The sequence below is a fragment of the Rhodococcus gordoniae genome, assembly GCF_001646655.1.
Taxonomy (GTDB): domain Bacteria; phylum Actinomycetota; class Actinomycetes; order Mycobacteriales; family Mycobacteriaceae; genus Rhodococcus; species Rhodococcus gordoniae.
The window spans coordinates 114,909-156,082 of record NZ_LPZN01000004.1 but is presented as its reverse complement, the minus strand read 5'-3'; the positions used below and the strand labels follow the sequence as shown (position 1 = coordinate 156,082).

At 68.1% G+C, this 41,174-nt stretch carries 39 protein-coding genes, 2 tRNA genes and 1 other RNA gene (1 of these 42 only partly in view); 24 read left to right on the top strand and 18 right to left on the bottom strand.

Going from position 1 to position 41,174, the window contains the following annotated elements; translation table 11 throughout:
- Positions 1-105: 105 nt before the first annotated feature.
- The gene (locus A8G18_RS04565) at positions 106-1,266 is read right to left on the bottom strand and encodes a GIY-YIG nuclease family protein (protein ID WP_064062890.1); all 1,161 of its coding nucleotides are present in this window, start codon (positions 1,264-1,266) and stop codon (positions 106-108) included.
- Between the two features lie 112 nt (positions 1,267-1,378).
- Between A8G18_RS04565 and A8G18_RS04560 the strand changes: the two genes are divergently transcribed.
- Positions 1,379-2,398 (top strand): hypothetical protein, encoded by a 1,020-nt coding sequence (locus A8G18_RS04560; protein WP_064062889.1) that lies wholly within the window; start codon positions 1,379-1,381, stop codon positions 2,396-2,398.
- An 86-nt stretch (positions 2,399-2,484) separates the two neighbouring features.
- Complete coding sequence (locus A8G18_RS04555) at positions 2,485-3,084, top strand: putative glycolipid-binding domain-containing protein (protein WP_081494020.1); 600 nt, start codon at positions 2,485-2,487, stop codon at positions 3,082-3,084.
- Here the strand turns inward: A8G18_RS04555 and A8G18_RS04550 are convergent.
- Both A8G18_RS04550 and A8G18_RS04545 read right to left on the bottom strand, forming a co-directional pair.
- Entirely contained in the window at positions 3,081-4,427 is a 1,347-nt protein-coding gene (locus tag A8G18_RS04550; RefSeq protein ID WP_064062888.1) for an amidase, read from the bottom strand. The two genes, A8G18_RS04555 and A8G18_RS04550, sit on opposite strands and share 4 nt — an antisense overlap.
- Positions 4,415-5,377: a prephenate dehydrogenase gene (locus A8G18_RS04545; RefSeq protein WP_425337688.1), complete on the bottom strand. Its 963-nt coding sequence runs from the start codon at positions 5,375-5,377 to the stop codon at positions 4,415-4,417. Before A8G18_RS04545 ends, A8G18_RS04550 begins: the two co-directional genes overlap by 13 nt.
- Positions 5,378-5,425: 48 nt before the next feature.
- Between A8G18_RS04545 and A8G18_RS04540 the strand changes: the two genes are divergently transcribed.
- The 5 genes from A8G18_RS04540 to A8G18_RS23295 all read left to right on the top strand — a co-directional run bounded on the left by A8G18_RS04540 (position 5,426) and on the right by A8G18_RS23295 (position 8,664).
- The gene (locus A8G18_RS04540; RefSeq protein WP_026002850.1) at positions 5,426-5,986 is read left to right on the top strand and encodes a tRNA adenosine deaminase-associated protein; all 561 of its coding nucleotides are present in this window, start codon (positions 5,426-5,428) and stop codon (positions 5,984-5,986) included.
- Positions 5,987-6,463 carry a nucleoside deaminase gene (locus tag A8G18_RS04535; RefSeq protein WP_064062886.1) on the top strand — a complete coding sequence of 159 codons (477 nt, stop codon included), beginning with the start codon at positions 5,987-5,989 and terminating at the stop codon, positions 6,461-6,463.
- A gap of 46 nt (positions 6,464-6,509) precedes the next feature.
- A tRNA-Ser gene (locus A8G18_RS04530) sits at positions 6,510-6,600 on the top strand.
- Positions 6,601-6,880: 280 nt separating this feature from the next.
- Entirely contained in the window at positions 6,881-7,624 is a 744-nt protein-coding gene (locus tag A8G18_RS04525; RefSeq protein WP_064062885.1) for a hypothetical protein, read from the top strand.
- A gap of 221 nt (positions 7,625-7,845) precedes the next feature.
- The gene (locus A8G18_RS23295; RefSeq protein WP_245207773.1) at positions 7,846-8,664 is read left to right on the top strand and encodes an alpha/beta hydrolase family protein; all 819 of its coding nucleotides are present in this window, start codon (positions 7,846-7,848) and stop codon (positions 8,662-8,664) included.
- Here the strand turns inward: A8G18_RS23295 and A8G18_RS04515 are convergent.
- A complete protein-coding gene (locus A8G18_RS04515) occupies positions 8,606-9,403 on the bottom strand; it encodes an SDR family oxidoreductase (protein WP_064062883.1) in 798 nt (265 codons plus the stop codon). The genes A8G18_RS23295 and A8G18_RS04515 overlap by 59 nt on opposite strands.
- Positions 9,404-9,463: 60 nt before the next feature.
- Here A8G18_RS04515 and A8G18_RS04510 point away from each other — a divergent pair, with 60 nt between their 5' ends.
- On the top strand, positions 9,464-9,958 hold the full coding sequence (locus A8G18_RS04510) for a metallophosphoesterase family protein (protein WP_064062882.1): 495 nt from the start codon (positions 9,464-9,466) through the stop codon (positions 9,956-9,958).
- 17 nt (positions 9,959-9,975) lie between these two features.
- Here A8G18_RS04510 and A8G18_RS04505 read toward each other — a convergent pair whose 3' ends face one another.
- Positions 9,976-10,473: a TetR/AcrR family transcriptional regulator gene (locus A8G18_RS04505; RefSeq protein ID WP_245207772.1), complete on the bottom strand. Its 498-nt coding sequence runs from the start codon at positions 10,471-10,473 to the stop codon at positions 9,976-9,978.
- Between the two features lie 144 nt (positions 10,474-10,617).
- Here A8G18_RS04505 and A8G18_RS04500 point away from each other — a divergent pair, with 144 nt between their 5' ends.
- Together A8G18_RS04500 and A8G18_RS04495 are read left to right on the top strand one after the other, a co-directional pair.
- A complete protein-coding gene (locus tag A8G18_RS04500) occupies positions 10,618-12,162 on the top strand; it encodes an MFS transporter (RefSeq protein WP_084421486.1) in 1,545 nt (514 codons plus the stop codon).
- Between the two features lie 9 nt (positions 12,163-12,171).
- Complete coding sequence (locus A8G18_RS04495) at positions 12,172-12,858, top strand: YceI family protein (RefSeq protein ID WP_064062879.1); 687 nt, start codon at positions 12,172-12,174, stop codon at positions 12,856-12,858.
- Here A8G18_RS04495 and A8G18_RS04490 read toward each other — a convergent pair.
- Positions 12,839-13,786, bottom strand: coding sequence for a sterol desaturase family protein (locus A8G18_RS04490; protein ID WP_064062878.1), 948 nt, complete (start codon positions 13,784-13,786; stop codon positions 12,839-12,841). The genes A8G18_RS04495 and A8G18_RS04490 overlap by 20 nt on opposite strands.
- A gap of 185 nt (positions 13,787-13,971) precedes the next feature.
- Between A8G18_RS04490 and A8G18_RS04485 the strand changes: the two genes are divergently transcribed.
- The 5 genes from A8G18_RS04485 to A8G18_RS04465 all read left to right on the top strand — a co-directional run bounded on the left by A8G18_RS04485 (position 13,972) and on the right by A8G18_RS04465 (position 21,265).
- Positions 13,972-14,436, top strand: coding sequence for an RrF2 family transcriptional regulator (locus A8G18_RS04485; RefSeq protein WP_064062877.1), 465 nt, complete (start codon positions 13,972-13,974; stop codon positions 14,434-14,436).
- A gap of 96 nt (positions 14,437-14,532) precedes the next feature.
- The gene (locus A8G18_RS04480) at positions 14,533-15,126 is read left to right on the top strand and encodes a TetR/AcrR family transcriptional regulator (RefSeq protein WP_084421483.1); all 594 of its coding nucleotides are present in this window, start codon (positions 14,533-14,535) and stop codon (positions 15,124-15,126) included.
- Between the two features lie 95 nt (positions 15,127-15,221).
- The gene (locus tag A8G18_RS04475) at positions 15,222-17,558 is read left to right on the top strand and encodes an MMPL family transporter (protein ID WP_064062875.1); all 2,337 of its coding nucleotides are present in this window, start codon (positions 15,222-15,224) and stop codon (positions 17,556-17,558) included.
- A 93-nt stretch (positions 17,559-17,651) separates the two neighbouring features.
- Positions 17,652-19,379: an ABC transporter ATP-binding protein gene (locus tag A8G18_RS04470; protein ID WP_064062912.1), complete on the top strand. Its 1,728-nt coding sequence runs from the start codon at positions 17,652-17,654 to the stop codon at positions 19,377-19,379.
- Complete coding sequence (locus A8G18_RS04465) at positions 19,376-21,265, top strand: ABC transporter ATP-binding protein (RefSeq protein WP_064062874.1); 1,890 nt, start codon at positions 19,376-19,378, stop codon at positions 21,263-21,265. The genes A8G18_RS04470 and A8G18_RS04465 overlap by 4 nt, the downstream gene beginning before the upstream one ends.
- Positions 21,266-21,379: 114 nt before the next feature.
- Here the strand turns inward: A8G18_RS04465 and A8G18_RS04460 are convergent, their stop codons facing one another.
- A complete protein-coding gene (locus A8G18_RS04460) occupies positions 21,380-22,261 on the bottom strand; it encodes a LysR family transcriptional regulator ArgP (protein WP_064062873.1) in 882 nt (293 codons plus the stop codon).
- Between the two features lie 72 nt (positions 22,262-22,333).
- Between A8G18_RS04460 and A8G18_RS04455 the strand changes: the two genes are divergently transcribed.
- A complete protein-coding gene (locus A8G18_RS04455) occupies positions 22,334-22,936 on the top strand; it encodes a LysE/ArgO family amino acid transporter (RefSeq protein ID WP_064062872.1) in 603 nt (200 codons plus the stop codon).
- On the opposite strand, the gene A8G18_RS04450 is transcribed toward A8G18_RS04455, so the two are convergent.
- A complete protein-coding gene (locus A8G18_RS04450; protein ID WP_172506136.1) occupies positions 22,923-23,813 on the bottom strand; it encodes a cation diffusion facilitator family transporter in 891 nt (296 codons plus the stop codon). The genes A8G18_RS04455 and A8G18_RS04450 overlap by 14 nt on opposite strands.
- 36 nt (positions 23,814-23,849) lie before the next feature.
- Positions 23,850-24,269: a pyridoxamine 5'-phosphate oxidase family protein gene (locus A8G18_RS04445; RefSeq protein WP_064062911.1), complete on the bottom strand. Its 420-nt coding sequence runs from the start codon at positions 24,267-24,269 to the stop codon at positions 23,850-23,852.
- A 149-nt stretch (positions 24,270-24,418) separates the two neighbouring features.
- Between A8G18_RS04445 and A8G18_RS04440 the strand changes: the two genes are divergently transcribed.
- From A8G18_RS04440 to tgt, 3 genes are all read left to right on the top strand, one after another.
- Positions 24,419-27,160, top strand: a complete 2,742-nt coding sequence (locus tag A8G18_RS04440; RefSeq protein ID WP_084421480.1) for a calcium-translocating P-type ATPase, PMCA-type — start codon at positions 24,419-24,421, stop codon at positions 27,158-27,160.
- 161 nt (positions 27,161-27,321) lie between these two features.
- On the top strand, positions 27,322-28,536 hold the full coding sequence (locus tag A8G18_RS04435) for an MFS transporter (protein WP_064062870.1): 1,215 nt from the start codon (positions 27,322-27,324) through the stop codon (positions 28,534-28,536).
- Positions 28,533-29,792, top strand: a complete 1,260-nt coding sequence (gene tgt, locus A8G18_RS04430) for a tRNA guanosine(34) transglycosylase Tgt (protein WP_064062869.1) — start codon at positions 28,533-28,535, stop codon at positions 29,790-29,792. Before A8G18_RS04435 ends, tgt begins: the two co-directional genes overlap by 4 nt.
- An 18-nt stretch (positions 29,793-29,810) precedes the next feature.
- Here tgt and A8G18_RS04425 read toward each other — a convergent pair whose 3' ends face one another.
- The 5 genes from A8G18_RS04425 to A8G18_RS04405 all read right to left on the bottom strand — a co-directional run bounded on the left by A8G18_RS04425 (position 29,811) and on the right by A8G18_RS04405 (position 34,406).
- Entirely contained in the window at positions 29,811-30,542 is a 732-nt protein-coding gene (locus A8G18_RS04425) for a queuosine precursor transporter (RefSeq protein WP_016932892.1), read from the bottom strand.
- A 125-nt stretch (positions 30,543-30,667) separates the two neighbouring features.
- Positions 30,668-31,423 carry an RDD family protein gene (locus tag A8G18_RS04420; protein ID WP_064062909.1) on the bottom strand — a complete coding sequence of 252 codons (756 nt, stop codon included), beginning with the start codon at positions 31,421-31,423 and terminating at the stop codon, positions 30,668-30,670.
- A 110-nt stretch (positions 31,424-31,533) separates the two neighbouring features.
- Entirely contained in the window at positions 31,534-32,478 is a 945-nt protein-coding gene (locus A8G18_RS04415) for a DUF2189 domain-containing protein (RefSeq protein ID WP_064062868.1), read from the bottom strand.
- Positions 32,479-32,546: 68 nt separating this feature from the next.
- Positions 32,547-33,497, bottom strand: a complete 951-nt coding sequence (gluQRS, locus tag A8G18_RS04410; protein ID WP_064062867.1) for a tRNA glutamyl-Q(34) synthetase GluQRS — start codon at positions 33,495-33,497, stop codon at positions 32,547-32,549.
- Positions 33,498-33,506: 9 nt separating this feature from the next.
- On the bottom strand, positions 33,507-34,406 hold the full coding sequence (locus A8G18_RS04405; protein WP_064062866.1) for a LysR family transcriptional regulator: 900 nt from the start codon (positions 34,404-34,406) through the stop codon (positions 33,507-33,509).
- A 123-nt stretch (positions 34,407-34,529) separates the two neighbouring features.
- Here A8G18_RS04405 and A8G18_RS04400 point away from each other — a divergent pair, with 123 nt between their 5' ends.
- The gene (locus tag A8G18_RS04400) at positions 34,530-35,918 is read left to right on the top strand and encodes an MFS transporter (RefSeq protein ID WP_064062865.1); all 1,389 of its coding nucleotides are present in this window, start codon (positions 34,530-34,532) and stop codon (positions 35,916-35,918) included.
- Positions 35,915-36,652: a 3-hydroxybutyrate dehydrogenase gene (locus tag A8G18_RS04395; RefSeq protein WP_064062864.1), complete on the top strand. Its 738-nt coding sequence runs from the start codon at positions 35,915-35,917 to the stop codon at positions 36,650-36,652. Before A8G18_RS04400 ends, A8G18_RS04395 begins: the two co-directional genes overlap by 4 nt.
- A 129-nt stretch (positions 36,653-36,781) precedes the next feature.
- Here the strand turns inward: A8G18_RS04395 and A8G18_RS04390 are convergent, their stop codons facing one another.
- Positions 36,782-37,366 (bottom strand): TetR/AcrR family transcriptional regulator, encoded by a 585-nt coding sequence (locus A8G18_RS04390; RefSeq protein ID WP_064062863.1) that lies wholly within the window; start codon positions 37,364-37,366, stop codon positions 36,782-36,784.
- A gap of 52 nt (positions 37,367-37,418) precedes the next feature.
- Positions 37,419-38,084, bottom strand: a complete 666-nt coding sequence (locus tag A8G18_RS04385; protein WP_064062862.1) for a YoaK family protein — start codon at positions 38,082-38,084, stop codon at positions 37,419-37,421.
- Positions 38,085-38,225: 141 nt separating this feature from the next.
- Here A8G18_RS04385 and A8G18_RS04380 point away from each other — a divergent pair, with 141 nt between their 5' ends.
- Positions 38,226-39,323, top strand: a complete 1,098-nt coding sequence (locus A8G18_RS04380; RefSeq protein ID WP_064062861.1) for a GmrSD restriction endonuclease domain-containing protein — start codon at positions 38,226-38,228, stop codon at positions 39,321-39,323.
- 67 nt (positions 39,324-39,390) lie between these two features.
- On the opposite strand, the gene A8G18_RS04375 is transcribed toward A8G18_RS04380, so the two are convergent.
- Complete coding sequence (locus A8G18_RS04375; RefSeq protein WP_016932882.1) at positions 39,391-39,654, bottom strand: hypothetical protein; 264 nt, start codon at positions 39,652-39,654, stop codon at positions 39,391-39,393.
- An 85-nt stretch (positions 39,655-39,739) separates the two neighbouring features.
- Positions 39,740-39,827: transfer RNA gene (locus tag A8G18_RS04370), tRNA-Ser, on the bottom strand.
- A 117-nt stretch (positions 39,828-39,944) separates the two neighbouring features.
- On the opposite strand from A8G18_RS04370, the gene ffs reads away from it, so the two are divergent.
- Positions 39,945-40,039, top strand: an RNA gene (gene ffs / locus A8G18_RS04365) — signal recognition particle sRNA small type.
- Between the two features lie 47 nt (positions 40,040-40,086).
- Positions 40,087-41,174, top strand: the 5' portion of a protein-coding gene (locus A8G18_RS04360; protein ID WP_064062860.1) for an aspartate aminotransferase type Ic. Its footprint extends 205 nt past the window's final position; 1,088 of the gene's 1,293 nt are visible here — the first part of the coding sequence; the start codon lies at positions 40,087-40,089; its stop codon lies off the right edge, out of view.

Here is a 41,174-nt window from a genome sequence, read left to right as displayed (position 1 = left end):
TGGGTCCCCTTTCGTGTTTCTGTAGCCGGAAGATATGCCGGCCCAACGGTTGCCGACAACCGAAACGGCGCTGCTCCCCGGCTCGGGCCGGGGAGCAGCTCTGTATCAGGAGCGCGATGCCTTCGGACGCGCGACCGGCCGGGGCAGAGCACGCGTCAGACGAGGCGCCCACCCGTGCGACGGCCAGCGCTTGAGACCGAGCCGGTCGGGCGTGACACGAGTATTGACGAACTTTCCCTCGAGCTCGTCGTCGGCTTCCCCGACGAACCGGTAGAGGATCGTGCCGCCGTTCTCTTCGGTGCGAGCGGCCGCCTCCCAGCCTGTGGCGCGGTAGACCGCCCGGACGATGTTGTCGGCAACGACGATGATCGGCAGTCCGTCGATTCCGCGAGCGGCCGAACCCGCCGGCCACGGCTTGGATGCGAGTTCGCGCACCGCCGCGGGGGAGGCCTTCTTCGCCTCGTTGACCCGGAGCACCACGCACGGCGTCGGCAGTTCGGGAGCGGGCGAGGCCGAGTACTGCCGCACGAGTTCGGCGATCGGAATCGCGGTGCGGTCGGCTTCGGATTCCTCGGTGGAGCCCGCCAGATTGGTGAGCACCCATTCGCCGCGGTGTGGTTCGGTCAGTCCGAGTGCCGCGATGACCGCTTCGGCCGTCACGGCGGCGGTGTGGTCGCCGTCCGTCTTGGGGTTCAGGGCGTCGGCGACGACGAAATGCTCCACTGCGTAGCCGGACTCGTAGACGGTTCGGATGCGCCGCAGAGCCGCCTCGGTCTCCGGTGTGGCCAGCGGTGCCTTCTCGCCGGACTCGGCGAGCTTCGAGGTTTCTCCGAGTGCGGTCCACACCAGGGCGAAGATCCGGTTTCCACGTCCGGCACCGATGTAGAAGATGCTGCGGTCGCGCGGGTCGAGCAGGGCGTAGACGTAGGCACCGAGCTGGTCGCAGATATTCTTCGGAAGCAGTTTCGGGCTGGGAGCGCGATCGTCGACGTGGTTCACGAGGGCACGCAGGACGGTCAGGCGCAGCGCTACCGGTACTTTGCCGGCGGACCCGCCGAACAGTTCGCGGTTGGCTACGTCCACGGAACCGAAGGTGCGCCCGATGTGACGACTCAATGCGCCGAGCGCGTGGGTGAACTCCGCAAGTCTCTGGCGTGGATCGTCCGCTGTGTCCGGCAACTCGTTGCTGGTCAGGAACATCTGGATCTCGGGAGATTCCAGCAGAGTTTGGGCAATGTTCGGAGGAACTGTCCACACTGTGCGCATAGAGCGACTCTAGGCCACACAGCACATCGGGGAGCCGCTCCGCGCAGGCGCCGCGCCGCCGGATCCGACGGAGAAACCCGAGGAGAACCCGGGCGGGATAAGCTCGCGAGCCATGACAGCGGTGCTGACCCGTTCCCGTTCTCGGCTGTTGCGGGACACCGCGTCGTCCGCGCAGGTCGAAGCGCTCTTGATCACCGCGGTGGCGACCGTCCTCGTCACGCGTCTGTACCTCCATCTGACGGGCTATCCGCAGGTCGGCGGGTCGGTCCTGCACATCGCGCATGTGCTGTGGGGTGGGCTGCTCATGATCGCCGCGTTGATGGTCTCGATGACCTTCATCGGCCGGGCACCCGATCGCATCGCGGTGATGCTCGGCGGTATCGGCTTCGGTCTGTTCCTGGACGAGGTCGGCAAGTTCGTCACGAAGACCAATGACTACTTCTACCGCCCGTCGGTGGCCATCATGTATGTGGTCGTCGTGTTGTTGCTCGTGGCCAATCGGGCGGTGCATCTCCGTCGTGGCCCCTCGGCCGACGAGTATCTCGCCAACGCGGCGCTCACTGCGACGGACGGGCTCACCCACGGTCTGACACCGACCGATCGCGACCAGGCGCGAGTACAGCTCGAACGCGCTCGGGAGGGTGGGGTCGATACCGAGGTCGTCGAGCATATCGACCTCCTTCTCACTCGGTGCCGGGAGGTGCCGTCGCGTTTCTCGTGGGTGTCGATCCGATTGCCGGATCGTCTGCGGGGCGACCGGAGCGTGCGGGTGGCGGCGGCTCTGCTCACGCTGTTCTCCGCCGGCATTCTCGTCAACGCGGTTGCCACGCTGCAGGAGGATCTCGCCGAGCGGACGAACGACGTGATGACCGTGATCCAGCTCGTCGGCTCCGCCGTCACCGTCCTGCTGTGCGTGGTGGGTTCGGTGGCCCTCTGGCGCCGGCAGAGATGGGCCGTTCGTGCGCTCCGCACGGCCGCGTTGATCACCGTCTTCTTCGTCGACGTCCTGGAGTTTGCCGTGCAGGAGTTCGGAGCTCTGCTCAACGTCGCCGTCGGCGCTGCGGCATTGTCGGTGTTCTCACACCATCTGCGGCAGGCATCCCGCCACGAGGCATTGCCGGACACGGCGTAGCGGTATGGGAATCCTGTCGCGGTCGGGGCCGACGAATCACGGCACCGCCGCCCACGGTGTGCCGTTCGTCGCATAACGTATAGACCGTGAGCATCCCAGCCTCTGACGCCACCGGTTCCGCGTCTACCTGGCCCGCGCTACTCACGTGGCGTGCGGTCGATGTACCTCGGATGGAGTCGGTACGAGTACAGCTCTCCGGCCGCCGCATCAAGGCATCCGGCCGCATCGTGGCTGCGGAGTGCACCGATCATCCGGCATTCAGTGCGTCCTACGACCTGGTGACGGACGAGAACGGTGTCACCCGCAGATTGTCGGTACGCACGACGCTCGCCGCAGGTGAGCGCCACATGTCGCTCACGAGGTCCGAAGAGGGCATCTGGATGTCCGACAACGGCATCAACCATCAGCGGTCCACCTTCGGTGGGGCACTGGATGCGGACGTGGTGTTCAGTCCGTTCTTCAATGCTCTGCCGATCCGCCGGCACGACCTGCAGACCGGAGCCGCCGACGTGGAGGTGCCCGTCGTGTACGTCAACCTCATCGATCTCAGCATCGAGGAGGCCACGGTCGTCTACAGCAGCGCGTCCGACGGAATCCACGTGTTGTCGCCGCGATCGTCGTCGTCGGTGACCGTCGACAAGGACGGCTTCGTCCTCGAATATCGGGGTCTCGCTTCGCGGATCTAAGGCTGTCCCGACGCCTCCACCGCCATGGCCACAGCGAACGCGGCCGATTCGGCGGGGTGGCTGCCGTGCCCGCGGGTACCTCCGGTAAGCCCGACGACCTGGAGTCCGACCGGCGTCGAATCCCCATCGGGGGCCGGCACCGACACGGCCGGAACACCGAGGACACTGAACGGGATGCACATCTGCAGCAGCGGCGCGCGCAACTCCACGGGATCGCTCGTGAGCGGCGCCGAACGTACACCGGTCGTGACGGTGATCAACGCATCGAGCTTGTCCACGCTGCGGAGGCGATGCACGACGTCGTGACGTAGTCGCGTCACCGCTCGGGCCGCCCGGATGTAGTCGTAGGCGGGCCGGTCGCGTTGCGCGGCCAGCAGAGCGGCCGTCGGGGGTTGATAGCGTCCGGGATCGGCCTCGAACCACGCGCGATGCGTCTCGTACGCTTCCGAACCGGTGACCACGGGATACAGCTCGAGCATCTCGTCGGTCTCGGGCAGTTCCACGTCGACGACGCGGGCACCCAGATCGGTGAGGGTGCGACACGCAGTCTCGACCGCGTCGTCGAAGACGGGCGACAGATCCCAGATGCCACCACGCAGCCGTCCGATGCGCAGTTCGGAGACCGGGGTGCGCAGGTGCGCGATGCCGGGAAGGGCGCCCCATGCGAGCGACGAGTCCAGGGCGTCGGTTGTGAGCAGACCGATGTGGTCGAAGGTCGTCGACAGCGGGAACACGCCCTGCTCGGGCAGCGCCCCGAAGCCCGGCTTGAAGCCCACGATCCCGCACAGCGCCGCCGGGGTGCGCACGCTGCAGCCCGTGTCGGTTCCCAGCGCGACGGGCACGATGCCCCGTGCGACCAGCACTGCGGATCCGGACGAGGAACCGCCACTGATCAGATCCGGATCGTGCGGATGCGCGGCTGCCCCGGATGCGTTGACCAATCCGGTGGGTCCGTAGGCGAACTCGTGGAGATGGGTCTTCGCCACCACGATCGCTCCGGCCTCACGGAGTTTCTCGATGATGCGGGCATCGCGCCCGGCCGGCGGTGCGTCGGCGAGGACCGCGCTGCCGCAGCGGGTGGGGAATCCGGCGACGTCGATGTTGTCCTTCACCGCGACCGCGACGCCGTGCAGGGGGCCGATCCAGTTCCCCGCGGCGATCTGTTCGTCGGCGAGGGCCGCGGCTTCGAGGGCAACCTCGTCGTTGCGGGCGGCGACGGCGTTCTCCCAGGGGGTGCCGGTGAGAGCGCCGAGTTCTGCAAGGACCGAGCGGACGTGGTCGGTGGCGGTCGTCTTGCCGGTGGCCAGGGCCGATGCCGTGTCGCGGAGGTTCATCGCGTCCACACTCCACCGCGACGTCCGGCTTCGCGGAATACTGCGATCCAGCCGTCGTCGCCGGGTTGCGTGCCGACGATGGGGTCGCGGCGGCGCTGCTCGTAGCGGGTCCGGGCCTCGTGACCGGCGCGGGTGAGAGCGGAGGTGCTGCGGTCGGCGAGCTGCTCCCGGGCCGTCGTCAGCACGTCGAGGGTTTCGTCGAGTGCGACGAGCAGGGCCTCGGCATTGCCCTCGCACATCGCGTCCACCAGGGGCGGGGCCGTCGCCGCAACCCGCGTGCCGTCTCGGAACGAGCCGGCGGCGAGACCGAGCGCGAGATCACCACCACCGGCGCCCGACAGGGCCAGCGCTTCGGCGAGCAGATGGGGGAGATGGGACACCCGCGCGACCGCCGCGTCGTGTTCCCCGGACTCGGCGGGTACGACGACGGAGCCGCAGTCGAGCGCGAGTTCGGCGACCTGCCGCCACACCTCGGGATCGGTGCCGTCGTCGACGGTGATCACCCACACCGCGTCGCGGAACAGCTCGGCGGTGCCTGCGGTCCATCCGGACTCGGCCGTTCCTGCCATGGGGTGTCCGCCCACGAAACGTCGCGACAGGCCGTGTGCGGCGACGGCAGCGGCCACTTCGGCCTTGACGCTCACCACGTCGGTGAGTGCGACATCGGGTGCATGTTCGGCCACCGCCTCGAGGATGCTGCCCACCGCCGGCATCGGCACCGCGATCACCACCAGGGCGTCGGCGTGGGCTGCGCGACGCAACGTGGCGGTGAGGTCGGTGGAGGCGTCGAAGCCGTCGGCGACAGCAGCATCGACGACCTGCGCGGAGCGGTTGTAGCCCCATGCCTGTCGGCCCGTCGTCGCGGCGGCGCGCAACAGCGAACCACCGATCAGGCCGAGACCGAGGACACAGACGGGCGGGGAGGACACGGCTGAGGACACCTTCTCAGGTTGGCATATCGCGTGCTGGGCTTCATTCACCGGACGCGGCAGACTACCGTTGCGCCCATGGCTGCACAGCGTGTAGGGAACAAGAGCCCTTCCGTTACCCCGAGTGGGAACCCCACGGGGAATTCGAACGACGACCTCGACGGTTTCGCCGTTGCCGTGACGCGTGAGGAGGGTCGTTGGAAGTGCCGGGCGTTGGCCGGTGCTGCACTGACGAGTCTCGACGCTGCGGTGACCGAATTGAGGGAGCTGAGAAGTTCCGGCGCGGTGTTCGGTCTGATCAACGTGGACGACGAATTCTTCGTCATCGTGCGTCCCGCACCGTCGGGAACGAGACTGTTGCTGTCCGACGCGACGATGGCTGTCGACTACGACATCGCCGCCGACGTCCTCGATGCGCTGAACGTCGAGATCCCCGACATCGATCCCGACGAACTCGACGACATCGAACCGTGGGAGGAAGGCGACCTCGGCATCCTCGCCGACATGGGTCTGCCCGAGCCTGTGCTCTCGGTGATCCTGTCGGAGACCGACCTGTACCCCGATGAGCAGCTCGACGAGATCGCGCAGCGACTCGGTTTCGACGACGTCCTGGGTAACACCCTGGACAAGCTCCGTTAGATGGGTCTGCGCGACGACGAGGCACTGATCCGGGTCGCGCTGGAGACCGCCGCTGCCGCGCCCGCCGGTGATGTGCCGGTGGGCGCGGTGGTGTTCGGGCCGGACGGCACCGAGATCGCGAGAGCCGCGAATTCCCGCGAGGCCACCGGAGACCCCACAGCGCACGCCGAAGTGCTCGCCCTGCGCGCGGCAGCACAGGTCTACGGCGACGGATGGCGTCTCGAGGGCGCGACCCTCGCCGTGACTCTCGAGCCCTGCACGATGTGCGCGGGTGCGCTGGTTCTGTCCCGAGTGTCGCGTGTGGTCTTCGGGGCGTGGGAACCGAAGACGGGCGCCGTCGGGTCGCTGTGGGACGTCGTGCGCGATCGGCGTCTCACGCACCGTCCGGAAGTGCGCGGTGGTGTGCTCGAAGCCGAGTGCGCTGCGGTGCTCGAGGAGTTCTTCCGCGAACATCGTGGTCCGGCATCGGAGCTGTGACCAGGGGATTTCGGCTGAGCCGCTTGATCCGGTAAAGTCTTCTAGCGGTGGCGTGTCCGAGCGGCCTAAGGAGCACGCCTCGAAAGCGTGTGACGGGTAACCCCCGTCCGTGGGTTCAAATCCCACCGCCACCGCCAGAGAGCCCCTCACCTGTTCCCACAGGTGAGGGGCTTTTCTCATGTCCGGAACGACGATGGGAGCGACTGCCCGGGCACGCTCGGCGATGTCCGGCTCCGAGGTCGAGGAAAATCCGTTGGCGCTCGCGCCGGCTACTGCTACCTTCAGGGAAGCCGTGCGAGTGAACGAGGAGGTGGTACCCGTGAACGCAGTATCGACGTGGGTGCTCCGACTCGGCGTCACGGTCGGACGATAGGTCGTCCGGGAGCGCCACCAGAGCACTCCCCGAAAGGCACGACCATGCATTTCGAATCCGAGCGGCCTCTCGACGACGGCCGCATCGTCGAACGTGAATTCGTCCTCGACGACATTCCGGGCCTCATGTGGACGCCCGCTTCCGCATCGGCGTCTGCCCCGGTGCCGTTGATCCTGCTCGGCCACCCTCCTCTCGGACTGCGCAGGATGTATCCCCGTCTGGTGGCCCGGGCCGAGCAGGCCGCAGCCGAGGGCTTCGCGACCGCCGTCCTCGAACTCCCCGGAAGCGGCACCCGCCCCCGGTGGCCCGCCGTCGAGCAGGCGCGTATCGACCTGCATCGTGCGATAAAGACGGGCGAGCCGGTGAGCGCCGCGATCGTCGACGCACTCGTCCTCCCGTTGGTCGACAGAGCAGTGCCGGAATGGCAAGCACTCCTGGACGACCTGCTCATGCTGCCCGAGGTCGGCGGCCCCGTCGGATGTTCGGGGGGAGTGATCTCCATCGGTATCCGGTTGGCAGTGGTCGAGCCTCGCATCGTGGCCGCAGGTCTGTACGCGGGGAGCTTCGTTCCTCGCGTGATGTTCGACGAGGCTCGCGAACTCACCGTTCCGGTGCACATGCTGCTGCAGTGGGACGACGAATCGAACGACCGCCGGGCGGCCCTGGACCTGTTCGATGCCATCGGCTCGAAGGAGAAGACACTGCAGGCCAATATGGGCGGGCATACCGGCGTCCCACCGTTCGCAGTCGAGGACGCGTCCAGGTTCTTCGTGCGCCACCTGCGCTGATGCAACCGGCTGCATTCGCACGGGCCTTCCCATAGGTTCGCGCCTGCATGCTCGCAATCGGGAGGGGGAATAGTGGAGCGCGTCTGCTCGACGATGGTCGGACGCGCCGGATCCGACGTCCCACCGGCCGTTCTCGTGCACGGGGTGCCGGCCTGAGGAGACGACGAGACCTAGGGTTCGGTCGGCAGCGGTCCTGGGGCGCGTCACGTCGGCTGATCCTGATGGACCGACGCGGGCATGGCGACTCGCCGGATCTCGACGGGGCCTGTCGCACCGACTACGAGGTGGACGCCGCCGACATCGTCGAACTGCTCGGCGACGGCGCCCACCTCGTCGGGCATTCGTACGATGCGGTCGCAGCGATCCTCGCGGCGGCGGAACGACCGGACCTGGTGCGTTCGCTGTACCTGATCCAGCCCGGGTGCCTGAAGGTTGCGGAGAGCGAACCGGTGGTCGCCGAGAACCTCGCCCGCGCTCGCGGGTCACAGGCGGCGCTCCCGCCCGAGTTCACTGCGGAGGACTATCTGCGTCTCACCACGGAGAGCGTCGGCATGCTACCGGCGGAGGCCACCCCGAAGCGGCTACGTGCAGCGTCGACGTCGATGCGGGAGACGCCGTGCTGGGATGCCGGCATCCCCCTCGAACCGATCGCCGCGGCGCCGTGGCCGAAGCTCGTCGTCGTCGGCGACCGGGCGGGCGCCCCCGACGAATACAAGCGGCTGGCAGGAGATCCGCTGCCATCCGACAACGACGATCGCCGTCCACGGCGATCCCAGGGCAGCACCGTTCACGAGCATGAAGTCCGACGCGCGGCCCGCGCCGATCAGGGCCCACACCTCGGGACGATAGGTCGCTCGGTAACCCCTCGCCGTTCCCGCTCCGAATCGTTCCGCAGGCGGTGTCGTGCGCATCCAGGTCCCACAACTCCGAGTCGACCACCGGTCCGCCTGTGGACGCCGGCGGATGGGTGGCCGGTCGTCGTCAGAGTTCGCGCCAACTCCCGTCGTTCATGTCGTGCCCGTGTGCGGCCATCAGCATGAGGCCGCCGTCGACGGGAATGGAGCGGCCCGTCAGGTACGACGAGCGAGGGGACGCAAGGAACGCGACGACGGACGCGACCTCGTCGACGTGCCCGGGTCGTCCGGTGGGGTTGCCCGGTCGCTCCTCGTGGAAGGCCTCGGATTCGTCCATGCCGGTCATGGGCGTGGAGATCTCACCTGGAGCCACCGAGTTGACCGTGATGCCGTACCGGGCCCATTCCAGCGCCAGACATTGCGTGAGCATGCCGAGTCCGGCCTTCGCCGTGCAGTAGGCGGACGCGCCGAAGCGGGGGATGTGCTCGTGGACGCTCGTGATGTTGACGATCCGGCCGCCTTTACCGGAGTCGATCATGTGCCGCGCGGCGCGCTGTGCACACAGGAACGGGCCGTCGAGGTCGGTGGCGAGCATCTCCCGCCACCGGTCGAAGGACAGGTCGAGTACTTCGTCGCGGTGCCCGGTGCCGGCGTTGTTGACGAGCACTCCGAGACCGCCGAGTTCGCCGGCGAGTTCGTCGATCACGTCGGCGGTGTCCGGTCTGGTCAGGTCCTGCCGGGCCACGAAGCATCGTTGTCCGCGCTGCTCGACCGCGACACGGGTGTCCTCCGCCCCGGCCTCGTCGGTGTGGAAGGTGATGCCGACGTCGAAACCCTCGGCGGCAAGCAGTTCGGCGGTCGCCTTGCCCATGCCGGAGTCGGCGCCGGTGACGATGGCGAGTCTGTCGTGAGCTGGAGTGGTCATGCGTCGTGGTTACCCGTGAGTGCCTGCGGCACACAGTGAACCCACGGCAGACTGAGGGCCATGCGTCTGTTGCTGCTTGCCGATACCCATGTGCCGACGCGCGCCCGCGACCTGCCGTCGCAGGTGTGGGACGAAGTGGATCGCGCAGACGTGGTGATCCACGCGGGCGACTGGATGGACGTGTCGTTGCTCGATGCTCTGGAGGAACGGTCGCAGCTGCTGGTTGCGTGCTGGGGCAACAACGACGGTCCGATCCTGCGGGAACGGTTGCCGGAGGTCGCACGCGTGACCCTCGACGGGGTGCGGGTGGCGGTGGTGCACGAGACCGGGGCGTCGACGGGCCGCGACAAGCGGATGGCCGTCGCCTGTCCCGACACCGACGTTCTCGTCTTCGGTCATTCGCACATTCCCTGGGACACGACGGCACCGAGTGGATTGCGCCTGCTCAACCCGGGTTCGCCCACCGACCGGCGTCGTCAGCCGCACTGCACGTACATGACCGCCACCATCGAGGACGGCACGCTGCGCGACGTCGAACTGCATCGGCTCGGGTGAGGGCGACCTCCCCGAAGTCAGTCGCTCGGGCCGATCAGCTTCCGCACGAGGTCGAGGAGTTCGTCGACGTCCTCGGGCGGCGTCTCGCTCGTCTCGCCCGACATCGCGGCCCCGTAGTAGAGCCCGTCTCCGATGAGCATCACCGCTCGCGCTGCTGCGGGATCGCTGACCTCCTCGGACAGGGCCTCGAACCAGCCCTGGTGGATGCGGCGCAGCGCCTGCTGGGCGCGCGGGTTCGCGGTCTGGCTCAGGCGGGTCAGGGCGACGATGGCCCGGTCGAGCGGAGTGTCGGCGTAGACCGAGGTGCGGATGTAGTACGCCGCGGGTCCTTCCGGGGCCGCATTCATCACCTCCACATCTTCTGCCGCAAGCGCTTCGAGGTGCTCGGCGAGACCCTCGACCAGAGCATCCTTCGACGGGAAGTGGTATAGCAGACCACCTTTCGAGACACCGGCGGTGGCGGCGACGGCCTCGAGGGTCGCGGCGCGCTCGCCTTGCTCGAGCAGGATCGTCACGAAGGCGTCGAGGAGTTTGGCGCGGGCGGCGGGGGGCGGGTGGCACGGCCTGATCGTACGACGTCGTTACTGTACCGTCCAGCTGGTACAGTAACGAGGGTTCGAATCCCCCCTCGCGAAAGTTCGATAATCGTGGCGACATCTGTGCCTGTTTCGGAACCCACCGTGACGAAGGCGGCTGCCCGGGACTGGGTCGCCCTCGCGGTACTGATGCTTCCGGTGCTGCTCGTGTCGGTCGACAACACCGTCCTGGCCTTCGCGCTGCCCGGGATCTCCTCCGCGTTGCAGCCCACCGCCGCGCAACAGCTGTGGATCATCGACATCTACCCGCTGGTGCTCGCAGGTCTGCTGGTGGCGATGGGCAGTCTCGGCGACCGCATCGGGCGACGCCGGCTGTTGCTCGTCGGCGCGACCGGATTCGCCGCCGTCTCGGTCGCGGCGGCCTATGCGCCCTCCGCGGAACTGCTCGTGACGGCACGCGGTGTGCTCGGCTTCTTCGGGGCCATGCTCATGCCGTCCACATTGTCGTTGCTGCGCAACATCTTCCTCGACGCCGCCCAGCGTCGCCTCGCCATCGCGGTCTGGGCCTCGTGCTTCGCGGCGGGAGCTGCACTCGGCCCGATCGTGGGCGGATTCCTGCTCGAACATGCCTGGTGGGGTTCGGTCTTCCTGCTGGCCGTGCCGGTGCTGATCCCGCTGCTGGTGCTCGCGCCGATCTTCGTCCCCGAGTCGAAGGATCCGAACCCGGGCCGCATCGACGTCGTGAGCATCGCACTGTCGTTACTGGCCCTCGCGCCGATCGTCTTCGCCATCAAGAAGATCGCCGACAGTGGCCTCGGTGCCGTCGCCGTCGTTGCGGCCGTGGTCGGTGTGGTGGCGCTCGTCGCGTTCGTGCGCCGGCAGTTGCGGCGCCCGAACCCCATGCTCGACGTCCGCCTGTTCCGTGTTCCCACCTTCTCCGGTGCCGTCGCGGTGAACCTTCTGTCCGTCGTCTCCCTCGTCGGCTTCCTGTTCTTCGTGTCCCAGCATCTGCAACTGGTGATCGGGCAGAGCCCCATGCAGGCCGGCCTGAGTCTGGTTCCGGGACTGGCCGTGATGGTCGTCGCCGGGATGTCGGTGGTCGCGATCGTGCGGTGGGTGCGGCCGTCGTCGATCATCGTCTCGGCGCTGCTGCTCTCGGCGATCGGTTACGCACTGGTCTTCCTGCTCGCCTCGCCGTCGGCGCTCACACCGATCATCGTCGCGTTCGCGGTCCTCGGCGCGGGTATCGGTGCGGCGGAGACGCTGTCGAACGACCTCATCGTGTCGAGCGTTCCGCCCGCGAAGGCCGGTGCCGCGTCGGCGGTGTCGGAGACGGCCTACGAGATGGGTGCCGTGCTCGGTACGGCGATCCTCGGTTCGGTGCTCTCCGCGTCCTACACCGCGCACCTCCTGCTTCCTGCCGGGTTGAGCGCGGAGCAGGCGGAAGCCGCCCGGGAGACGCTCGGCGGCGCCCACGCCGTGGCCGAGACGCTGCCGGCCGACCGGGCCGACGCGCTGCTCGCCGCAGCAGGATCGGCGTTCGACAGCGGAGTCACGATCACCTCCGGGATCGGGGTGGTCCTCATGATCGTCTCCGCCGGAGTCGCGTGGTTCACGTTGCGTCCGCGCCGTGACGTAGCACCTCACACGGAACCCGACATCGTTTAAATTTGCAGGATGCGGAAACTGGTGTGGGCCCTCGTCGCCGTCGTGGTCGTGGCGGTCCTCGGCTTCTTCGTCGCGCCATGGGTATACGGGACTTTCATCGCCGAGGACGACGCACCCGCGGCTTCCGTCTCGACCGAGGGCGCCGAAGCCGCGACCGGCGGGCTCGACGGTGAGTGGACCGTCGTCGCGGGAACCGAACCCAACCGCACCGCCGCGGGGTACACCGTGCACGAGATCCTGCGCGGCGCCGACGTCACCGTGGTGGGCAGCACCGATCAGGTCTCCGGGTCGGCGACAGTCACCGACGGCACCCTCGACGCCGCGGAGGTCGTCGTGCAGGTGGACGGCATCACCACCGACAGCGGTCAGCGCGACGGCCAGTTCCGCACGCGGGTGATGGATACCGCCACCCATCCGACGGCGACGTTCACGCTCACCGAGCCTGTGGATCTCTCGTCCGTGCCCGGCGACGGCAGCATCGGGTCCGTGACCGCGACCGGCACGCTCACCCTCCGCGGTGCGGAACGGCCCGTGACCGTCGACGTCGACGTCCTGCGTACGGGCGAACGCCTCGTGGCGTCGGGAAGCATCCCGGCGACCTGGTCGGACTACGGCGTCGAACCGCCGAACCTCGGATTCGTGACGGTCGACGACGCGGGCAGCGTCGACTTCCTCGTCACGCTCGAGCAGAACTGACGGTCTCGGTCTCCTCCGCGGGCGTCGGCCGCGGCGCCCAGCCGGGCGGGCCGAAGACGTAGCCGAGCCTGTCGCGGAACTTGCCGGCCGTGCGCCAGTCGCGGGCGATCGCACGGTACTCGTGGGTCTGCAGATCCCAGATGTTGTACGTGCCGACGGGCTTGGTCAGGCCGTAGGTCGGGCGGTGTTCCTCGGCCTTGAAGGTGCCGAACATCCGGTCCCAGACGATGAGGATGCCGGCGTAGTTGCGGTCGAGATAGTCGGGGTCGGAGCCGTGATGGACCCGGTGGTGCGAGGGCGTGTTGAACACGAACTCGATCGGGCGGGGGAGCCTGCCGACCCGCTCGGTGTGCACGAAGAACTGGTAGACGAGGCTGACGGAGAAACCGACGAAGACCATCCACGGTGGGATGCCGATCAGGGGCAACGGCAGCCACATGATGATCTCGCCGCTGTTGTTCCACTTCTGGCGCAGGGCCGTCGCGTAGTTGAAGTACTCGCTCGAGTGGTGGGCCTGATGGGTCGCCCAGACCAGGCGGACGCGATGGGCCATCCGGTGGTACCAGTACCAGAGGACATCGATGCCCACGAGCAGGATCACCCACGTGTACCAGGCGTCGGCCGGCAGGTGCCAAGGTGCGACGTAGACCCACAATGCCGCATATCCGACGAGCGCCAGGACCTTCCACGCGGCACTCGTGACGACGGAGACGAGGCCCATCGAGATGCTCGCGCGGGCGTCCCGCTTCTCGTAGCCGCCGCGCGGGGGACGGGTGCGTCCGTCGGGTCCGGGTTCGACGTGTTCGAGGGTGCGCGCGGCGACCCACTCGAGAATCAGGAAGGTGAGGAAGGCGGGAATCGCCAGAGTCACCGGATCGTGGAGAGGGTCGAGCAGCGACCCCCACGATTCCTGCAAGGTTTCCCACATCGCAACGGCCTCCGATAGCTGTGAACAACCGTCCACATTACCGCCGCTGTGGCATGGATCACCAGGGGCGTGGAACGGCGACTCGCACCCGCGCGATGCCGGGCGGTTCGGTATTGCTGGTAGGAATTGACCGTCCCCGTCGAGACGGGCACGCCGAGGACATCAGGCAGCGCGAGAGGCATGGCATGCACATCACCGCGAGGGTCGACTACGCCGTGCGGACCCTCCTCGAACTCGCGGCGATCGAGGGCGGTCGCCTGACGAAGGCGGAGACCCTCGCGACGGCGCAGAACATCCCGCACAAGTTCCTCGAGGCGGTGCTCGCCGATCTGCGGCGGGGCGGGCTGGTGAACAGCAGGCGGGGACCCGAGGGTGGTTATTCGCTCGCGCGGCCCGCGACCGAGATCTCCATCGCCGACATCATCCGCACGGTCGAGGGCCCGCTCGCGTCGGTGCGCGGCGAGCGGCCCGAGGATGTCGCCTACAGCGGGGCGGCCGAGCGGTTGCAGGACGTGTGGATCGCAGTGCGTGTGAACCTGCGCGCCGTGCTCGAAGAGGTATCGCTCGCGGACGTCGTCACGGGCGGCCTCCCCGGGTTCGTGGAGGATCTCACGAAGGATCCGGGCGCCTGGGAGCGTCGCCGGGTGTGAAGCCCGCAATAGAGCGGAATCGCCTGTGGGCGATGTCATAACTTTGCACGACTCTGCAAACTTACAGAGCTCTGCAAAATCGGTACCGTGGATGGAGTGACCATCACTCCCGGCCTGCGCGACCGCAAGAAGGCAGCCACTCGTGCGGCTCTCGCGACCGCCGCGGCCGAACTCGCCCGTGAGCACGGTCTGTCCGCCGTGACGGCCGACGCGATCGCCGCGCGCGCGGGTGTCTCGACCCGCACCTTCCACAACTACTTCGCGAGCAAGGAAGACGCCGTCCTCGCGTACCTCGAGACCAGGGTCGAGGAGTGGATCGATCTGCTGCGCGATCGTCCCGCCGACGAGGACATCATGGACTCGTTGCTGACGGTGGCCCTGGACGTCGTGCAGAACGCCGATTGGCCGTTCGACGAGATCGTCGCATGCATCACCCTGCTCGAGGAGAGCAACGTGCTGTTGTCCCGGCAGATCGAGGTCGAGCGCCGCTCGTCGCAGTTGCTCGTCGAGATCATCGCCGAGCGCACCGGCACCGACCCCGCCTCGGACCTGTATCCCTCGCTGCTGAACTACGCCGCCATGGGTGCCGTGCGGGCAGCCATGGAGACGCATGCGACCGGGACGGCGGACCGGTCGGTCGAAGAACTCATCCGCGAGGCGTTCGACCGGCTCCGACGTGGTTTTCCGTAGCGGTGGTCTTCTCTGACCCCAATTCCGCCCGACCGCGGAATCCGCCCCACCATCCGGCCCTCCACCAGGATCTTCCGACATAGAAAGGGTGCCCCGTGGCGACCTACCTGTACCGGCTGGGCAAGTTCGCCCACAGACGGAAGGGCGCAGTGCTGTCCTTCTGGATCGCGCTGCTCGTCCTCTTCGGGGTCGGTGCGGCAACTCTGTCCGGGCCCACCACGGACGCGTTCACGCTTCCGGGCACCCCCGCGCAGAAGACCCAGGACCTCATGGCCGAGCGGTTCCCCTCGGCCGAGGACCCCATGAACGGGCTCAGCGCGCGCTACGTGTTCGCGGCACCCGACGGGCAGACGCTCGACGAGCCCGGCAATCTGGCCGCCGTCGACGAGGTCCTCGCCGCGATCCGCGGCATCGACCGGGTCTCGCCGGCCGCGAAGGTCGACCCCGCCACCGCAACTCCGGAGGAGCAGGCCGGCGCCCTGGTCGGCCCGGTCCTCGCCGATGCCGGTCTCGTCGAGCAGATGAAGGCCGTCGCCGCGCAGAAGGGCACCCCCGAAGAGGCTGCGCTGTCCGACGCCCAGGCCCTGTCGCCGCTGAGCGCCGACCGCACCGTCGGCTTCGTCACCGTCCCGTTCGAGGGCGAGATCACCGACGTCGACCAGGCGCTGCGCGACCAGATCTTCGATGCTGCCGAGATCGGCCGTGACGCCGGTCTGACCGTGGAGGTCAGCGGCACGGCCGCCGCCGAGATGGGCATGCCCGGCGGCACCGCCGAACTCATCGGCATCGGCATCGCCGCGATCGTGCTCACGCTCACCTTCGGCTCGCTCGTCGCCGCCGGACTCCCGCTGATCACCGCGCTCGTCGGCGTCGGCATCGGCAGCCTCGGCATCACCATCGCCACCGGCTTCGCCGATCTCAGCTCGATGACCCCGACGCTCGCGGTGATGATCGGCCTCGCTGTGGCCATCGACTACTCGCTGTTCATCGTCTCGCGTTTCCGGCACGAACTCACCATCACCTCCGATCGTGGCGAGGCCGCCGGACGCGCAGTGGGCACCGCCGGTTCCGCAGTCGTCTTCGCAGGCCTGACGGTGATCATCGCCCTCATGGCCCTGAGCGTCGTCGGCATCCCGTTCCTGTCGGTCATGGGTTATGCCGCCGCGTTCACGGTGCTCATGGCCGTGCTGATCGCCGTGTCGTTGCTGCCCGCCGTGCTCGGACTGTTCGGCGAGAAGGTCTTCGCGGGTCGCGTCCCGTTCCTGAACAAGCGTGAGTCCGACGAGGACACCCCCAAGGCGGGCGCCAAGTTCGTCGGCCTGATCACCCGCCGCCCCGCCATCCCGCTGATCGCCGGTGTGGTCCTCCTCGGTGCGCTCGCCCTGCCCGCCACCGGACTGAATCTCGCGCTGCCGTCGGAGGCCACCGCGGATCCCGCCACCAGCGCCCGCAAGGCCTACGACCTGATCGACGACGGATTCGGCCCCGGGCGCAACGGCCCGCTGGTCGTCGTCGTCGACACCCAGGGCGCCGAAGTGGAGCCCCCGGCCGCGTTCGGTGCCGTCGTCGGTGCCCTCTACGAACACGACGAGGTCGCCAACGCCCAGATCGTCGCGGTGAACGAGGCGGGCGACACCGCCCAGATCCTCGTCACCCCGCGCAGCGGCCCGACCGATCCCACGACGATGGACCTCGTCCAGAGCATCCGCGACGGCGAGGCCGAGCTGCACGAGGAATTCGGCCTGTCCTACGGCGTGACCGGCCAGACCGCGCTCGAGGGTGACGTCTCCGACAGCCTCCAGAGCGCTCTCGCCCCGTACCTCGCCGTGGTCGTCGGCCTCGCCTTCATCCTGCTGATGCTGGTGTTCCGCTCGATCCTGGTTCCGCTCACCGCCACCCTGGGCTTCCTGCTCAGCGTTCTGGCGACCTTCGGCGCCACCGTCGCGGTGTTCCAGGAGGGCTGGGGCGGTCTGATCTCCAACCCGCAGCCCATCGTGAGCTTCATGCCGATCATCCTCATCGGTGTCGTCTTCGGTCTCGCGATGGACTACCAGGTGTTCCTGGTGACGCGGATGCGCGAGGACTACGTGCACGGCGCGAGCGCGCTGGACGCGGTCCGCAGCGGCTTCGCCCACGGCGCCCGCGTGGTGAGCGCAGCGGCGATCATCATGATCTCGGTGTTCGCGGCGTTCATCGCGGAGCCGGACTCGCTGATCAAGTCGATCGGGTTCGCGCTCGCGGCGGCGGTCTTCTTCGACGCCTTCATCGTCCGCATGGTCATCATCCCGTCGGTGATGGCGCTGCTCGGCGACAAGGCGTGGTGGCTGCCGAAGTGGCTCGACAAGATCCTTCCGAACGTCGACGTCGAAGGTGAGAAGCTCACCCGCGAGCTCGCCGCCACCGAGTCCACCCCGGAATCCGCACGACTGTGACGAACCACCGGGCGGCCGCGTACCCGCAGCGGTGCGTGGCCGCCCGTCCGTCCGTGGAGATCGTCGCAGGAAGGCGCGGGTAGCGTGATGCCCATGTTGCTACGGCTGTTGCGCCGCTTCATGGCGCCCTACCGGGGTGCCCTCGCGGGGGTCGTGCTCCTGCAGCTGATCGCCACCGGGGGCATGTTGCTGCTCCCGAGTCTCAACGCCGACATCATCGACAACGGCGTGGCGACCGGGGACATCGATTACATCGTGCGCACCGGTCTGGTGATGCTCGGCATCGGCGCCGTCGAGATCGGGGCTGCGATCGGTGCCGTCTACTTCGCGGCGCGTGCCGCCATGGGCTTCGGCCGCGACGTGCGACTCGCGCTGGTCCGCAGCGTCGGGCAGTTCTCGGCGCGCGAGTTCGGAACGTTCGGTGCCCCGTCGCTGATCACCCGCAACACCAACGACGTGCAACAGGTCCAGATGCTCGTGCTCATGACCTGCACCATCGTGGTGACCTCCCCGATCATGGGAATCGGCGGCGTGATCATGGCGCTCCGTCAGGATCCCGGCACCTCGCTGGTGCTGGTCGTCGCCGTGCCGGTGCTGATCTTCACGATGATCACCCTCATCGCCCTCATGCTTCCCGGCTTCCGGGTGATGCAGAAACGCATCGACTCGGTGAACCGGGTGCTGCGTGAGCAGATCACCGGCATCCGGGTGATCCGGGCGTTCGTGCGCGACGAGACCGAGAAGGCCCGCTTCGACGGTGCCAACGACGACCTCACCGCGACCGCCCTGCGCGTCGGACGGGTGAACTCCGTGCTGTACCCGGCGGTGCTGCTGATCTCGAACGTGAGCACCGTGGCCGTGCTGTGGGTCGGCGCTCACCGCATCGACGCCGGTGCGATGCAGGTCGGCTCCATCACCGCGATGATCACCTACATCGCCCAGATTCTCATGGCCGTGCTCATGACGTCGTTCGTCGCGATCATGGCGCCGCGCGCCACGGTCTGCGCCGAACGCATCCTCGACGTCCTCGACACGGAACCGACGGTCACGTCGCCCGCCGAACCCGTCCGTGAACTCCCGCCCCGCGTCACCCTCGAACTGCGAGGCGCGGGCTTCTCCTATCCGGGCGCCGACGCCCCCGTGCTGAGCGGGGTGTCGTTCCGCGCCGATCCCGGTTCCACGACCGCGATCATCGGCGGCACCGGCTCGGGCAAGAGCACCCTGATGCGGCTCGTGCCGCGCCTGATCGACGTCACCGCCGGGCAGGTGCTCGTCGCGGGTGTCGATGTCCGGGCGCTCGACACCACCGTGCTGCGCTCACGCATCGCCGTGGTGCCACAGAAGGCGTACCTGTTCTCCGGGACCATTGCCGACAACCTCCGGTACGGGCGCGCCGACGCCACCGACGACGAACTGTGGCACGCCCTCGAGGTCGCGCAAGCGGCGGACTTCGTCCACCAGAGCGAGGACGGGCTGAACACGGTCCTGGCCCAGGGCGGCACGACCGTCTCCGGCGGGCAACGCCAGCGACTCGCGATCGCCCGGGCCCTCGTCCGCCGGCCCTCCGTCTACCTGTTCGACGACGCCTTCTCCGCACTCGACCCGGCGACCGACGCCCGGTTGCGGGCCGCGCTCGAGCCCGAGACGCGCGATGCATGCGTGCTCATCGTCGCGCAGCGGGTCTCCACGGTGCAGGACGCCGATCGCATCGTCGTCCTCGACAACGGCGTCATGGTCGATTCCGGGACGCATCTGGGGCTGCTCGGCCGGTGCCGGACGTACTCGGAGATCGTCGAGTCGCAGAGGATGGCCACGGTATGACGACTCCGGAAGCCGCGGCGCCGTCGCGTGTGCGCACCGTCAGCCGGGTGCTCGGTCTGCTCCACCCGCAGCGTTACGCCGTCTACTCGGTCCTGTTCTCCGCCTTCCTCGGGGTCGTGAGCATGTCGGTGGCGCCCTTCGTCCTCGGCCGCGGCACCGACGTCATCTTCGACGGGGTGGTGGGCATGCAACTGCCCGCCGGCCGGTCCAAGGAGGAGGCCGTCGCCGGTCTGCGCGCCGAAGGGCGCGACCAGTTCGCCGACATGGTCTCGGGTATGGATGTGGTGCCCGGGCTCGGCATCGACTTCCCGGCCCTCGGCCGGATCCTCGTCATCGTGCTCGCGCTGTACCTGCTCTCGTCCGGCCTGATCTGGGTCGCCGCCTACGGCCTCAACGAGATCGTGCAGCGCGTCGTGCGCGACATGCGGTCGCGGGTCGAACGCAAGATCCACCGGCTTCCGCTGCGCTATTTCGACACGCATTCGCGCGGCGACCTGCTCAGCCGCGTCACCAACGACATCGACAACGTCTCGGCGGGCATGCAGGAGTCCATCTCCCAGCTCGTCCTCGCGGTCCTGACCCTGTTCGGCCTCGTGGTGATGATGCTGTACATCTCGCCGATGCTGGCGGTGGTCGCGATCCTGACCGTCCCGGCGTCGGTGGTGGCGACGGTGATCATCGCGAGGCGCTCGCGCAAGCACTTCGCAGCGCAGTGGGAGACGACCGGCAAGCTCAACGGTCAGATCGAGGAAGCGTTCACCGGACACGAGCTCATCACCGCCTACGGCCGGACGGAAGAAGTGCAGCGGCGCTTCACAGACACCAACGAATCGCTGTACCAGGCCTCCTATCGGGCGCAGTTCGTGTCCGGTCTGGTGATGCCGTTCGTGACCTTCCTCGGCAACATCGGCTACGTCGTCATCGCGGTGCTCGGTGGTCTGCGGATCGCGTCGGGCACCGCGTCGCTCGGTGAGATCCAGGCGATGATCCAGTACTCGCGACAGCTCGTGCAGCCGCTCGCGCAGATCGGCGCGATGGTCAACCTGCTGCAGTCGGCGTCCGCGTCGGCCGAGCGGGTGTTCGCCGTGCTCGACGAACCGGAGGAGGAACCGGAGGTCGCGGCGCCGACGATGCCGTGGAGCCGGCACGGCCTCGTCGAGTTCGAGAACGTCGCGTTCTCGTACACCCCCGACCGGCCGCTCATCGAGAACCTGTCGTTGCGGGCCGAGCCGGGTCAGATGATCGCGATCGTCGGCCCGACGGGCGCCGGCAAGACCACCCTCATCAACCTGATCCTGCGGTTCTACGAGGTCGACGCGGGACGGATCCTCGTCGACGGTGTCGACATCCGCTCGATGTCCCGCGACGAGCTGCGCTCGCGCATCGGCATCGTCCTGCAGGACACCTGGCTGTTCGGCGGTACCATCCGCGAGAACATCGCCTACGGCAATCCGTACGCCACCGAGAACCAGATCATGTCGGCGGCCCGGATGAGTTACGTCGACCGTTTCGTGCGGGCCCTGCCCGACGGCTACGACACCGTCATCGACGAGGAGAACGACGGCAACCTCAGTGCCGGTGAGCGTCAGCTCATCACGATCGCGCGGGCGTTCGTGTCCAAGCCGTCGATCCTCATCCTCGACGAGGCGACGAGTTCCGTCGACACCCGCACCGAACTGCTCGTCCAGCAGGCCACCGCGCGGTTGCGCGACGACCGCACCAGTTTCGTCATCGCCCACCGCCTGTCGACCATCCGCAACGCCGACCGCATCGTGGTGATGGAGGACGGACGGATCGTCGAGCAGGGCACGCACGAGGGGTTGCTCGAGGCGTCCGGCGCGTACGCGCGGCTGTACGACGCGCAGTTCAAAGCACTCGTGGAGTGACCGCGGCAGGTTTCGGCGGCGTTCCGACAACGGGCGATATCCCTGTGCGGGGCAGACGATCCCGGTGGTGTGCTTCGTGGACGGCCGCGCGACCGGAACCGCGTCTGCCGAATTTCAGTGCAGCACTTCGAGTGCGGTGCGCCGCACCGTATCGGTCAGTGCGTCGAGCACCGGTGAGTCCAACCGCCACCGCTGCCAGTACAGCGGCACGTCGATCGGGTCGTCCGGTGCCAGGCTCACGAGATCGGTCGTGTCGGTGACCATCGCATCGGGAAGCATGGCCCAGCCCAGGCCCAGCCGCGCCGCGTCGACGAATTCGAGGGCGCCCGGAACGTAGGTGCGGGGAGGGTTCGTCTTCCGGCGGGTCCGTGTGCGCACGAACCGATCCTGCATGTCGTCCTTGCGGTCGAAGGCGAGCATCGGGGCCTCGCGCAGTGCGGCGGGGGTCATGCCTCCGGAAAACCAGCGTTCGGCGAAGTCGACGCTGGCCATCGCGTGATAACGCATGGCGCCGAGCTTCTCGGACGTGCATCCCTGCACGGGTTCGGGGACGGAGGTGACCGCGGCCATGGCGGTGCCGTCGCGCAGGAGATTCGTCGAATGGAACTCGTCCTCCCGGTGCAGTTCGAAGAGGGCGCGATATCGCACGGGCATCCGGGCGAGGGCCCGAAGCAGCCAGGTGGACATGGAATCGGCATTGACGACGAGGGGGATCGTGGCGTAACTCCCGGCGTCGGCTCCGAATCCGAGTTCTTCGGAAGCATCCTGTTCGAGTCGGGCGACCTGCCGGGCGAGCCGCATCACCACCTCGCCGGCCGAGGTCGCGGTCACCGGGCGGGTCCGCCGCAGCAGCACCCGACCGACGTGTTGCTCCAGTGACTTGATGCGCTGACTCACCGCGGAGGGTGTGACGCGAAGAACAGCCGCCGCACCGTCGAAGGTGCCCTCGTCCAATACCGCTGCAAAAGTGCGAAGTTGAGCGAAGTCGAGATCCATATGAAGGAACTCTAATGTAGCTACAGCAAAATCAATTGTTCTTATCTCGGCAGGATTCCTAGCGTCGATGCCATGTCACTCGTCGCCGCCGGATTCGTCACAGGTCTGTCCCTCATCGTCGCCATCGGCGCGCAGAACGCCTTCGTCCTGCGCATGGCCATCGCGCGACGACATGTACTGCCTGTGATCGCGGTGTGCGCGATATCCGACGCGCTGCTCATCACCGCGGGCATCGCCGGGATCGCGACGATCCTCGACCGCGCACCCGGCGCGATCGACGTGATCCGTTGGGGAGGTGCCGCTTTCCTCATCTGCTACGGACTCTTCGCGGCACGTCGCGCGCTGAAGCCGTCCGCGTTGTCCGCCGCTCCGGGCGGCGCCGTGACCATCGGCGCGGCCCTGCTGACCTGCCTGACGCTGACCTGGCTCAATCCCCACACCTATCTCGACACCGTGCTCATGCTCGGATCGGTGGCCAACCACTACGGCAATCCCGGACGCTGGTGGTTCGGTGCCGGGGCGATCACCGCGAGCGTCGTGTGGTTCGCCGCCCTCGGCTACGGGGCCCGTTATCTGCGCGCCTGGTTCGCCAAGCCTGCCTCGTGGCGCATCCTCGACGGCGGCGTGGCGGTACTCATGCTCGGTCTCGGCGCGGGCTTGATCACGTCCGCGTGATCCCGCCCGGCCGCCCGGGCTCGACCGGTGCCCGGGTGGGTTCGAGATGGCTGAACACGACGATGCCGGGCAGCGCTTCGGCGAGGTCCGCCTCGATGCGGTCGAGCAGGTCGTGCCCGGCCCGCACCGTCCATTCGCCCGGCACCCGCACCGTGAGGTAGACGAAGCGCTGGCGTCCCGATTCGCGGGTCCGCGGAGGCAGGATCGTCACCCGTCCCGGTTCGCGGTAGCGGTCGAGGACGGCGTTCACCGCCGTCACGTCCTCCGGCGGCAGGACCGTGTCGAGCATGCCGACAACGGCCTGTCGCACCAGCCCGAATCCGATCCGCAGGATGTTCAGCGCGACGAGGATCGCCACGATCGGGTCGAGCACGTCCCAGCCCGACAATGCGACGAGCGCGACGCCGACGAGCACGCCCGCCGAGGTCCACACGTCCGTCAGCAGGTGCTTTCCGTCCGCGACCAGCGTGATCGACCGGTGTGCGCGTCCCTGTCGGATCAGCAGCAGACCCACCACGAGATTGAGCGCCGAGGATGCGGCCGACAGGACGAGGCCGATACCGACCTCGGTCACCGGCTGCGGTGAGATCAGGCGCTCCACCGACGTCCACAGAATCGCTGTCGCGGCAGCGAAGACCATGGTGCCCTCCACCGCGGCGGAAAGGTATTCGGCTTTTCCGTGCCCGAAGTCGTGGTTCTCGTCGGCGGGTTTCGCGGCGAGGCGCAGCGCCGCGAGGCCGACGAGCGCCGCCACGAGGTTGACCCCGGATTCGAGCGCGTCCGACAGCAGACCCACCGATCCGGTGATCCACGCCGCGGACGCCTTCAGCAGCATCGTCGCGAGTGCGGTCGCCACCGAGAGCAGCATGAACCGCATCAGCAGTCGGTGCTGCTGCACAGAGGGTGCCACTGCTCAGCGCTTGACGAGCGTGAGCCGCATCCCGGTGAGATCGGTGGCCGCCAACGCGACGTAGTCGTATTTCGGGGTGGGAACCCACGGGGTCAGTCCGAGGGCGTCGATCCTCGCCGCATCCTCGAAACTGCGCAGGACCCGGGCGTGTCCGTGCAGCACCACGCTCCACGCCGAGTCCTCGTGGATCTCGTCGACCTCGAACGCGACCTGCGAGTACACCGCCAGTTCGGAGAGCTTGCTGCCCTCACCGCTGCGGAAGTACACCGTGCGCTCGTCGACGACGTAGTTGACGGGATAGATCTCCGGCCGCCCGTCCACGACGGTGACGAGCCGGCCCACCTTGCCCGTCGCGAGCAGGTCCCAGCACTGGTCCTCGTCGAGCGGGACGACGGGATCGTCGGTGTTCGGGTTGTCGCTCATCGCGTTCACTCCTCCGGTTCCGCTGCCGTATCCAGCACATCACGAACCGGCTTCCGGCGCAGTGGAACGCTCCGGCGGTTACGGTGAGACCGGCCGTCAGGACCGCGTTCGCCCGATCCGCCGAGAGCAGCCCCGAATGAGGAGTGCCGATGCCCGCACAGGCTCCCGCGACCACCTCGAGTTGGCACACCCGCGACGCGGCCGACGTGGCCGAGGCGTTCGCGGTCGACCCGCAACGCGGACTGAACGCGGAGGAGGTCGAGCGGCGCCGCGACGAGCACGGCCCGAATCTGCTCGACGAGGCGAAACGGGTTCCGACCTGGCGGCGGGTGCTGTCGCTGCTCGCCGACAAGATGACGCTGGTACTGGTGGTGGCGGCGGTGGTCAGCGCCACTGTCTCCCGTGAATGGGAGACCTCCGTCGTCATCTTCGCGGTGATCGCGCTCAACACCGTGCTGAACTATGTGCAGGAATCGCGGGCCGAGAGCAGTCTCGCGGCGCTGAAGAAGATGTCGGTGTCCACCAGCCGGGTGCTGCGCGACGGTCGCGGGACGGAGGTGCCCCGCGCCGAACTCGTCCCCGGCGACGTGGTGCTTCTCGAGGCCGGCGACACCGTCCCGGCCGACGGCCGTCTCGTCACCGCCGTCCGGTTGCAGGTCGCCGAGGCCGCGCTCACCGGCGAATCCCAGCCGGTCGACAAGCAGGTCCATGTCGTCGACGATCCCGATGCGCCGCTCGGCGACCGCACCGACATGCTGTTCATGAACACCGAGGTCACGCGGGGACGCGCCGCGATGATCGTCACCGGCACGGGTATGCGTACCGAGATGGGTTCCATCGCAACCCTTCTCGGGTCGGCCGGCACCGAACAGACACCACTGCAACGACGCATCGGTCAGCTCGCCCAGACCTTGACGATCATTGCGATCGTGACGGTGGCGCTGGTGTTCGTCCTCGGTCTGCTGCGGGGACAGTCGTGGTCGGACCTCCTCGTCACCGCCGTGTCGCTCGCGGTCGCGACGATTCCCGAAGGGCTCACGGCCGTGGTCGCATTCACCCTCGCGATGGGTGCCTCACGCCTCGCCGCCCGCGGTGCCATCGTCAAACGGCTCGCCGCGGTCGAGACGCTGGGCAGCACCACCCACATCTGCACCGACAAGACCGGCACCCTCACGCTCAACGAGATGACGGTGCAGCGTCTGCTCGTCGCCGGTCGCGCTTTCCGTGTCACCGGCACCGGTTACGGAACCGACGGCAAGATCCTCGTCGGCGACGGCCTGCCCGCACCGGATTTCACGGACGCACTGCTCGGTATGGGTCTGTGCAACGACGCGACGGTGAGGAACGGAGTGCTCGTCGGCGATCCCACCGAGGGCGCTCTCGTTGTGCTCGCCGAGAAGGGGGGTATCGACGTCGAGGGTGCGCGCGCCGCGCTGAACCGCATCGCGGAGGTGCCGTTCGACTCGGATTACAAGTACATGGCCACCTTCCACACCCTGCCGGGCGGCGGATACCGCTGTTTCGTGAAGGGGGCCCCGGGCGTGCTGCTCGACCGGGCCGTGTCGATCGCCGGTTCCGCCGGTCCGATGCCGCTCGACGACGACGGTCGCGCGAGGATCCGCCGGGCTGTGGAGTCACTGGCGTCGGAAGGCCTGCGCACCCTCATGATCGCAGGTCGCAATCTCGATGCCGTCCCGCGTGGCGACACGGATGCACTGCAGGAGAAGGTGTCCGGCCTGACCGTCCACGCGGTCGTCGGCATCGTCGATCCGCCGCGAACCGAGGCCGAGGATGCCATCGCCGTGGCCCACGAGGCGGGCATCGCGGTGCACATGATCACCGGCGACCATCTGGTGACGGCCTCCGCGATCGCCGAGGAACTCGGGATCCGCGGGTCGGCGGCCTCCGGCGCCGACCTCGACACACTCACCGATGACGAACTGCGCCAGAGAGCAAAGGAATTCGGTGTCCTCGCCCGCGTGGCGCCCGAACACAAGATCAGGTTCGTCGAAGCGCTGCAGGCCGACGGGCAAATCGTCGCGATGACGGGCGACGGCGTCAACGACGCTCCGGCGCTCGAACAGTCGGACATCGGTGTCGCGATGGGCATCACCGGCACCGACGTCTCCAAGGGCGCCGCGGACATGATCCTCACCGACGACAACTTCGCGACCATCGTCGCCGCGGTCGCCGAAGGACGCGGAATCTACGACAACATCATCAAATTCGTGAAGTTCCAGCTCACCACGGCGTGGGGCTTCGTCCTGATCTTCCTGACGGCCGGTGTACTCGGCCTCGCGGGCGGGGCACCCTTCAGTGCCCTGCAGATCCTGTGGGTGAACATCATCATGGACGGACCGCCGGCCCTCGCGCTCGGTGTCGATCCGACCGCCCCGGACGCGATGAGGCGACGCCCGCGCCCCGCCCACGAGGCCCTGCTCGAACGCTCCCGGGTACAGCGCATCCTCGGGCTCGGCATCGTCATGACGGCCGGCACCGTCGCGGTTCTGCATTTCGGCCCGGAACTGTTCCCCGACAGCGCATCCGACCCGCTGTTCGCGACCACCCTGGCGTTCACCACGTTCGTCTTCTACCAGATCTTCAACCTGTTCAACGTGCGCTCGGATCTCGGATCGGTGTTCTCGGCGCAGACGTTCACCAACCACACCATCTGGATCGCGATCATCGCCGTCGTCGTCCTGCAGATCTGCGTGGTGCAACTCGACGCCCTGCAGGGATTCATGGACACCACCTCGCTCACCTCCGAGCAATGGCTGCTCGCGGTGGCCGTCGGCTCGACGGTGCTGTGGGTGGACGAGGCCGGCAAGTTCGTCGCGAGGAGGCTCGAGGCGCGCAGAGCCGAACGGGCGGATACGACCTTCCTCACCTGACGGTCCCGAGATGGCGCAACTCACGTCGTCGCGAGAAGAAGTGAGTGGCCGGACTGCCCCAGAATGGAAGCTGCCCATGCGCCGCTCCCCGAGGGCGCCCTCGTCCCGGGCCGCACGACGTCCGACTCCGGGGCCATCGACGATCGAAGGTTTCCTCACCGATGACCACCACGGCTTCCGGCCGCCCCATCGACGATCCTGCCCACGCCGACTCCGGACATCCTGCGCGCACACCGGTGATGTGGGCGCTCGCTCTCGGCGGGTTCGGTATCGGGACCACCGAGTTCGTCGCCATGGGGCTGCTCCCCGAGATCGCGACGAGTGTCGGCGTCTCCGAACCGACCGCGGGTCACGTCGTCTCCGCCTACGCGGCCGGTGTCGTCGTCGGTGCCCCGCTGATCGCCACGATCGCCGCACGCGTCCCACGCAAGACACTGCTGGTCGCGCTGATGGTCGCGTTCACCCTCGGTAACGCCGCAACGGTGCTGGCCCCGAACTACGGCTTGCTCGTCGCCTCCCGGTTCGTCGCCGGCCTGCCGCACGGTGCGTACTTCGGGGTCGCCGCGCTGGTCGCGGCGCATCTCGCCGGTCCCGGTCGCCGTGCACGGGCGGTCTCGCTGGTGATGATGGGGCTGTCGGTCGCGAACGTCGTCGGTGTGCCCGCCGCCTCGTGGCTCGGGATGGCGTTCGGGTGGCGCGCGGCGTTCGTGCTGGTCGCGGTGATCGGAGTGGGCACCGTCGCTGCTCTCGCGGCCTGGGTGCCGTCGCTGTCGATACCGACCACCAGCGTGCGGGTCGAACTCGGCGCGCTGAAGAGCAGCACCGTCTGGCTCACCCTCGCGGTGGCCGTCATCGGCTTCGGTGGCGTGTTCGCCGTGTACACCTACATCAGCACGACGCTGACCGACGTCGCCGGAGTGTCGAGATCGCTCGTGCCGGTCGCGCTGATGCTCTTCGGAGTGGGCATGGTCGTCGGCAACGCCGTCGGCGGCCGGGTCGCCGACCGCGGGGTGATCCCCGGCGTCTTCGCGTCGATCACCTCGCTCGCGGTGCTGCTCGCGCTGTTCGTCGCCGCAGCCCACAACCCCTGGACCGCCTTCGTGATGGTCTTCGGTCTGGGTGTCGGATGTGCCGCGGTGGGTCCGGCCCTGCAGGTGCGGTTGATGGATGTCGCGGAGGACGCCCAGACGCTCGCGGCGTCGCTCCACCACGCGGCGTTCAACCTCGCCAACGCGTTCGGGGCGTGGATCGGCGGGGTCGTGATCGCCGCCGGATTCGGCTACACCGCTCCTGCCGCGGTCGGCGTGCTGCTGGCGCTGGCCGGCGTCGCCGTGTTCGCGGTCTCGGTGTGGCGACATGATTGGATACGGAAGTGACCGATCCCAGCATTCCGACCCCGTCCGATCCTTTCTTCACCGTCGGAGCGCGTCTCGACAACGGACTCGGCCGCACCGGCACGATCCACACCCCGCACGGGGACATCCGGACGCCGGCGTTCATCCCGGTGGGCACGAAGGCGACCGTCAAGGCGGTGCTGCCCGAGACGATGGCCGAGCTCGGCTCCCAGGCGCTGCTCGCCAACGCCTACCACCTCTATCTGCAGCCCGGTTCCGACATCGTCGACGAGGCGGGCGGGCTGGGACAGTTCATGAACTGGCCCGGCCCGACCTTCACCGACAGCGGCGGTTTCCAGGTCATGTCGCTCGGTGCCGGTTTCAAGAAGGTCATCGCGATGGAGTCCGTGGGCGTCCAGAACGACGAGGTCATCGCCAAGGGCAAGGAACGGCTCGCGCACGTCGACGACGACGGGGTGACCTTCAAATCGCACCTCGACGGGTCGCGGCACCGGTTCACCCCCGAGGTGTCGATGCGCATCCAGCACGAACTCGGTGCCGACATCATGTTCGCCTTCGACGAACTCACGACACTGATGAACACGCGCGGCTATCAGGAACGCTCCCTCGAACGCACCCAGGCGTGGGCGGTGCGGTGCATCGCCGAGCACGAGAAGCTCACCGCCGAGCGTGCCCACCGTCCCTATCAGGCGTTGTTCGGGGTCGTGCAGGGCGCGCAGTACGAGGACCTGCGCCGACAGGCCTGCCGGGGCCTCGAATCCATCGTCGGTGAGACCGGCCGCGGGTTCGACGGCTACGGCATCGGCGGTGCGCTCGAGAAGCACAACCTCGGCACGATCGTGCGCTGGTGCACCGAGGAACTGCCCGAGCACAAGCCGCGGCACCTGCTGGGCATCAGCGAACCCGACGACGTGTTCGTCGCCGTCGAACACGGTGTCGACACCTTCGACTGCGTCAATCCTTCGCGGGTCGCGCGCAACGCCGCGATCTACCACCCGGACGGCCGATTCAACATCAACACGAGTCGCCACCGGCGCGACTTCACGCCGATCGACGAGAACTGCGACTGCTACACCTGCCGGAACTACACGCGCGCGTACATCCACCACCTGTTCAAGGCGAAGGAGATGCTCGCCTCGACGTTGTGCACGATCCACAACGAGCGGTTCACGGTGCGGCTCGTCGACGACATCCGGACGAGCATCGAGAACGGCACCTTCGCCGAGTTCAAGACCGAGACCCTGGGCCGGTTCTACGCGAGCCGGCGTCAGGCGTGAGTCATCGGGCGTAACCCGTCACGCGTAGGACGGTTCGCGCTTCTTGACGTACGCGATCGCGCGGTAGGTCACCGGAAGCACGATGATCTCGACCAGCGTCTTCCACAGGAACCCGACGACCACGAAGTTGACGAAATCGCCCCAGGTCGTGATGCCGATGACGCCCGCGGCGATCGAGCAGAAGATCAGGGTGTCGGCGAACTCGCCGACGACGGTCGACCCGATCAGACGCGCCCACAGGTACTTCTCCCGCGTGCGCTCCTTGATCAGGACCAGGACGTACGAGTTGAGCAGCTGCCCGACCGCGTATCCGGCGAGTCCGGCGATCAACATCCGGGGCACCACCCCGAGCACGTTCTCGAAGGATTCCTGCCCGGCATAGAAGTCGGCGGGCGGAAGCTGCTGCGTGAGCCAGAAGCACAGCGCGGACAGCGCGACCGCCCCGAATCCGTAGAACACCGCGCGGCGGGTGGCTGCGAAGCCGTACACCTCGCTGAGTACGTCGCCGAGGATGTAGGCGAGGGGGAACAGGAAGAATCCGCCGTCGGTGATGATCGGCAGGATCTGCAGCGGACCGAACCCGAGTTCGGAGTCGGTGAAGAAAGCGATGCCCTTCGTCGCGGAGATGTTGGAGATCATCAGCACCGCGGTGAACAGCACGACGATTCCCGTGTACGGGCTGCGGCTCACGCGTGCGAAGGCGGCGTGGTCGAAGAGGGCGGGGGAGGTGTTCGGTCCGTGCTCGGTCACCCGCACATCCAAGCATCACGACGTGCCGATCACGAAGTTGCGGACCGTCTGTACGTGCGCGAACACCCCAAATGTGACGAACGGGCCCCGTCCGCTCGAGGACGGGGCCCGTGACACGCGTGAGATCAGGACTTGCGGACCTGGGTGCCGCCGGCGAACTTGTCGTGGAAGCCCTGCTTGTTGCCGTCCTGCTCGATGGTGACCGCGATACCGATGTATGCGGCGAACGACAGCAGACCGACGAGGAAGCCGAGCAACGGGATGCCGGTGAGGATCTGCAGCGCGACGAAGGCGTTGCGCTTGGCGGCCTGCTCGAGGGTGGGGTTGCCGCCCGCGGGACCGGCGACCGACAGTCCGAGGAGCTTCTTGCCGAGGGTCGCGCCCTGGGTGGACTCCATGTAGGTCCAGTAGCCGAAGGCGACGACACCGCTGACGACCGTCATGAAGAAGTTCACGAAGCCGCTTCCGCCGCTCGCGAGGAGCATGACCACGCTCAGGATCCCCATGGGGATGCCGACGATGAGGCCGTCGATGATGCGGGCGCCGAAACGCGGCAACAGCTGCCCCGGGGTGCCGGTGCCGAAGTTCGGGCCGGGGAATCCCGGGCCTCCACCGAACTGGTCGCCCGCCGGCGCCCCGTACTGAGGTGCGCCGTACTGGGGTGCGTCGTACCGAGGAGCTCCGTTCTGCGGTGTTCCGTACTGGGGTGCGCCGTACTGAGGTGCGCCGTATTGCGGGGCCCCGTTCTGGGGCGCACCGTACTGCGGGAACTGCTGGGTGTAGTCGGACGGTGTGCCACCGTACGAGGGGGAACCGCCACCGGGGTATCCACCCGGAACGTGGGGGTCCTGCGGAGGTGGTGGGTATCCGCCTGTCGTCAAAATGTCTCCCTTGTCGCGATCGGCATGGCAACGCGCCACGGTACAGCGTGCCGTGGCGCGTCGGTAGATGCCTCGGGGGGTGTGCGACGGGAGGGCGCCGTCGAGCCGGGTCAGGCCGCTACGGGACCACCCGTGGTGACCCGGTAGGCGTACGTGACGGCGATGATCGACACCGGCACCGTGACCAGCAGGCCGATCAGGCACAGCAGAGCACCGAGAAGGTTGAGGCCGAACAGTGCGAGTGCGAGCAGGAACAACGTCCCCGCATTCGATTTCACGGCGTTGACACTCGACTTGATCGCGGTGACCGCGTCCTGGTTGCGATCGATGACGAACTGCATCGTCCACCACGCGAAGAACGCGAACACCAGGCCCGGAATGATGCACAGCACGAGACCGATCGTCGTGCCGATGCCCACGAGCAGGCCCGCGACGATGACCGCGGCGATCGGGCCGATCTGCAGGAACGTGCCGAATGCGGGCCGTTGCCCGTCCGTTTCGGCCAGTGCCCCGCGCACGAAAGCGGCCTGGATCAGGTAACCGACGATCGCGGAGACGATGCTGCCGACGATGCTCAGGGCGGAGAACTCGGTCGTGTCGCCGGTGAAGTCGAATCCGTTGAAGATGCCGCTGATCAGGCCCTGGATGACGAACGCGACGAGCATGAAAATGATCCACACGCCCGCGTTGCCGCTGAACTTGGACCAGCCGTAGGAGATCGCGTCGCCGACACTCAACTGGTTCGTGGGCGGCCCACCGAAGTTCCCGGCGCCGTACGCGCCCGGCGGAGGCGGATAATTGCCCCCTGACGGTGGGGGCGGATAATTCCCCGGCGGCGGGTAGGACCCACCCGGCGGTGGGTAGTTGCCACCCGAGGGTGGGGGATAGTTACCCGGCGGCGGGTAGTCACCGGGCGGCGGGTAATTTCCGGGCGGCGGATAGTTCCCACCCGGCGGGGGAGTGCCACCGCCCGACGGCGGCGGATAGCCGCCGGGCGGCGGATAACCACCCGGCTTCTGCGGATCCTGATTCGGGTCGTAACCACCGGTGGTCATCGCTGCCTCTCGTCTCCGGGTTCGGACACTTCCGAGAGAGTACGTACATCACACGGGATCTGCATCCGCTATGTCCGCGTCGTGTCCTGTCGGATGCCTTCCCCCGCCGGCGTGAAGACCCACGGATCACGGGGAAGTCGCGCGGGATTCCAGCGGTCCAGCAACAGTTCCGGCGACACGGGCTCGCCGGGGTCCGCAAGACGCAGCGACACGGCGATCGTGCCCAGTACGTCGGCGGCCGTGTGGCCGAGCGCGAGCTGATCGCCCAGCGTCACCGCACCGTCCCTCTTGGCCAGTCGCTTGCCCTCCTCGTTGAGCGCGAGCGGCACGTGCGCGTAGACGGGCTCCGGCAATCCGAGCAGGTGTGCGAGACAGGCCTGTCGGGGGGCGGAGGTGAGCAGGTCGTCACCGCGCACCACCTGGTCGATGCCCTGGTCGGCGTCGTCCACCACCACGGCGAGGTTGTAGGCGGGGGTTCCGTCGTTGCGGCGCAGGACGAGATCGTCGACGATGCCCGTGAAATCCCCGTGCAGCAGGTCGTGGACCGTGAACCCCTCCTCGGACGCCCGCAACCGGATCGCGGGGGCACGGCCGGAGGCCCGGCGTTCGGCGCGCTGCTCGTCGGTGAGGCCGCGGCAGGTGCCCGGATAGGCGCCGGCAGGAGCGTGGGGCGCGGAGGTGGCCTCGAGGATCTCGCGTCGGGTGCAGTAGCACTCGTAGGTCAGGCCGGCCTGCTCGAGCCGCGCGATCGCCTCGTCGTACAGACGCAGGCGACGGGATTGGTGGATTACCCGGCCGTCCCAGTCGAGGCCGATCGCCGCGAGGTCCGCGAGTTGACGTTGCTCCGCACCGGGACGCACCCGGTCGAGATCCTCGACGCGTACCAGGAACCGGCGGTTCGTCGACCGCGCGAACAACCACGCCAGGACGGCGGTACGCAGGTTGCCGAGATGCAGGTCGCCCGAGGGGCTCGGGGCGAAGCGGCCCGCTCCTGCCTCGTCCTCGCCCGAAAGTGACACCCGTGCACTCTAGCGAGCGACACCCAGGAGCACCGCTCGCTCGGCATGGGCGACCTCCCGGATCGCCGCAACCGCCGCCGCGACCTCCGGCCGGCGCAACGTCTCCGAGCGTGCGACGAGCCAGTAGGCCAGACGTGCCTCGACCTCGCCGGGCAGGATCCGGACGAGGTCGGGGTGCCGGTCGGCCATGAAGCACGGCAGCAGACCGAGGCCTCCGGCAGCACGGGTCGCCTCGACGTGCACGAACACGTTCGTCGAGCTGATCGAATCCTGCATGTCGGGGGCGATACGTCGCGCCACGTCGAGGTCGTCGACCTGCAGCATCGAGTCGATGAAGTACACGAGGGTGTGTTCGCGCAGGTCGCGGACCGACGACGGGGAGCCGTGCGCGGCGAGATAGTCGCGCGAGGCGTACAGACCCAGGGTGTAGTCGGCGAGACGGTGCGCTTCGGCGCGGTGCACCTGTGGCCGTCCCACGACCACCTCGACGTCCATCCCGGATCGTTGCTGCGAGGCGCGACGGGTGGTGGCGACGATCTCGACGGAGATACCCGGGTGGCGTTGCCGGACGAGCGCGCCGGCCGGGGCTGCGATGTACGCGCTGAAACCGTCGGTGGCGGAGATGCGCACGACGCCTTCGAGTCGGCGCTCGCCGCTCGGGTTCCGCAGTCGCCCGACCGCGGCTTCGATGCGTTCGGCGGCGTCGAGGGCCTCGCGGCCGAGATCGGTCAGTTCCCAGCCCGCCGCCGAGCGGGTGAGCACGCGACCGCCGAGGCTTCGCTCCAGTGCAGCGATCCGGCGGGAGATCGTCGTGTGATTGACGCCCAGGTCGTCGGCCGCGCTGGTGAACCTTCCGCTGCGCCCGACGGCGAGCAGGACGAGGAGGTCATCGGCCGAGGGCACGCTCATACGTGCAGTTTTGCAGATTGTGTCTGCGAATCGCGTCATTGTGAATGCATATGTGTGTATCGATACTCGGCATATGCGTGTGGAAGTGTTCCCCGTCACAGATCGTCCCGGGAGGGTGCAGCAATGAGCGTCGAACAGGCACGAACGGATGGGCCGGAGAGTTCACCGTCGGCATTGCGGAGGGTCGTCGGTGCGTCCATGGCGGGCACCGTCGTCGAGTGGTACGAGTTCTTCCTCTACGGAACCGCCGCCACCCTCGTCTTCGCCAAGGTCTTCTTCCCCGACGGCGGCAACGAACTCGACGCGATCATCGCGGCGTTCGTCACCTATGCGGTGGGTTTCGTCGCGCGGCCGCTCGGCGGAATCGTCTTCGGTCATTTCGGCGACCGGTTCGGGCGCAAGCAACTGCTGCAGACCAGCATCATCATGGTCGGCGTCGCGACCTTCCTCATGGGTTGCCTGCCGACCTTCGGTGCCATCGGCTACTGGGCCCCGGCGCTGCTCGTGACGCTCCGGTTCATCCAGGGCTTCGCAGTCGGCGGTGAGTGGGGCGGCGCAGTGCTGCTGGTCGCCGAACACAGCCCCGACCGGTCGCGCGGGTTCTGGGCCTCCTGGCCGCAGGCCGGCGTGCCGATGGGCAACCTCCTCGCGACGATCGTCCTGCTCGTCCTCACCACGACGCTGCCCGAGTCGGCCTTCCTGTCGTGGGGCTGGCGCGTCGCGTTCTGGCTCTCCGCCGTCATCGTCCTGATCGGTTACTACATCCGCACCAAGGTCACCGACGCCCCGATCTTTCTCGAGGCGCAGCAGGAGGCCGAGCAGCTGAAGGAAACCTCGTTCAACGTCTTCGAGGTGCTCCAGCGTTACCCGCGTGGCGTCTTCACGGCCATGGGCCTGCGGTTCGCCGAGAACGTCATGTACTACCTCGTCGTCACCTTCTCGATCACCTACCTGAAGGTCGTCGTCGGTGCCGACACCAGCCACATCCTGTGGTGGATGCTCGCCGCCCACGCCGTGCACTTCGTGGTCATCCCGGTGGTCGGACGCCTGTCGGACACGCTGGGGCGACGCCCCGTCTACATGATCGGTGCCGTCACCGCCGGTGCCTGGGGCTTCCTCGCCTTCCCGATGATGGACACCGGCAACAGCGCGTGGATCGTCTCGGCGATCGTCATCGGACTCGTCTTCCACTCGTTCATGTATGCGGGGCAGCCCGCGATCATGGCGGAGATGTTCCCGACCCGCATGCGCTACTCGGGTGTCTCGCTCGGCTACCAGGTCACCTCGATCGTCGCCGGGTCGCTCGCCCCGATCATCGCCGCGAGCCTCCTCAGCCGCTTCGACTCGTCGGTCCCGATCTCCTTCTACCTGCTCGGCTCGTCGCTGATCACGATCGTCGCGGTGATCGTGGCACGTGAGACGAAGGGCATCTCGCTGCGCGACATCGACGCCGCGGACGCGGAAACGGTGGCCCAGGAGAAGGCCGCCGAGAACGCCGGGGTCTCCGCATGAGGGCCCGCACCGCACTCGTGACCGGCGGTGCCGGCGGGATCGGGGCGGCCTGCGCCCGAGCCCTCGCCGGTCGGGGAGTCCGAGTGACCGTCGCCGACGTCGACGAGGTCGCCGCGAAGACGCTCGCCCACGAGATCGGGGGAGAGGCGTGGGGCGTCGACCTGCTCGACACCGACGGCCTCGACGGTCTCCGCCTCGACGTCGACATCCTCGTCAACAACGCCGGCATCCAGGTCGTTCGGCCGGTGGAGGACTTCGCCCTCACCGACTTCCGCCGCATCCAGACGCTCATGGTCGAGGCGCCCTTCCTGCTCGTGAAGGCCGCGCTGCCCGGCATGTACGAGCGGGGCTTCGGCCGGATCGTGAACATCTCATCGGTCCACGGGCTGCGTGCCTCGGCCTTCAAGGCCGGGTACGTCACCGCCAAACACGGCCTCGAAGGGTTCTCCAAGGTCGTCGCGCTCGAGGGTGGTCCCCGCGGTGTGACGAGCAACTGCGTCAATCCGGGTTACGTCCGTACCCCGCTGGTGGAGAAGCAGATCTCGGAACAGGCCCGTGCACACGACATTCCGGAGGATCGCGTGCTCTCCGAGGTGCTGCTCACCGATCAGGCGGTGCCCCGGCTGGTCGAGCCGGAGGAGGTGGCCTCGCTCGTGTCGTGGCTGGTCTCCGACGAGGCCGGGATGGTCACCGGCGCGTCGTACACGATGGACGGCGGCTGGTCGGCCCACTGACCGCGGGGCGGTCGGTCGATCACTGACCGCGGGGCGGTCGGTCGATCACTGACCGCGGGGCGGTCGGTCGATTCCCGACCCGCTGCGCGACCGTATTCCCGACCCGCGTCCCGGAATCCGGGGCGCGGGTCAGTGCGCGTCGGCGCCGTCGAGGACGAGCTGGACCTGGGCGTGCAGAGCGTGGGTCAGATACTCCCGCGGGTAGAGATCGGGGCCGGCCGCCGCGTCGAGCGCGAGCCCGTTCGCGGCCGAGAGCAACAGGGCGGCCCGGGTCTCCGGGTCGGGTGTTCCCGCGCGGATCAATACGCGCGCTATGCCCGTCCGGATCGTGAACAGGGTGGCGGTGCGGATGGCGCTCAGCGTGGGGGAGGTGACCGCCCGCACGGCGAACGCCGACATCACGTGGACCTCGCTGCCGCGTTCCTCGTCGAGCGGGAGCAGCTGGCTCAGCGCGGAGAACAGGGTGCGCGCCGGATCGATGTCGGGATCGACGTTCGTCAACCGGTTCAGCACCCGGTCCGAGAGGGTGCGGAACGAGTACGCGAGCATCTCGTCCTTGGTCGGGAAATGGTGCTGCACCGCCCCGATCGAGACCCCTGCCTCGTTGGCCACCTCCCGCACGCTCGCCGCGTCGAGACCGTTGCGCGCGGCCACGTCGAGCAGGGCCGCGGCGAGCCTTGTGGGGCTGGTGGTGACGTAGGGGCGCGTGCGCATGGGGAGCACCGTAACCGAGCTCTCCACCGTACGAACGTACGGGGGGCGGGAATCACACCCCGCCGGTGAGCTCGTGGTCGGAGAGGAAACGGACCGAGAGCGTCAACGCGGCCGCGAACGCCGCTGCGATCCACAGGGCGTGCAGCCCCAGCACCCTGTGGGCGAGCGCGCCGAGAACCGCGCCCGTCACCAGGCCGCCCCACAGACCCAGATAGGGCAGCCAGCTCCAGCGCGGACCACCGAAGAACGCCGCCGCGATCCGCTGCCCGATCTTGACCAGCGCGCCCGTCATGTAGGTGAGCGCGACGGTCGTCTCCCCGTGACGGCGGAACACCGAGTTCTCCGTTCCCATGGCCAGCGTCATCGCGATCACGGCGACCGGTGTCCAGCCTGCGAACACGGCGGCGGCTCCGATCGTCAGCAACACCGTCACCGTCGCGAGGACCGCGGTCTTGCGCGTCCGCCGGTCGCGGTCGGTCGATTCCGCCACGACGCTGCCGAGGATCACCCCGAGCACGAAGAGCGCGAGCACACCGCCGATGAGGGCCACCGTCTTCCACGTGCCGTCTGCCGTGCCGACCGCGAGACGGGTGGAGTTCCCGCTCATGAACGACACGAAGACACCGCCGAGGGTGATGAAACCGAGGGCGTCGATGAACCCTGCGAGAGAGGACAATGCGATCGCGAGTCCCTGCAACTGCCTGCCGTAACCGACCACAGGACGATAGTAGGAACCGTGTCGACCGGGACGACGTCGGCAGCAGTTACCGAGACACTTACGTGCTGTAACGACCGGGCGCCGTGAACGCGATGGACAAGGCGGAGCCGTCCGGCACCGTCGTTCTCAGGAGTTCTCCCGATGTCCTTGCCCCGCTTGTCGTCCCGGCTGTCCCTTCTCGTCGTCGCGACGGTCGTGGGTCTGACCCTCTCCGGTTGCGACTCGACCGTCGAAGACACCGCCGTCGCGCCGGCGGCGACCTCCGAACAATCCCCGGCACCGAGTTCGGAGACCTCCACGACGACGCCGTCCGGCACGACACGCCCCACGTCCGCGAGCGCCCCGAGCCCCGCTGACCGGAGCCCGGCCGTCCCGGCGGCCTCGTCGGATGCCCTGGCCCGGCTGGCGACCCTGCCGATCAAGGGCCGCGCACCCAAGACCGGCTACAGCCGCGACCTGTTCGGTCAGGCGTGGAGCGACGACGTGTCGGTGGAGTTCGGGCGCAACGGCTGCGACACCCGCAACGACATCCTGCGACGCGACCTCGTCGACATCGTCTACAAGTCCGGCACCCGCGACTGCGTCGTGGCGTCGGGAACCCTGAACGACGTGTACACCGGGACGACGATCGCATTCACGCGCGGACAGGACACCTCCACCGCGGTGCAGATCGACCACGTCGTCGCGCTGTCCGACGCGTGGCAGAAGGGCGCGCAGCAACTCGACGCAGGCACCCGGGCCGATTTCGCCAACGATCCGCGCAATCTCCAGGCGGTGGACGGGCCGACCAACCAGCAGAAGAGCGACGGTGACGCCGCCACCTGGCTGCCGCCGAACCGCGCCTACCGCTGCACGTACGTCGCGCGGCAGATCGAGGTCAAGGCGATCTACGGGTTGTGGGTGACGCAGGCCGAGCACGATGCGATGGCACGGGTCCTCACCGAATGCGGAGGAGGAATTCCTGCCGGCGCAGAGCCCGCCGTCGTGCCCACGACCACGACGGCCCCGGCCCCTGCTCCGGCACCCGCCCCTGCTCCGGCACCCGCCCCTGCTCCGGCACCGGCACCCGCTCCCGCAGAGCCCGCACCGGTGGCGCCTGCGCAGCCCGCCGCTCCGGCGAGTGTGTACTTCGAGAACTGTTCGGCTGCCCGGGCCGCGGGAGCGGCGCCGCTGTACGCGGGGCAGCCCGGCTACCGCCCGAAGATGGACCGCGACGGCGACGGCGTGGCCTGCGAGTAGCGCACCGCAGCGCCTGCGAGTAGCGCACCGCAGCGCCTGCGAGTAGCGCACCGCCGCGATCTCCCGATCAGCTGAAGCGGTCGGTGAGATTGCGGCGCATGCGGTGGAGATCGCGGAGTTGGGCGGCCAGCCGCTCGACCTCCGCGTCGAACCGGCGCGCCCGGTCCACGGCGCCCACCCGATGCTCGGCACGGGCCTTCTGCCCGGTCCTCTCGATGGTCGTGGACAGCTCGTCGATCTCGCGGTCCAACATCTCCACCCAGACCGAAGCCTGCTCGTGGTCGGCGTCGCCGGAGAGCGGGAAATTGTCGTCCGCGGTCACGAGACGCATCGTGCCCGAGATCGGCCGGGCACGCGAACACAGGGGGTGAAAAAGCAGAAACCCCGTGGGACGCTGTGCGTCCCACGGGGTTCCGTGGCGGAGGATAGGGGATTTGAACCCCTGAGGGCGTTAACCCAACCCGCGTTCCAGGCGAGCGCCATAGGCCACTAGGCGAATCCTCCGTGGGGAAGCATACCGAATGGTGACCCCAAGTTGCCAAACGGGCACGTCGCACCCGGAATCCGAGGGCTCTGCGGGGGCTGGTTCGCCGCGGGGGCACACGTTCCTCTACACTTGCCGATGGATCCCGCGCGGCGCGCATCCTGTGAACTCCCCCAGGGCCGGAAGGCAGCAAGGGTCAACGGGCTCTGCCGGGTGCGCGGGGTCCTCTTAATTTCCGCCGATGCCCGTGTCGCCGTGCACGGTGAAAGGTCCCTCCGCATGCCTACGCAGACCCAGTTCGGGTTGATGAGCCATGAGGAACTCGTTGCAGAGCACGAGCGCCAGTCCGCCAACTACGAACGGTTGAAGTCGGAGAAGCTGACGCTGGACCTGACCCGCGGCAAGCCCTCGCCCGAGCAGCTCGACCTCTCCGCAAAGTTGCTGTCGCTGCCGGGTGCCGACGATTTCCGCGACGGTAACGGCACCGACACCCGTAACTACGGTGGTCTGACGGGCCTGCCCGAGCTCCGCGCGATCTTCGCCGAGTTGCTGAACATCCCCGCCGAGAACCTCATCGCGGGCAACAACGCGAGCCTCGAGATCATGCACGATCTCGTCGTCTGGTCGTTGCTGCACGGCACGGTCGACTCGCCGCGCCCGTGGTCGCAGGAGTCGGTCGTCAAGTTCCTGTGCCCGGCACCCGGCTACGACCGGCACTTCGCGATCACCGAGTCGCTCGGCATCGAGATGATCCCCGTGCCGCTGCGCGAGGACGGCCCCGACGTGCGGTTCGTCGCCGATCTCGTCGCGAACGATCCACAGATCAAGGGCATGTGGACGGTGCCCACCTACTCGAATCCGACCGGAGCGGTGTACTCCGAGGAGGTCGCCCGCGAGCTGGTGTCGATGCCGGCGGCCGCTCCCGACTTCCGGATCTTCTGGGACAACGCCTACGCGGTGCATCCGCTCACCGAGCACCTCGCGCCCGCGATCGACATCCTCGGCCTGGCCGCGCAGGCCGGTCACCCCAATCGCGTGTTCGCGCTGGCGTCCACCTCGAAGATCACCTTCGCCGGCGCAGGCGTGAGTTTCTTCGGCAGCTCCACCGAGAACCTCGCCTGGTACCAGAAGTACCTGGGCATCAAGTCCATCGGCCCCGACAAGGTCAACCAGCTGCGCCACCTGCGCTTCTTCCGCGACGCCGAGGGTGTGCGCGCCCACATGGCGAAGCACCGCGAGATCCTCGCGCCGAAGTTCGCGCTGGTCCGCCGCGTCCTGGAGGAACGCCTGGGTGCGTCGAAGGTCGCGTCGTGGACCGAGCCCGAGGGTGGATACTTCATCAGCCTCGACGTCGTCGAGGGCACGGC

Bases quoted from the DNA above. Each gene is read 5' to 3' on its own strand.
- A8G18_RS04395 (WP_064062864.1), top strand. From the start codon at position 35,915: ATGAGGGCCCGCACCGCACTCGTGACCGGCGGTGCCGGCGGGATCGGG.
- A8G18_RS04540 (WP_026002850.1), top strand. From the start codon at position 5,426: ATGGCTGCACAGCGTGTAGGGAACAAGAGCCCTTCCGTTACCCCGAGT.
- A8G18_RS04565 (WP_064062890.1), bottom strand. From the start codon at position 1,266: ATGCGCACAGTGTGGACAGTTCCTCCGAACATTGCCCAAACTCTGCTG.
- A8G18_RS04495 (WP_064062879.1), top strand. From the start codon at position 12,172: ATGCGGAAACTGGTGTGGGCCCTCGTCGCCGTCGTGGTCGTGGCGGTC.
- A8G18_RS04560 (WP_064062889.1), top strand. From the start codon at position 1,379: ATGACAGCGGTGCTGACCCGTTCCCGTTCTCGGCTGTTGCGGGACACC.
- A8G18_RS04515 (WP_064062883.1), bottom strand. From the start codon at position 9,403: ATGACCACTCCAGCTCACGACAGACTCGCCATCGTCACCGGCGCCGAC.
- A8G18_RS04485 (WP_064062877.1), top strand. From the start codon at position 13,972: ATGCACATCACCGCGAGGGTCGACTACGCCGTGCGGACCCTCCTCGAA.
- A8G18_RS04535 (WP_064062886.1), top strand. From the start codon at position 5,987: ATGGGTCTGCGCGACGACGAGGCACTGATCCGGGTCGCGCTGGAGACC.
- A8G18_RS04405 (WP_064062866.1), bottom strand. From the start codon at position 34,406: ATGAGCGTGCCCTCGGCCGATGACCTCCTCGTCCTGCTCGCCGTCGGG.
- A8G18_RS04415 (WP_064062868.1), bottom strand. From the start codon at position 32,478: ATGACCACCGGTGGTTACGACCCGAATCAGGATCCGCAGAAGCCGGGT.
- A8G18_RS04450 (WP_172506136.1), bottom strand. From the start codon at position 23,813: ATGCGGTTCATGCTGCTCTCGGTGGCGACCGCACTCGCGACGATGCTG.
- A8G18_RS04510 (WP_064062882.1), top strand. From the start codon at position 9,464: ATGCGTCTGTTGCTGCTTGCCGATACCCATGTGCCGACGCGCGCCCGC.
- A8G18_RS04375 (WP_016932882.1), bottom strand. From the start codon at position 39,654: ATGCGTCTCGTGACCGCGGACGACAATTTCCCGCTCTCCGGCGACGCC.
- A8G18_RS04440 (WP_084421480.1), top strand. From the start codon at position 24,419: ATGCCCGCACAGGCTCCCGCGACCACCTCGAGTTGGCACACCCGCGAC.
- A8G18_RS04435 (WP_064062870.1), top strand. From the start codon at position 27,322: ATGACCACCACGGCTTCCGGCCGCCCCATCGACGATCCTGCCCACGCC.
- A8G18_RS04525 (WP_064062885.1), top strand. From the start codon at position 6,881: ATGCATTTCGAATCCGAGCGGCCTCTCGACGACGGCCGCATCGTCGAA.
- A8G18_RS04380 (WP_064062861.1), top strand. From the start codon at position 38,226: ATGTCCTTGCCCCGCTTGTCGTCCCGGCTGTCCCTTCTCGTCGTCGCG.
- A8G18_RS04465 (WP_064062874.1), top strand. From the start codon at position 19,376: ATGACGACTCCGGAAGCCGCGGCGCCGTCGCGTGTGCGCACCGTCAGC.
- A8G18_RS04400 (WP_064062865.1), top strand. From the start codon at position 34,530: ATGAGCGTCGAACAGGCACGAACGGATGGGCCGGAGAGTTCACCGTCG.
- A8G18_RS04490 (WP_064062878.1), bottom strand. From the start codon at position 13,786: ATGTGGGAAACCTTGCAGGAATCGTGGGGGTCGCTGCTCGACCCTCTC.
- A8G18_RS04460 (WP_064062873.1), bottom strand. From the start codon at position 22,261: ATGGATCTCGACTTCGCTCAACTTCGCACTTTTGCAGCGGTATTGGAC.
- A8G18_RS04445 (WP_064062911.1), bottom strand. From the start codon at position 24,269: ATGAGCGACAACCCGAACACCGACGATCCCGTCGTCCCGCTCGACGAG.
- A8G18_RS04470 (WP_064062912.1), top strand. From the start codon at position 17,652: ATGTTGCTACGGCTGTTGCGCCGCTTCATGGCGCCCTACCGGGGTGCC.
- A8G18_RS23295 (WP_245207773.1), top strand. From the start codon at position 7,846: ATGGACCGACGCGGGCATGGCGACTCGCCGGATCTCGACGGGGCCTGT.
- A8G18_RS04390 (WP_064062863.1), bottom strand. From the start codon at position 37,366: ATGCGCACGCGCCCCTACGTCACCACCAGCCCCACAAGGCTCGCCGCG.
- A8G18_RS04455 (WP_064062872.1), top strand. From the start codon at position 22,334: ATGTCACTCGTCGCCGCCGGATTCGTCACAGGTCTGTCCCTCATCGTC.